The sequence below is a fragment of the Nocardioides sp. NBC_00368 genome (assembly GCF_036090055.1).
Classification (GTDB): domain Bacteria; phylum Actinomycetota; class Actinomycetes; order Propionibacteriales; family Nocardioidaceae; genus Nocardioides.
The window spans coordinates 1,699,518-1,756,485 of record NZ_CP107970.1 but is presented as its reverse complement, the minus strand read 5'-3'; the positions used below and the strand labels follow the sequence as shown (position 1 = coordinate 1,756,485).

General features: G+C 71.4%; 51 protein-coding genes (2 of these 51 only partly in view). 37 read left to right on the top strand and 14 right to left on the bottom strand.

The window, feature by feature from the left end:
• The 12 genes from OG984_RS08395 to OG984_RS08340 all read left to right on the top strand — a co-directional run.
• On the top strand, positions 1-655 hold the 3' end of the coding sequence (locus tag OG984_RS08395) for an MFS transporter (RefSeq protein ID WP_328531132.1). 722 nt of this gene lie to the left of the window's left edge; the window shows 655 of its 1,377 coding nt (coding positions 723-1,377); its start codon lies off the left edge, out of view; it ends in the stop codon at positions 653-655.
• Positions 652-2,142: an aldehyde dehydrogenase gene (locus tag OG984_RS08390; protein ID WP_328531131.1), complete on the top strand. Its 1,491-nt coding sequence runs from the start codon at positions 652-654 to the stop codon at positions 2,140-2,142. Before OG984_RS08395 ends, OG984_RS08390 begins: the two co-directional genes overlap by 4 nt.
• 107 nt (positions 2,143-2,249) lie before the next feature.
• Positions 2,250-3,215, top strand: coding sequence for a VOC family protein (locus OG984_RS08385; protein ID WP_328531130.1), 966 nt, complete (start codon positions 2,250-2,252; stop codon positions 3,213-3,215).
• Positions 3,212-4,006, top strand: coding sequence for an aspartate dehydrogenase domain-containing protein (locus OG984_RS08380; RefSeq protein WP_328531129.1), 795 nt, complete (start codon positions 3,212-3,214; stop codon positions 4,004-4,006). Before OG984_RS08385 ends, OG984_RS08380 begins: the two co-directional genes overlap by 4 nt.
• A 7-nt stretch (positions 4,007-4,013) precedes the next feature.
• Positions 4,014-4,817, top strand: coding sequence for an alpha/beta fold hydrolase (locus tag OG984_RS08375; protein WP_328531128.1), 804 nt, complete (start codon positions 4,014-4,016; stop codon positions 4,815-4,817).
• 57 nt (positions 4,818-4,874) lie between these two features.
• Positions 4,875-5,399, top strand: a complete 525-nt coding sequence (locus tag OG984_RS08370) for a cupin domain-containing protein (protein WP_328531127.1) — start codon at positions 4,875-4,877, stop codon at positions 5,397-5,399.
• A gap of 3 nt (positions 5,400-5,402) precedes the next feature.
• The gene (locus tag OG984_RS08365; protein WP_328531126.1) at positions 5,403-6,143 is read left to right on the top strand and encodes a 3-oxoacyl-ACP reductase family protein; all 741 of its coding nucleotides are present in this window, start codon (positions 5,403-5,405) and stop codon (positions 6,141-6,143) included.
• Between the two features lie 15 nt (positions 6,144-6,158).
• Positions 6,159-6,944 (top strand): SDR family oxidoreductase, encoded by a 786-nt coding sequence (locus tag OG984_RS08360; protein WP_328531125.1) that lies wholly within the window; start codon positions 6,159-6,161, stop codon positions 6,942-6,944.
• Between the two features lie 11 nt (positions 6,945-6,955).
• Positions 6,956-8,668, top strand: a complete 1,713-nt coding sequence (locus tag OG984_RS08355) for a thiamine pyrophosphate-binding protein (protein ID WP_328531124.1) — start codon at positions 6,956-6,958, stop codon at positions 8,666-8,668.
• Positions 8,665-9,627 carry a PDR/VanB family oxidoreductase gene (locus tag OG984_RS08350; protein WP_328531123.1) on the top strand — a complete coding sequence of 321 codons (963 nt, stop codon included), beginning with the start codon at positions 8,665-8,667 and terminating at the stop codon, positions 9,625-9,627. Before OG984_RS08355 ends, OG984_RS08350 begins: the two co-directional genes overlap by 4 nt.
• 37 nt (positions 9,628-9,664) lie before the next feature.
• A complete protein-coding gene (locus tag OG984_RS08345) occupies positions 9,665-9,895 on the top strand; it encodes a recombinase-like helix-turn-helix domain-containing protein (RefSeq protein ID WP_328531122.1) in 231 nt (76 codons plus the stop codon).
• A gap of 3 nt (positions 9,896-9,898) precedes the next feature.
• Positions 9,899-10,960 carry an aromatic ring-hydroxylating dioxygenase subunit alpha gene (locus OG984_RS08340; protein ID WP_328531121.1) on the top strand — a complete coding sequence of 354 codons (1,062 nt, stop codon included), beginning with the start codon at positions 9,899-9,901 and terminating at the stop codon, positions 10,958-10,960.
• A 27-nt stretch (positions 10,961-10,987) separates the two neighbouring features.
• Here OG984_RS08340 and OG984_RS08335 read toward each other — a convergent pair whose 3' ends face one another.
• From OG984_RS08335 to OG984_RS08320, 4 genes are all read right to left on the bottom strand, one after another.
• Positions 10,988-12,529, bottom strand: coding sequence for an AbgT family transporter (locus OG984_RS08335; protein ID WP_328531120.1), 1,542 nt, complete (start codon positions 12,527-12,529; stop codon positions 10,988-10,990).
• Positions 12,530-12,534: 5 nt separating this feature from the next.
• Entirely contained in the window at positions 12,535-13,509 is a 975-nt protein-coding gene (locus tag OG984_RS08330; protein WP_328531119.1) for an alpha/beta hydrolase family esterase, read from the bottom strand.
• 121 nt (positions 13,510-13,630) lie between these two features.
• The gene (locus OG984_RS08325) at positions 13,631-14,392 is read right to left on the bottom strand and encodes a creatininase family protein (protein ID WP_328531118.1); all 762 of its coding nucleotides are present in this window, start codon (positions 14,390-14,392) and stop codon (positions 13,631-13,633) included.
• A complete protein-coding gene (locus tag OG984_RS08320; RefSeq protein WP_328531117.1) occupies positions 14,389-15,078 on the bottom strand; it encodes a FadR/GntR family transcriptional regulator in 690 nt (229 codons plus the stop codon). Before OG984_RS08320 ends, OG984_RS08325 begins: the two co-directional genes overlap by 4 nt.
• Positions 15,079-15,178: 100 nt before the next feature.
• Between OG984_RS08320 and OG984_RS08315 the strand changes: the two genes are divergently transcribed.
• The 5 genes from OG984_RS08315 (at position 15,179) to OG984_RS08295 (ending at position 21,230) form a co-directional block, all read left to right on the top strand.
• A complete protein-coding gene (locus tag OG984_RS08315; RefSeq protein ID WP_328531116.1) occupies positions 15,179-16,198 on the top strand; it encodes a LacI family DNA-binding transcriptional regulator in 1,020 nt (339 codons plus the stop codon).
• A gap of 116 nt (positions 16,199-16,314) precedes the next feature.
• The gene (locus tag OG984_RS08310) at positions 16,315-17,994 is read left to right on the top strand and encodes a glycoside hydrolase family 13 protein (RefSeq protein ID WP_328531115.1); all 1,680 of its coding nucleotides are present in this window, start codon (positions 16,315-16,317) and stop codon (positions 17,992-17,994) included.
• 31 nt (positions 17,995-18,025) lie between these two features.
• Complete coding sequence (locus OG984_RS08305) at positions 18,026-19,393, top strand: ABC transporter substrate-binding protein (protein ID WP_328531114.1); 1,368 nt, start codon at positions 18,026-18,028, stop codon at positions 19,391-19,393.
• Positions 19,394-19,395: 2 nt separating this feature from the next.
• Positions 19,396-20,361: a carbohydrate ABC transporter permease gene (locus tag OG984_RS08300; RefSeq protein ID WP_328531113.1), complete on the top strand. Its 966-nt coding sequence runs from the start codon at positions 19,396-19,398 to the stop codon at positions 20,359-20,361.
• On the top strand, positions 20,361-21,230 hold the full coding sequence (locus tag OG984_RS08295; RefSeq protein ID WP_328531112.1) for a carbohydrate ABC transporter permease: 870 nt from the start codon (positions 20,361-20,363) through the stop codon (positions 21,228-21,230). The genes OG984_RS08300 and OG984_RS08295 overlap by 1 nt, the downstream gene beginning before the upstream one ends.
• A gap of 18 nt (positions 21,231-21,248) precedes the next feature.
• On the opposite strand, the gene OG984_RS08290 is transcribed toward OG984_RS08295, so the two are convergent.
• Genes OG984_RS08290 through OG984_RS08280 form a run of 3 tightly spaced genes read right to left on the bottom strand, consistent with a single transcriptional unit; the run spans position 21,249 to position 22,974 of the window.
• On the bottom strand, positions 21,249-22,166 hold the full coding sequence (locus OG984_RS08290; protein WP_328531111.1) for a universal stress protein: 918 nt from the start codon (positions 22,164-22,166) through the stop codon (positions 21,249-21,251).
• Positions 22,163-22,366 (bottom strand): hypothetical protein, encoded by a 204-nt coding sequence (locus tag OG984_RS08285; protein WP_328531110.1) that lies wholly within the window; start codon positions 22,364-22,366, stop codon positions 22,163-22,165. Before OG984_RS08285 ends, OG984_RS08290 begins: the two co-directional genes overlap by 4 nt.
• Positions 22,367-22,395: 29 nt before the next feature.
• On the bottom strand, positions 22,396-22,974 hold the full coding sequence (locus OG984_RS08280; RefSeq protein ID WP_328531109.1) for a CBS domain-containing protein: 579 nt from the start codon (positions 22,972-22,974) through the stop codon (positions 22,396-22,398).
• A gap of 250 nt (positions 22,975-23,224) precedes the next feature.
• Between OG984_RS08280 and OG984_RS08275 the strand changes: the two genes are divergently transcribed.
• Genes OG984_RS08275 through OG984_RS08255 form a run of 5 tightly spaced genes read left to right on the top strand, consistent with a single transcriptional unit; the run spans position 23,225 to position 30,361 of the window.
• Positions 23,225-24,715: an amino acid permease gene (locus tag OG984_RS08275; protein WP_328531108.1), complete on the top strand. Its 1,491-nt coding sequence runs from the start codon at positions 23,225-23,227 to the stop codon at positions 24,713-24,715.
• Positions 24,712-25,935, top strand: coding sequence for an arginine deiminase (locus OG984_RS08270; protein WP_328531107.1), 1,224 nt, complete (start codon positions 24,712-24,714; stop codon positions 25,933-25,935). The genes OG984_RS08275 and OG984_RS08270 overlap by 4 nt, the downstream gene beginning before the upstream one ends.
• Positions 25,932-26,957, top strand: coding sequence for an ornithine carbamoyltransferase (argF, locus tag OG984_RS08265; protein ID WP_328531106.1), 1,026 nt, complete (start codon positions 25,932-25,934; stop codon positions 26,955-26,957). The genes OG984_RS08270 and argF overlap by 4 nt, the downstream gene beginning before the upstream one ends.
• A gap of 24 nt (positions 26,958-26,981) precedes the next feature.
• On the top strand, positions 26,982-27,881 hold the full coding sequence (locus OG984_RS08260) for a carbamate kinase (RefSeq protein ID WP_328531105.1): 900 nt from the start codon (positions 26,982-26,984) through the stop codon (positions 27,879-27,881).
• A gap of 5 nt (positions 27,882-27,886) precedes the next feature.
• Positions 27,887-30,361, top strand: a complete 2,475-nt coding sequence (locus OG984_RS08255; RefSeq protein ID WP_328531104.1) for a cation-translocating P-type ATPase — start codon at positions 27,887-27,889, stop codon at positions 30,359-30,361.
• Between the two features lie 22 nt (positions 30,362-30,383).
• Here the strand turns inward: OG984_RS08255 and OG984_RS08250 are convergent, their stop codons facing one another.
• Positions 30,384-32,981, bottom strand: coding sequence for a cation-translocating P-type ATPase (locus OG984_RS08250; RefSeq protein WP_328531103.1), 2,598 nt, complete (start codon positions 32,979-32,981; stop codon positions 30,384-30,386).
• 247 nt (positions 32,982-33,228) lie between these two features.
• On the opposite strand from OG984_RS08250, the gene OG984_RS08245 reads away from it, so the two are divergent.
• From OG984_RS08245 to OG984_RS08210, 8 genes are all read left to right on the top strand, one after another.
• Positions 33,229-34,122 carry a universal stress protein gene (locus tag OG984_RS08245; protein ID WP_328531102.1) on the top strand — a complete coding sequence of 298 codons (894 nt, stop codon included), beginning with the start codon at positions 33,229-33,231 and terminating at the stop codon, positions 34,120-34,122.
• Positions 34,119-35,105 (top strand): ABC transporter ATP-binding protein, encoded by a 987-nt coding sequence (locus tag OG984_RS08240; protein WP_328531101.1) that lies wholly within the window; start codon positions 34,119-34,121, stop codon positions 35,103-35,105. The genes OG984_RS08245 and OG984_RS08240 overlap by 4 nt, the downstream gene beginning before the upstream one ends.
• 2 nt (positions 35,106-35,107) lie before the next feature.
• Positions 35,108-36,283, top strand: a complete 1,176-nt coding sequence (locus OG984_RS08235) for an ABC transporter permease (RefSeq protein ID WP_328531100.1) — start codon at positions 35,108-35,110, stop codon at positions 36,281-36,283.
• Positions 36,280-37,443, top strand: coding sequence for an ABC transporter permease (locus OG984_RS08230; protein ID WP_328531099.1), 1,164 nt, complete (start codon positions 36,280-36,282; stop codon positions 37,441-37,443). The genes OG984_RS08235 and OG984_RS08230 overlap by 4 nt, the downstream gene beginning before the upstream one ends.
• A 126-nt stretch (positions 37,444-37,569) precedes the next feature.
• Positions 37,570-40,323 carry a bifunctional acetate--CoA ligase family protein/GNAT family N-acetyltransferase gene (locus tag OG984_RS08225; protein ID WP_328531098.1) on the top strand — a complete coding sequence of 918 codons (2,754 nt, stop codon included), beginning with the start codon at positions 37,570-37,572 and terminating at the stop codon, positions 40,321-40,323.
• Positions 40,323-41,345, top strand: a complete 1,023-nt coding sequence (locus OG984_RS08220; protein WP_328531097.1) for a zinc-dependent alcohol dehydrogenase family protein — start codon at positions 40,323-40,325, stop codon at positions 41,343-41,345. The genes OG984_RS08225 and OG984_RS08220 overlap by 1 nt, the downstream gene beginning before the upstream one ends.
• On the top strand, positions 41,342-42,859 hold the full coding sequence (locus OG984_RS08215) for a bifunctional aminoglycoside phosphotransferase/ATP-binding protein (protein ID WP_328531096.1): 1,518 nt from the start codon (positions 41,342-41,344) through the stop codon (positions 42,857-42,859). The genes OG984_RS08220 and OG984_RS08215 overlap by 4 nt, the downstream gene beginning before the upstream one ends.
• Positions 42,856-43,530, top strand: a complete 675-nt coding sequence (locus tag OG984_RS08210; RefSeq protein ID WP_328531095.1) for a molybdopterin dinucleotide binding domain-containing protein — start codon at positions 42,856-42,858, stop codon at positions 43,528-43,530. Before OG984_RS08215 ends, OG984_RS08210 begins: the two co-directional genes overlap by 4 nt.
• Here OG984_RS08210 and OG984_RS08205 read toward each other — a convergent pair.
• The 3 genes from OG984_RS08205 to OG984_RS08195 form a co-directional block, all read right to left on the bottom strand.
• Positions 43,516-44,271, bottom strand: a complete 756-nt coding sequence (locus OG984_RS08205) for an ATP-binding cassette domain-containing protein (protein WP_328531094.1) — start codon at positions 44,269-44,271, stop codon at positions 43,516-43,518. The genes OG984_RS08210 and OG984_RS08205 overlap by 15 nt on opposite strands.
• The gene (locus tag OG984_RS08200) at positions 44,271-45,389 is read right to left on the bottom strand and encodes a DUF2157 domain-containing protein (RefSeq protein ID WP_328531093.1); all 1,119 of its coding nucleotides are present in this window, start codon (positions 45,387-45,389) and stop codon (positions 44,271-44,273) included. The genes OG984_RS08205 and OG984_RS08200 overlap by 1 nt, the downstream gene beginning before the upstream one ends.
• Positions 45,390-45,507: 118 nt before the next feature.
• Entirely contained in the window at positions 45,508-46,482 is a 975-nt protein-coding gene (locus tag OG984_RS08195) for a 1-phosphofructokinase family hexose kinase (RefSeq protein ID WP_328531092.1), read from the bottom strand.
• A 178-nt stretch (positions 46,483-46,660) separates the two neighbouring features.
• Between OG984_RS08195 and OG984_RS08190 the strand changes: the two genes are divergently transcribed.
• Both OG984_RS08190 and OG984_RS08185 read left to right on the top strand, forming a co-directional pair.
• A complete protein-coding gene (locus OG984_RS08190; protein WP_196874427.1) occupies positions 46,661-47,083 on the top strand; it encodes an Hsp20/alpha crystallin family protein in 423 nt (140 codons plus the stop codon).
• 31 nt (positions 47,084-47,114) lie between these two features.
• Positions 47,115-48,299, top strand: coding sequence for a universal stress protein (locus tag OG984_RS08185; RefSeq protein ID WP_328531091.1), 1,185 nt, complete (start codon positions 47,115-47,117; stop codon positions 48,297-48,299).
• 49 nt (positions 48,300-48,348) lie between these two features.
• Here the strand turns inward: OG984_RS08185 and OG984_RS08180 are convergent, their stop codons facing one another.
• Positions 48,349-49,332 (bottom strand): Acg family FMN-binding oxidoreductase, encoded by a 984-nt coding sequence (locus OG984_RS08180; protein ID WP_328531090.1) that lies wholly within the window; start codon positions 49,330-49,332, stop codon positions 48,349-48,351.
• A 1-nt stretch (position 49,333) separates the two neighbouring features.
• On the bottom strand, positions 49,334-49,867 hold the full coding sequence (locus tag OG984_RS08175) for a flavodoxin family protein (RefSeq protein ID WP_328531089.1): 534 nt from the start codon (positions 49,865-49,867) through the stop codon (positions 49,334-49,336).
• 144 nt (positions 49,868-50,011) lie between these two features.
• Between OG984_RS08175 and OG984_RS08170 the strand changes: the two genes are divergently transcribed.
• The 3 genes from OG984_RS08170 (at position 50,012) to OG984_RS08160 (ending at position 53,323) form a co-directional block, all read left to right on the top strand.
• A complete protein-coding gene (locus OG984_RS08170; protein WP_328531088.1) occupies positions 50,012-50,764 on the top strand; it encodes a DUF4389 domain-containing protein in 753 nt (250 codons plus the stop codon).
• A gap of 94 nt (positions 50,765-50,858) precedes the next feature.
• Positions 50,859-51,527: a response regulator transcription factor gene (locus tag OG984_RS08165; RefSeq protein ID WP_328531087.1), complete on the top strand. Its 669-nt coding sequence runs from the start codon at positions 50,859-50,861 to the stop codon at positions 51,525-51,527.
• A gap of 26 nt (positions 51,528-51,553) precedes the next feature.
• Positions 51,554-53,323: a sensor histidine kinase gene (locus OG984_RS08160; RefSeq protein ID WP_328531086.1), complete on the top strand. Its 1,770-nt coding sequence runs from the start codon at positions 51,554-51,556 to the stop codon at positions 53,321-53,323.
• Between the two features lie 4 nt (positions 53,324-53,327).
• On the opposite strand, the gene OG984_RS08155 is transcribed toward OG984_RS08160, so the two are convergent.
• Positions 53,328-54,386 carry an alcohol dehydrogenase catalytic domain-containing protein gene (locus tag OG984_RS08155; RefSeq protein WP_328531085.1) on the bottom strand — a complete coding sequence of 353 codons (1,059 nt, stop codon included), beginning with the start codon at positions 54,384-54,386 and terminating at the stop codon, positions 53,328-53,330.
• Between the two features lie 133 nt (positions 54,387-54,519).
• Between OG984_RS08155 and OG984_RS08150 the strand changes: the two genes are divergently transcribed.
• Both OG984_RS08150 and OG984_RS08145 read left to right on the top strand, forming a co-directional pair.
• Positions 54,520-56,181, top strand: coding sequence for a SulP family inorganic anion transporter (locus OG984_RS08150; protein ID WP_328531084.1), 1,662 nt, complete (start codon positions 54,520-54,522; stop codon positions 56,179-56,181).
• 115 nt (positions 56,182-56,296) lie between these two features.
• On the top strand, positions 56,297-56,968 hold the 5' portion of the coding sequence (locus OG984_RS08145; RefSeq protein WP_328531083.1) for a universal stress protein. The gene runs 279 nt beyond the window's last position; 672 of the gene's 951 nt are visible here — the first part of the coding sequence; the start codon lies at positions 56,297-56,299; its stop codon lies beyond the right edge, outside the window.

Here is a 56,968-nt window from a genome sequence, read left to right as displayed (position 1 = left end):
CGCGATCGGCGCGGCGCCGGCGGTCCGGCAGGGCCGGGCCCGTCTCTCGGAGCTGTTCCAGGGCGTCTACCTGCGGCGCACGCTGATGCTGGCGACGGCCTGGCTCACGGCGTACTTCGTCAACTATGGCATCGCTGCCTGGCTGCCCACCATCTACGGCCGGGTCTTCCATCTCGACGTCGACACCGCACTGCGCTACAGCGTCGCCACCAGCGTCGCCGGCATCCTCGGCTGCGTCGTCATCGCGTTGACCATCGACATCGTCGGGCGCCGAGTGGCGATCACGGTCGCGATGCTGGGTAGCGCGGCCACCCTGTTCGTGCTCGCCTCGACCGGAGCGACCAGTGCAGGCACCGTGCTGGTCTGGTCGGCGGCCTCGGCGATGTGCATCTTCGCGGTCAACCTCGCGCTCTACGTCTACACCGCAGAGCTCTACCCGACCCGGATGCGGGCGCTGGGCGTCAGTGTCGGCGGAGCATTCGGCCGGCTCGGCATCATCGTCGGCCCGCTGGTCGTCGGCGGCCTGATCGGCCGCGGGTTCTCGATCGCCGACGTGTTCGTCGTGATGGGTGCGGTCGCTGTCGTCGGCGCGCTCACCACGGTCGTGTTCGCGGTCGAGACGCGGGAGCGTACGTTGGAGGAGATCTCCCAGTGAGTGCTGTGGACCTGGCGGACGTGGTCGTCCCGGCCGACGAGATCCTGATCGCGGGGGAGTGGCGTCGCGGCGGCGGACCGGGGTCGAAGAGCATCGACCCCGCCGACGGCAGCGTGATCACGACGGTGCACCACGCCGCCGAGGCCGACGTCGACGAGGCGGTCACCCGCGGGGCCGAGGCTGCCGCGGTGTGGGCCAGGCGGCTCCCGCACGAGCGGGCGCGTCACCTGCACCGGATCGCCGACGGGATCGAGGACTCGGCCGAGCGTCTCGCCCGGCTGCAGACCCGGGATACCGGCAAGACGCTGACCGAGACCTCGGCGCTGGTCGCCAGTGCCGCCGGCACCTTCCGCTATGTGGCTGCCGCGCTGGAGACCTTCGACGAGGAGCTGACCGCACCACGGGGGAGCTCGCTCACGATGAGCGTCCACGAGCCGATCGGGGTCGTCGGAGCGATCACGCCCTGGAACTCGCCGATCGCCAGCGACGCCCAGAAGATCGCGCCCGCCCTCGCCGCCGGCAACGCCGTGCTGCTCAAGCCGGCCGAGTGGACGCCGTTGGTCTCGCTCGCCCTGGGTCACATCATCACCGAGTCCGGGCTGCCCTCCGGCCTCGTCTCCGTGCTGCCCGGTCGGGGTTCGGTCGTCGGTGACGCGATCGTGCGCCATCCCGGCGTCGGCAAGGTCTCCTTCACCGGAGGGACGACGACCGGCCGCCTCATCGCCCACGCCGCCGCCGACAAGCTGATGCCCGTCACGCTCGAACTCGGCGGCAAGTCGCCGACCATCGTCTTCGAGGACGCCGACATCGAGGCCGCGATCGCGGGGATCCTGTTCGGTATCTACTCCAGCTCCGGGCAGAGCTGCATCGCCGGCTCCCGGCTCTTCCTGCCCTCTGCTCGGGCCGAGGAGTTCCTCGAGCGCCTGGTCAAGGCGGTCGCGCGGCTGCGCGTCGGCCACGGGCTCGACCCCGCCACCCGGGTCGCACCACTGGTCCATCACCGGCACCGCGACAGCGTCGCCGGCCATGTCGAGCGCGCCCGCGCGCTCGGCGGGGAGGTGCTGGTCGGCGGTGCGGTGCCCGAGGGCGACGCGTACGCCGCCGGTGCCTACTACCTGCCGACGGTCATCGCCGGCCTGGACAACTCCTCTCCGACCTGCCAGGAGGAGATCTTCGGCCCGGTCCTCTCGGTGCTCACCTATGACGACGAGGACGACCTCGTCGCACGCGCCAACGATTCCGTGTACGGGCTGGCGTGCGGCCTGTGGACCCGTGACTACCGCACCGCGTGGCGGGTGGCCCGCCGGATCGACGCGGGCACGGTGTGGATCAACACCTACAAGCAGTTCAGCATCTCCACCCCGTTCAGCGGGATGAAGGAGAGCGGCCTCGGCACCGAGAAGGGCCGTCGCGGCATCGCGGAGTACACGCGCCAGAAGAGCCTCTACTGGGGGCTCGACGAGGCCCCGCACCCCTGGGTCGGCTGACCCAGCGCGTCACGACGAGGGCCTCGAGGTGATCTGGGCCACGGTTTCCTCTTGACACGAAAAAGCCTAAGCACTTAAATATTAATCACTAAGAGAAAGGAGTCGGGATGTCGATCGCAACACTGCACTCGCTGCGCAGCGTCCAGCTGCAGGTGCCGACCCTCACCGAGTCGACGGACTTCTACTCCGAGGTCTGGGGCCTCTCGGTCGTCGAGCAGGACCACGACGACACCTGGCTGCGCGGTACGGGGGAGAACCACCACGTCCTGCAGCTGACCCGCGCCGAGCGCAACGGTCTCGGTGCCATCTCGTTCGCGGTGCGTACGCCGGCCGAGGTCGACGAGGCCGCCCGCCGGCTCGCTCTGCGCGGCATCCCGATGCTCACCGAGCCGGGTGCCCTGGACCAGGCGGGCGGCGGCTACGGCATCCGCTTCGCCGACCCGGAGGGTCGGGTGATCGAGCTTGTCGCCGACGTCCACGCCGTGAAGCCGCTCGACCGGGACCGGCCGGTCCCGATCGGGGTGACGCACGTCGTGCTCAACACGGTCGACATCGACCGTGCGGTGGCGTTCTACACCGACGTCCTCGGGATGCGGGTCTCGGACTGGTCCGAGCACCAGATGGCGTTCCTGCGCTGCAACACCGACCACCACAGCATCGCCTTCAACCAGGCCGCCTGGACCTCCGTCAACCACGTCGCCTACGAGATGCCGAGCATGGACCACTTCATGCGGGGCATCGGCTCGCTCAAGCAGCAGGGCGTCACCCCGCTGTGGGGCCCCGGCCGCCACGGCCCGGGCAACAACACCTTCTCCTACTTCGCCGACCCGGCCGGGCTGGTGTGCGAGTACACCTCGGACGTCGCCCAGGTCGTCGAGGACCAGTGGCTGTGCAAGGTGTGGCGCCGGGTCCCCGAGCTCTCCGACCTGTGGGGAACGGCGGGCCCGCCGTCCAAGGACGTACGCCGCCACATGGCCGGCATCGAGGACACGGGCGTGTTCGCCGACCGTCCGGAGCTGGCCGCGTCCTACGCGCCGGCGAACGCCCGCGACCTGGTGGAGGTGGCCCGATGACGAAGATCAGCATCATCGGCGCCGGAGCCATCGGCCGGCCCGTGATCGAGGCGCTGGTGGGCGGAGCGGTCGAGGACGTCGAGGTCGTGGGAGTCGTCAACGACACCCCGGTCGGCGAGTGCCCGGTGCCGCAGATCAGGCTCGCCAAGGCGATCGAGAGCAGCGACGTGATCGTGGAGTGCGCCGGTCAGGTTGTGGTCTCCCGGCACGGCGCCGAAATCCTCGAGGCGGGCCGCGACCTGCTGATCACCTCGGCCGGAGCGCTGGCCGATCAGGAGCTGGTTGCTCGGCTCAGGGCCTCCGGTCCGGGGCGGATGTTCATCACCTCCGGTGCCATCGGGGGCATCGACCTGCTGGTCAGCGCCGCCAGCCACGGCGCCGTGCACAGCGCGTCGGTGACCACGACCAAGCTGCCTGCGACCCTGCTGCAGCCGTGGATGGACGACGAGACCCAGGAGCGGGTCCGTGCCACCACGGAGCCGACCACGATCTTCGAGGGATCGGCCGCCGAGGCGGCGCGCTACTTTCCGCGCTCGCTCAACGTCGCGGCCACCGTCGGGCTCGCCGTGGGCGACCTGGCGCTGGTCGAGGTGCGTCTCGTCGCCGACCCGGCCGCCGAGCTGACCAGCCATGTCATCGAGGCCGACGCGGACGCCGGCAGCTACCGCTTCGAGATCCGCAACCACCCCTCGGCCGCCAACCCGCGTACGAGTGGTGTCGTCTCGCGGGCCGTGGTCCGGTCCCTGTCCATGCTCGTCGGCCGCCCGGTCGGCGCGGTCAGCATCATCTGAGGCCGCGATGACGACCACCACGCTCCGTGCCACCGGGGTCCACGTCGAGGATGTCGGCACCGGCCCGACCATCCTGTGCCTGCACGGGATCGGGTCCAGCTCGGCCTCGTTCGCGCCCCAGGTCGCGGCGCTCGCCGGCGAGTTCCGGCTGCTGGCCTGGGACGCCCCGGGCTACGCCCGCTCCGCTGACCCCGAGAGCTCTCTCGACCTCGACGGGTTCGCCGACGCGGCGGCCGCCGTGATCGAGGAGCACGCAGCAGCCGGCCCGGTCCACGTCCTGGGTGTCTCCTGGGGCGGGGTCATCGCGGTCCGGCTCGCGTCCCGCCGGCCCGAGCTGGTCCGGAGCCTCGTGCTCGCCGACGCGAGCCGGGGCTCCGGCACCTCGGCGGAGAAGGCTGCGGCGATGCGTACGCGCGCCGCCGAGCTGGGCTCGGCGGGCAGCGCTGCCTTCGCCGGCGGCCGCGGGCCACGGCTCGTCAGCTCCGATGCTCCGGGCGAGCTGGTCGACCGGGTCGTCGCCACGATGCGCGACTCGATCAGGCTGCCCGGCTACGGCCTCGCCGCCGAGTCGATGGCCGCCACCGACCTGACGCCGGAGCTCGCCGCCATCGACACCCCGACGCTGGTGCTCTGCGGCGACCAGGACCAGGTCACCGGGATCACCGAGTCGCAGGCCCTCGCCGGCGGCATCCCCGACGCCGTCCTGGTGACGCTGCGCGGCGCCGGCCACCTGGCCAACCAGGAGTCGCCCGAGGCGTTCAACGCCTGGCTCTCCTCCTTCGTCGGGATCGTCGAACGCCTCTACGGCTGACCGTCCCGATCCCCGAGCCCAACCCGAGAACGAAACACAGCAAGAGAGGAACGACCCATGTCGATCACCCAGCAGCCGCTCACGTACGAGACGGCCGAGAGCCTGGAGGAGTTCACCGACTCCATCATCCTGACCCGCGCCTCGCGCCACGAGGACTGGGACACCCTGGGTTTCCAGGCGAAGGCGGGCGACCAGTTCAAGCGTGCCCAGATCCGCTACGTCGGCTCCGGTGCGACCGGCAACCACGAGAACGACAACCGCACGATCAAGTCCCAGGGCTTCACCTTCTCCAACATGCTGCTGCCCCCGGGTGGCGAGGGCCCCGAGCACACCCACCACGACGCCGAAGAGGCCTTCTTCGTCCTGGAGGGCGAGGTCGAGGTCGGCGTGCACCGCGACGGCCAGGTCGTCAAGCGCACCCTCGGCTACCGCGACATGATCGTGGTGCCGGCCGGCGTGCCGCGGAGCCTGAAGAACAACGGCGACACCGACGCGCTCTTCTGCGTGATCATCGGCGCCCAGAAGCCACAGGTCCCGACGTACCCGGAGACCTCCGCGATGCACGGCGTCACCCGGGACTGACCCATGAGTCTCGACGGTGCACCGGTTCTGGTCACGGGCGCGGGTCGCGGCCTCGGGCTGGCGATCTCCCGGCGCCTGGCCCGGGCCGGTGCCCGGGTCTGGCTCGCGGACATCCGCGAGGACTGGCTGGAGACGGCCGGAGCCACCCTCCGCGCGGAGGGCCACGACGTCTCGACCGTGCCGGTCGACGTCACCGACCACGCCTCGGTGCGGGCCATGGTGAAGGAGACCGGGCCTGTCTACGGTCTGGTCAACAACGCCGCCCGCGCCGACGGGGTCGGGGGCAAGCCGGTCCACGAGATCGACCCCGCCGAGTGGGACTCGTTGATGGCCGTCAACCTCCGCGGGCCGTGGCTGGTCAGCCGGGAGGTCGTCCCGGGGATGATCGAGGCCGGCCGCGGCCGGGTCCTCAACATCGGCTCGGACTCGGCGCTCTACGGCTCTGCCAACCTCGCCCACTACATCGCCTCCAAGGGTGGCCTCGCGGCGCTGACCCGGGCTATGGCGCGTGACCTCGGCCCGCACGGGATCACCGTCAACACCCTGGCCGCCGGCCTCACCACCACCGAGGCCGCACAGCAGATCCCCGAGCACCGCCACCAGCTCTACCGCGACAACCGGGCACTGACCCGGGACCAGGAGCCCGCCGACGTCGTCGGGGCCGCGGCCTTCCTGCTCGGCCCCGAGGCCGCCTACATCACCGGCCAGCAGCTCGTCGTCGACGGCGGCTTCGTCTTCCACTGACAGGACCAACAGATCATGGATCTCCATCTCGCCGATCGCACCGTGCTCGTCACGGGCGGCAGCTCCGGCGTCGGTCTCGCGACCGTCGCCACCCTCCTCGAGGAGGGTGCGAACGTCATCACCTGCGCACGCCGTCTCGACGTGCTCGAGAAGGCGCTCGCCGATCTCGGCGCGCCCGCCGACCGGGTGCTCGCGATGAGCTGTGACGTACGCGACGCCGACCAGGTCGCCGCGCTGGTCGAGGCCGGGGCCGCTCGGTTCGGCGGGATCGACGGGCTGGTCAACAACGCCGGCCAGTCCCGGATGCTCGGGCTCGACCGCGCGACCGTGGAGGACTTCCGCGACGAGCTCGACCTGAAGTTCGGCGGCGTCCTCAGCGTCACCGGCGCGGCGCTGCCGCACCTGCGGGCCTCCGACGCCGCCGCGATCGTCACGATCAACGCCGTGCTCGCCCGTCAGCCCGAACCGCGGCTGGTCACCACCTCTGCCGCCCGTGCCGGGCTGCTCAACCTGACCAAGTCGATGGCCACCGAGTACGCCCCGGACATCCGCGTCAACAGCGTCTGCCTCGGGCTGGTCGACACCGGCCAATGGCGCCGGCGATTCGAGGCGGACGAGCACGCGACCTCGTACGAGGGGTTCGAGCGTGACCTCGCCGCGGACCGCGGCATCCCGCTCGGTCGGTTCGGCCGGGCCGAGGAGGTCGCCGCGATGGTCGTGACCCTGCTGTCCCCGCGCGCCTCGTACGTCACCGGCGCGGCGCTCGACGTGTGTGGCGGCGTTGCCCGCTACGTGGCCTGAGGAGAACCGAGATGACTGATCTGACCACCGCCCCCACAATTCAAGCTCCGGATGTGGTGACGTACGCCGACGGCGGCGACCTGCTCGTCGCGGTGCTCCGAGAGGTGGACGTCGACACCGTCTTCGGCGTCATTTCGGTGCACAACCTGCCGCTCGTCGAAGCGGTCTCGCGCGAGCTGCGGTTCGTGCCGGTCCGCCACGAGGCGAGCGCGGTCAACGCCGCCGACGGCTACGCCCGGGCGACCGGCGGTCTAGGCTGCGCGCTGACCAGCACCGGAACCGGGGCGGGCAACGCGGCCGGCTCGCTGATCGAGTCGCTGAGCTCGGCCACCTCGGTGCTGCACGTGACCGGGCAGGTCGAGTCGGCCTACCTCGGCTCGGGGCGCGGCTTCATCCACGAGACCAAGGACCAGCTGGGGATGCTGCAGGCGGTCTCGCTGGACGCGGTGTCCGTGCCCTCGCTCGAGGAGTCGGCCGGCATCCTGAGAGCCGCCGTCGACCGGGCGCTCGGTGGGCGAGGCCGGGCCGGCGGCCCGGTGAGTGTCGAGTGGCCCATCGACCTGCAGTACCTGCCGCAGCGCGAGGTCGTCGAGATCGTCGAGGTGAGCGAGGAGACTGCCGTCTTTCCGAAGCCGGCCGGCCTGGACGCGTTGACCGAGCTGATCGTCGCTGCCGAGCGGCCGCTGATCTGGGCCGGCGGCGGGGTCGCCGACGCCGGCGCCGAGCTGACCGAGCTGGTCGAGACCTGGGGCGCCGGTCTGCTGACCTCCAACTCCGGGCGCGGCGCGGTCCCCGAGGACTACCCGCTCGTGGTCGGCAACTACGGCGCCACCCCAGGCGGCGGCAAGCTGTTGGCCGAGGCTGACCTGCTGCTCAGCATCGGCACCCACTTCCGGTCCAACGAGACCCGCGACTACGACCTCGTGCTTCCGCCGGTGCACGTCCAGGTCGATCTCGACCCGGCCGCGCTGGGACGGGTCTTCCCGATCGCGGCCGGTGTCGCTGGGGACGCCCGCGACGTGCTGCCCGCGATCACCGACGTCGTACGCGAGCGTGCCCGGGTCGCGGGGGAGTGGCGGGCTCGGGTGACCCGGGCACGGCAGGACGTACGTGCGACCCAGCGGGAGGGGCTCGGTGACCACGCCGTGCTCGCCGACGCGCTGCGTACCGCGCTGCCGCGGCGGTCCGTGCTCGCCCGCGACGTGACCATCGCGTCCTCGTCGTGGGGCAACCGGCTCTTCGAGATCTACGATCCTCGGGACAACGTCTTCCCACGCGGTGGTGGGATCGGCCAGGGACTCGGCATGGGACTCGGCGCCGCGATGGGCCGCCACGACGAACCGACCGTCGTCATCGCCGGCGACGGCGGCCTGGCCGTACATCTCGGTGAGCTGCTCACGCTCGCCCAGGAGCGCCCTTGGCTGGTGCTGCTGGTCTTCAACGACGGCGGCTACGGCGTGCTCCGCAACATGCAGGAGGCGCGCGGCGTCGACCGCGCCGGCGTCGACCTGACCACTCCCGACTTCGCCGGGCTCGCGAGCTCGCTCGGGCTGCCCTACCAGCGCATCGGGACGGCCGCCGAGGCCACGACCGAGCTCGAGCAGGCGGTGGCCCGGCGTGGCCCCGTGCTCGTCGAGGTCGACCTGGAGTCCTTCGGCCCGATGCCGCGGCCGTTCACACCGCCGGTCAAGGTTCCCGACCGGACCAAGAGGAGGTCGTCATGAGTGTCACCACCGACGAGCAGGAGCTGGAGCTCCTGGTCAAGCAGATGACCCTGGAGGCCGACGGCGTGCTGTCGCTGCGGCTCGTCCATCCCGGCGGCGACCCGCTGCCGGAGTGGAGCCCGGGCGCCCACGTCGACCTGACCCTGAAGGGGTCACTGGTGCGGCAGTACTCGCTGTGCGGTGACCCCGCAGACCGCGGCAGCTACCGGGTCGCGGTGCTGCGCGAGCACGCCGCCCTCGGCGGCTCGGAGTACGTCCATGAGGGGCTGCGCCCCGGGCATCGGCTGCGCGTGGTCGGTCCCCGCAACAACTTCGACTTCCTCCCCGCCAAGCGCTACGTGTTCGTCGCCGGCGGCATCGGGATCACCCCGCTGCTCGCGATGCTCACCGAGGCCGAGCGGCAGGGCACCGACTGGGAGCTCTGGTACGGCGGCCGTCGCGAGGACTCGATGGCGTTCCTCGACGAGCTGGCCACGTACGGCGACCGGGTGAAGGTCATCCCGGAGGAGACCCACGGACGGCTCGACCTCGCCACCGCGCTGCCGACCCCCGACCCCGGGACGCTGGTCTACTGCTGCGGACCCGAAGGGCTGCTGGCCGCCGTCGAGAAGCACGCCGCCGGCTGGCCCGAGGGGACCCTCCAGGTGGAGCGGTTCAAGGCCAAGCAGATCGATGTCGACCCCGACGGCGAGCAGCCGATCGCCGTCGACTGCCGGCGCTCCGGCCGGGTCGTGCAGGTGCCCGCCGACGTACCGGTCATCGACGCCCTCGAGGCTGCCGGGATCGCGGTCTCGAGCTCCTGCCGCGACGGGATCTGCGGCACCTGCGAGACCAAGGTGCTCGCCGGCACCCCCGACCACCGTGACTCCCTGCTCAGCGACACCGAGCAGGCGTCCGGCACCACCATGATGATCTGCGTCTCCCGGGCGCGGACCCCCGAGCTGGCGCTCGACATCTGACGCGCCGTACCGACTGCACACGAGGGAGAACACAGCAATGGGCTATCTAGCGCCGATCCAGGCGGCGGTCGCGGAGACGACCCCCTGGGAGACCAAGCTCGCCGGTGCCATCGAAGAGGTCTTCGGTGGCGGCCGGCACGACCTGCCGGGTCTCGTCGAGGGGCTCAACGAGCTCGGCATCCCGGCCCCCGGCGGTGGTCCGTGGACCCCCGAGGGATTCACCACAGCGATCGCCGAGCTCGCCGCGGCGGGGAAGCAGGAGGACTGAGCCATGGGACCGATGGTCAAACGACAGCTGAGCGCGGACCAGATTCTCGCAACCGGACTGCGCAACCAGTGGTACGCGATCTGCCCCTCCGACATGGTGCCGCAGGGCGGCGTCCATCGAGTGCGCCGGCTCGGGATCGACTGGGTGCTGTTCCGGGAGTCCGACGGCACCCTGCGGATGCTCGAGGACCGCTGCCCGCACCGGGGCGCGCCGCTCTCGCAGGGACAGCACCTCGGCAGCAAGATCGCCTGCGCCTACCACGGCGTCCAGGTCGACGGCACCGGCAAGGTCGTCTCCGTGCCCGGCCTGCCCGGCTGCAACCTGGAGGGCAAGACGCTCGTCCCTAGCCCGCCGCTGCAGGAGCTGGGCGGCGCGATCCTCGCCTATATCGGCGACGAGCAGCACCCCGACCCGGCCCCGGTCGCACTGCCGGACCCGCTGGTCGACGAGGAGATCTCCTCGTTCCTCTGCTACGCCGAGTGGGACACCCCGTGGCGCTACGCCATGGAGAACCTGCTCGACCCGATGCACGGCGCGTTCCTGCACCGCGAGTCGCACTCGATGTTCGGCGGTGACACCGAGGCGAGGTTCCGGATCCGCGAGACCGACCGTGGCTTCTTCTTCGAGAAGACCGACCAGCGTGGCGTGAACTTCGACTGGGTCGAGTTCTGCCGCACCGGCATCGACTGGGTCGACCTCTCCATCCCGTACCCGCCGACCGCAGGCCCCGGCGGCTCCTTCGGCATCGTCGGCATGGGCACCCCGATCGACGCGGGCACCACCGCGGTCTTCTTCTGGCGCTACCGGAAGGTCAGCGGCTGGGAGCGCGACGTGTGGCGCTTCCTCTACCGGACCAGGCTCGAGGCCCGGCACTGGCATGTGCTCGAGCAGGACCGGGTCATGCTCGAGGCGATGGCGGAGGACGCCGACCAGGCCGAGAATCTCTACCAGCACGACCTCGGTGTCGTCCGGCTGCGCCGGCTCTACAGGAAGCTCGCCGAGGAGCAGGCGGCCGCACTCGGGCCGTCGCCTTCACCGGAGCCGGTTCCGGCCGGGCGCGCCTGAGGCGAGCCCGGCCGGAAGGCCAGTGCGTCAGCGGACCGGAGCACCCGGGCCGAGCGGGATCCCCAGCGCCCACCACAGGAAGAACAGCGCGGTCCAGGCGAGGCTCATCGCGATGGCCAGCGGCAGCGTGTAGGAGGCGAGGGTGCCGATGCCGGCGTCCTTGCGGTAGCGCTGCAGGAAGCCGAGGGCCATCACGAAGTAGGGGCTCATCGGGGTGATGGCGGTGGAGCCGGAGTCGGCGATCCGGAACAGCGCCTGGGTGGTCTCCGGCGGCACCGAGAGCAGCATCAGCATGGGCACCAGGACCGGCGCGGCGATCGACCACATCGCCGAACCGCTGGTGACCATGATGTTGACGACGCTGAGCAGCGCCAGGACGAGCAGGAACACCACCCAGACCGGGATGTTGCTGGTCTCCAGCGCCTCGGCGGAGTTGACCGCGAGGACGTCGCCGAGGTGGGACCACTCGAAGTACGCCAGGAACTGGGCGATCGCGAAGAACAGCACCAGCACCGGCGCCATCTGCTTGATCCCCTGGCCCATCAGCGCCGGTACGTCGCCGGCCTTGGTGATCGAGCCCGACAGCGTGCCGTACACGATGCCGGCGATCCCGAAGAGCACCGCGACGATCGCAGCGATGCCGGTGAGGAACGGCGACTCGGTCAGGGAGCCGTCCTCGCCGCGCAGCGGGGACGCGGGCGGGATCACGACGGCGGCGATCACCACGATCGCGGCCAGCAGCGCCAGGAGCGACCAGCGCAGCGCCCGGCGCTCACGGCCGTCGAGCTCGAGGGACCCGAAGTCGCCGTCGTCGGCATCCTCGTCCGCGTCCAGGTCGGGCCGCTTGGAGAGCACGAACTTGGTCATCAGGGTGATCACCGCGGCCAGCAGCACCGAGGAGGCGATGTTGAAGAACCAGTTGCTGACGGGGGAGACGTACGCGCTCTCGTCGACGATCTGGGCCGCGGCGGTGGTGATGCCGGCGAAGATCGCGTCGTTCGGCGTCGGGATCGGGCTGGCGTCGTACCCGCTGGCGATCGCGGTGTAGGCGACCACGATCCCGAGGATCGGGGACCGGCCGACGGCGCGGAAGGCGAGACCGCCGAGCGGCACCAGGATGATGTACGCAGCCGCCGAGGCCACGTGGGCGACGGTGCCGGTGAACGCCACGGCGAAGACGACCCAGCCGACCGGTACGCGCGAGATGCCCGTCTTCATCGCGGCGGTGAGGAAGCCGGTGCGCTCGGCGACGGCGACGCCCATGATGACCACGACGATGGTCGCCATCGGTGGGAACTCGGCGAAGTTGGAGACCATCGTGGAGGTGGCCATCGCCAGGCCCTCGCCGCTGAGCAGGCTCTGGACGACGACCCTCTCGCCGTCACCGGGCGAGATGACCGAGACGCCCGCGGCGGCGCAGATCGCGCTGATCACGGCGAGGATCCCGGCGAGGATCCAGAAGAGCCAGAACGGGTGCGGCAGGGCGTTGCCGACGCGCTCGACCACGCCCATGGCGCGGATGATCCACGGCAGTCGCTCGCTGCCGGTCGGGGTTGCGGTGCTGGTCATGTCAGTCACCCTTCGCTGGTGAGGCGGTGGCGGCAGAAGAAGTCCCAGATCACCGTCGCGGACTCGATGGTGTGGGTGACGTGGCCGCCACCGGAGTAGATGTCGCCGCCCGGCCAGACGTGGCCACCGCCGTCGACGGCGACGTGCGCGACCTCGGCGTCCTGGTCGCACCCGGTCCAGCGGGTGGTCTCGATGTCGCGGTTGGTGCGCGTGGTGGAGGCGGTGCAGCCGTTGTGGTCGGCCCAGCCCTGCACCCATTCGGGGATGGCGGGCAGGTCGCGGTCGGCGTCGCCCGCGTAGGGGATGGTCGCGTCGGCGACGCCGTGGATCTCCAGGATCGGTGTCGGCGGAGCCTCCTCGCAGCCGACCCGGGCGCCCGGGTAGAGCGCCGGGGCGACCGGGGCGATGGCCGCGAACGTGTTCGGCAGCTGACAGGCGAGGAGGGCCGTGAGGCCGGCGCCGTTGGACTTGCCGGTCGCATAGACCCGGGAGGTGTCGATGCAGTGGTCGGCCTCGATCGCGGCGAGCAGGTCGCGGGTGAAGGCGACGTCATCGACGCCCGGCGCCTCGTAGGGAGCGCCCTGCCAGGCCTTGCGGTAGCCCGAGCCGGTGCCGATGGCACCGTCGGGATAGGCGACCACCGCCGGGAGGTCGGAGAGCTCGGAGTAGCCCTCGACCTCGACGCCGGTGCTGCCGCGGCCGTGGTAGGCGACGATGAGCGGCCAGTCGGCGCGGCGGTCGTAGTTCTCCGGGAGGCGGAGAACATAGCTGCGCTCGAGATCGCCGCTGGTCAGCTCGTACTTCTGGCTGCTGTCGGACTCCTGTTCGGTGGGCTTGGCGCAGGGCGCGGTCCCTCCGGCGGCCTGGTCCTGGACGGAGGTGCGGGTCAGGGCGGTGGTGGCGGTCGGTACCAAGGACAGCGCCGCCACCGCCGTGACCGCGACGGCCGGAGCCAGGAAGCGGGATTGTCGTGGGGACATGGGGGTGCTCCTTCGGGGCAGATCGGTGCGTTTTCGGGTGTGCTGGATCGCCCGGCGACGCGGTGCGCGTCCCGGTGGTGAAAGGTGGTCGAGCTTGTCGAGACCACCCGTCGTGACTGATCTAGGTGTCGAGCCACTCCTTGATGAAGGCGACGATGCGGTCGGTGGCCTCGTTGAGGATGGCGCGGCCGTCCTCGGCGGTGGCGCGGCGCGGGTCGCCGAGCACGCCGGTGGGGGAGAGGCGGTCGTAGGGAAGGGCCACCGTGGGCTGGCTCACCGAGCGGGCCAGCCGGGCGAGCGGATCGAGCTCGTCCGGCGTGGTCGTGCCCGGGGCGAGCAGGTCGTGGCGTACGAGGTGGGGGGCGACGTGCAGCATCTGGGCCGTCTCTGCCTCGCCGCTGTGACCGGAGATCTCACTCAGCTCCATGCGGCCGACGCTGTCCTTGGCCAGCGTCGTCACCGGGGTCCAGGCCAGCTCCAGGTCGGGGCGGTCGCGCAGCAGCTCCTGAGCCAGGGTGCCGAGCGTGGCGTTGTTTCCGCCGTGGCCGGTGATCACCAGGAAGCGCCGCCAGCCGTGGGCGGCCAGCGACTCGACGTACTCCCGCACGACGGCCGCGAACAGCGCCGGCCGCAGGCTCACCGTGCCGGCGAAGGCCTGGTGGTGGGGCGAGACGCCGACGGGTACGCCGGGACCGATGACCACCTTGCCCGGGAGCGCCTCGGCGACGGCGTCGGCGAGCGCCTCGGCGCGGATCTGGTCGGTGGCCAGCGGGAGCCCGGCGCCGTGCTGCTCGAACGCGCCGACGGGCATCACCACGACGGTCCCGCCCTCGGCCGACCGCGCGGCCTCGAGGGTGGTCATCTCCGCGAGCCTCGCGGTCATCGGGGCTGCTCCGTGCCGAGGGTGGCGGCGATCGCCTCGCGGATCGCGAGCAGATGCTCACGGGTCAGGGCGGCGGCGGCGTCGGCGTCGCCGTCGCGTACGGCCTCGACGATCCGGAGGTGGTCGGCGTGGTCCCGGTCGCGGTCGGTGTAGCGGTGGCGGATCTCGATCTGGTCGCGGGCTCGCACCTGCAGCAGCGCCTCGATCGTCTCGCGCAGCAGCAGGTTGCCGGAGGCGCCGGCGAGCGCGACGTGGAAGTGCAGCTCGGGGCGCTCGTCGGCGTACTGCGGCTTGAGCGAGTTGTCGGCCGAGAGCGTCAGCGCGGCGAGGTCGTCGTCGGTACGCGCCGCGGCGGCTGCCGCCGCGACCGGCGGCTCCAGCACGATCCTGGCGTCGAGGAGCTCGAGCACCGACTCGCTGCGGGACTCGGAGACATGGGGGTTGACCAGCAGCCGCCGGTTCACCCCGCCGCTGACGTAGGTGCCCGAGCCGTGCCGGAAGCGGATGACGTCGGTGGCCTCGAGACGGCGCAGTGCCTCCCGGATCGTCGGTGTGGTCACCTCGAACCGTTTGGCGAGCTCGCGCGAGGAGGCCAGGGCGTCGCCCGGCTCCAGGCCCGCGGCCTCGATCATGGCGACGATCCCGTCGGCGATGCGTTCAGAGAGCGATGATGTGTTGCTGGTCACAGTAAGTGACTAAATCACTTATTGAATCCGTCGTCAAGGAAGGTCGGTGGATCCCGCTGCTTGCAGACGGCTTGCGTAAAGCAGTTATATTCTTGCGTTCATGAGTAGACGTCTTGCCGATGCGGCCGCCCGCGCCAAGGTCTCCGAGGCGACCGTGAGCCGGGTGCTCAACGGCAAGCCGGGAGTCTCCGAGGCGACGCGCGAGCGGGTGCTGACCGCTCTCGACGTCCTCGGCTACGAGCGACCGGTGAAGCTGCGCGGCGAGCGGGCGAGGCTCGTCGGCCTCGTGCTCCCGGAGCTGCAGAACCCGATCTTCCCGGCGCTCGCCGAGGTCCTCGGCGCCAACCTGGCGCAACAGGGGCTGACCCCGGTGCTGTGCACGCAGACCGCCGGCGGCGTGACCGAGTCGGAGTACGTCGACCTGCTCCTCGAGCAGCAGGTGGCCGGCGTGGTCTTCGCCGGCGGCACCTATGCCCAACGCGACGCCGACCACGCCCACTACGACCGGCTGGCCGGGCGCAACCTTCCGGTCGTGCTGATCAACGCGGCCATCGACGATCTGCCGTTCCCGCGGGTTGTCTGCGACGACGCCGACGCCATGGAGCAGGCTGCCGAGCACCTGCTGGCGCTGGGACACGAACGGATCGGGCTGGTGCTGGGCCCGCGCGACCACGTGCCCTCCGAGCGCAAGCTGGCCGCTTTCCGGGCAGTCTGCGACCGGGCCGGGGTGCCGTTCGACGAGGACCTGGTCGTACGCAGCCTCTACTCGCTCCAGAGCGGGCAGGCTTCCGCGGCGCGGCTGATCGAGGCGGGCGTGACCGGGATCGTGTGCGCCAGCGACCCGCTCGCGCTGGGAGCTGTCAGGGCGGTCCGCCGGGCCCGGCTGTCGACCCCGGCGGACGTCTCCGTGATCGGCTACGACGACTCCGCCTTCATGGCCTGCGCCGACCCGCCCCTCACCACGATCCGGCAGCCGATCGAGGCGATGGGCCGCGCGGCGGTCGACTTCCTGGTGAGCCAGATCGACGGCACGCTCGGACCGGTCGACGAGCTCCTCTTCGAGGGCGAGCTGGTGGTCCGGCGGTCGACCGGACCTGCAAGTCAGCGCGCAAAGTCCTGAAATTAATTACGTTCTGTCAAGTTCTTGCGTCGCTTCTGATGCTGGCTCTACGGTCTCAGCACGCCGTCACGGTGACGGCCGTCACATGAATGTGAGCTGCTGAGAAGGGAGGGCCCGTGACCGCCACGGAACCTCGACAGAGCGAGCCGGCACCGGCCGCGCTTCCGGCCTTCACGGAGCGCCCCGCCGACTGGTGGCGCTCCGCGGCGATCTACCAGATCTATCCCCGCAGCTTCGCGGACGCCAACGGCGACGGCACCGGCGACCTGGCCGGCGTGCGGGCGCACCTGACCTACCTGCGGGACCTCGGGGTGGACGCGATCTGGTTCACGCCATGGTTCCCCTCGCCAATGGCCGACGGCGGCTACGACGTGACCGACTATCGCGCGATCGACCCCGTCTTCGGCGACCTCGCCGAGGCCGAGGCGCTCATCCAGGACGCCCTCGAGCTCGGCATCCGCACGATCATCGACGTCGTCCCGAACCACGTCTCCGACCAGCACCGATGGTTCCGTGCCGCGGTCGAGGCCGGGCCCGGTGCGCCCGAGCGGGACCGGTTCTGGTTCCGGGACGGCCGCGGCCCCGGGGGCAACCTGCCGCCCAACGACTGGACCTCCGAGTTCGGCGGCCCCGCCTGGTCCCGACTGACCGGACCCGACGGCGTCCCCGAGCAGTGGTACCTGCACCTCTTCTCCGCCGAGCAGCCCGACCTCAACTGGCAGCACGAGGACGTACGCCGCGAGCACGAGGAGATCCTCCGGTTCTGGTTCGACCGCGCGGTGGCCGGGATCCGGATCGATTCAGCTGCCCTGCTCGCCAAGGACCCGGCCCTCCCCGACGTCCCGGTCGACCCGCGGCCGGGCGAGCATCCCTATGTCGACCGGGAGGAGCTCCAGGAGATCTACCGCGGCTGGCGGCGGATCGCGCAGGAGTACGGCGCCGACCGGGCTCTGATCGGCGAGGTCTGGCTCCCGGACACCTCCCGGTTCATCCGCTACCTGGGGCCGGGTGTCCTGCACGCGGCGTTCAACTTCGACTTCATGACCGCGCCGTGGGACGCCGCGGCGCTGCGTACCTCCATCGAGACGACGCTGCGCGTGCACGGCGAGGCCGGAGCTCCGGCGACCTGGGTGCTCTCCAACCACGACGTCACCCGGCTGGTGACGCGCTACGGCCGCGCCGACACCGCGTTCGCGTTCGAGACCAAGCGCTTCGGCACACCGACCGATCGCGCTCTCGGTGAGCGGCGGGCCCGGGCGGCCGCGATGCTCGCGATGGCGCTGCCCGGGGCCTACTACCTCTACCAGGGCGAGGAGCTCGGCCTCGACGAGGCCGACATCCCGCCGGAGCGGGTGCAGGACCCGATGCACTTCCGCAGCGGTGGCGTCGATCCCGGCCGGGATGGTTGCCGGGTGCCGCTGCCGTGGAGCGGGGACCGGCCTCCGTACGGCTTCAGTGCCCCCGGCACCATCACCTGGCTGCCGCAGCCCGAGGGCTGGGCACGGATGACGGCGCAGGCGCAGTCCGCGGACCCGCGCTCGATGCTGTCCCTGCACCGGATGGCGCTGCTGATCCGGCGTACGCATCCCGACCTCGCCACCGGCGACTTCGGCTGGATCGAGACCGCTCCCGGGATCCTCGCCTTCCGTCGCGGTGCGCACTTCGCCTGCGTGGTCAACCTGACCGACGTGCCGGTGGAGCTGCCGCACAGCGATCACGTCTGGCTGGCCAGCTCGCCTCTCGAGGCCGGCCGGCTCGCCCCCGATGCCGCGGTATGGCTGCGGCCCACGACCTGAGACCCCACCACAACATCCAGGAGACAGACCCATGAGATCCACTCGGTTGCGCACCGTCGCGCTCACCGCGGTCGCGGCTCTCGCGTTCGGCTCGCTCGCCGCCTGCGGCGAGACGTCGGACGACGGCGACGGCGTCACCATCACCGTCGAGGGCTGGCGGCCCGGCGACAAGCAGGCCACGATCGACGCCGTCAAGGCGCAGGCCGCGGCCTTCAACAAGGAGCATCCCGACATCACCGTGAAGCCGGTGGAGTGGCAGTGGAACGCGCAGACGTTCCCCGCGCAGCTCGCCGGCGGCACGCTGCCGATCTCCTTCCGGGTGCCGTTCACCGACACCAAGGGCCTGGTCGAGCGTGGCCAGGTCGCCGACGTGGACGCCGAGATCCGCGAGCTGCCCTACTTCGACGAGCTCAACCCGAACGTGCTCGCCGCCGCGCAGGGCACCGACGGCAAGGTCTACGGCCTGCCCTCGGACGTCTACGCCAATGCGCTCCACTACAACCGTGACCTGTTCACGAAGGCGGGGCTCGACCCGGACAAGCCGCCGACGACGTGGGAGGAGCTGCGCGCCGCCGCCAAGCAGATCCACGACCGGACCGGTGCCACCGGCTATGCCGAGATGACCACCGCCAACACCGGCGGCTGGATCCTCACCACCCTGACCTACGCGCTCGGCGGCCGGATGGAGACGCAGGACGGCGACACGTTCACCGCCACCGTCGACAACCCGCAGACCGAGCAGGCGCTGCAGCTGCTGCACGACATGCGCTGGACCGACGAGTCGTTCTCCGGCAACACCGCCTACGACTGGAACAGCATCAACCAGGCGTTCGCGGCGGGGAAGGTCGCGATGTTCATCAGCGGCTCGGACGTCTACAACTCCCTCGTCACCACCTCGGCGATCGACCCGGAGACGTACGGACTGACCGCGGTCCCGCTGGGGGACTCGGCCGACGCCGGCGTGCTCGGCGGCGGGTCGGTCAACGTGGTCAGTGCGAAGGCGACCGACGCGGAGGCCGAGGCTGCGGTGGCCTGGGCCGACTTCTTCCGGGTCCGCCGGTACACCGACGAGTCGGCGGCCGTCGCCGACGCCAAGACCCAGACCGCGGCCGACCAGCCCGTCGGGACGCCGACCTTCCCGATCTTCGACGAGGCCTCGTACACCACCTACCAGGGCTGGGTGAAGGACTACGTCAACGTGCCGCTGGAGCAGATGACCGGCTACACCTCGAGGATGTTCGACCTCTCGCTGATCCCCGAGCCACCCGCGCAGACCCAGGCCGTGTACGGCGCGCTGGACCCGGTCGTGCAGAAGGTGCTCAGCGACGAGGAAGCCGACATCGCCGCGCTGCTGAAGGATGCCGACGCCTCGGTCCAGCAGATCCTGGACAAGGGCTGAGCGTGACCGCCGACATGTCCCGGGTGGGCGGGCCGACCCTCGTGCGAGGGCCGGCCCGCCGGCGCACATCGTCCGTCAGTGTGCTCGCGAGGTGGTGGCGCGGCGGCGCGGCGACCCTGGTCTTCCTGCTGCCGATGCTCCTCGTCTTCGGGCTGTTCTCGTGGTGGCCGATCGTGCGGACCGTGGTGATGAGCGTGCAGGACACCAACCTCGTCGGGCCCGCGGAGTGGGTGGGCCTGGACAACTTCCGCACGGTGCTCGCCGACCCGCTGCTGCCGGTGGCGGTGCGCAACACGGCCGTCTTCGCGGGCATCGCGTTCGTCGTCGGATATCCGATCCCGCTGGTCATGGCGGTGGTCTTCAGCTCGCTGCGCAGGCTGCGCGGACTCTATGCGGGCCTGGCCTATCTGCCCGTCGTGGTGCCGCCCGCGGTGGCGGTGCTGCTGTGGAAGACCTTCTACGACGCCTCGGAGGGTGGTGTCTTCAACACCGTGCTGGGATGGGTCGGGCTCGGGCCGGTGCCATGGCTGGAGTCGGCCTCCTGGGTGCTGCCCTCGCTGGTGATGGAAGCGACCTGGGCCGCCGCGGGCGGCACGGTGATCATCTATCTCGCCGCGCTGACCACGGTGCCGCAGGAGCTCTACGACGCCGCCTCGGCCGACGGCGCGGGCGTGCTCGGCAAGATCTGGCACGTCACCCTGCCGCACCTGCGCCCGGTGCTGCTGATCACCCTGATCCTGCAGATCATCGGCACCGCCCAGGTCTTCCTCGAGCCCTACCTGTTCACCGGCGGCGGCCCCTCGCACGCCTCGCTGACGCTGCTTCTGCTGATCTACGAGTACGCCTTCGGCAGCACCACCGGCGGTGGCACCTACGGCCCGGCGACGGCGCTGAGCCTGATGATGGCGGTCGGCCTGGCACTGCTGTCGTGGGCCTACTTCCGGCTGACGCGCGGATGGAGCGACTGATGAGCTTCGTGTCCTCCCTCGACCGGCGGCGTACGTCGGTGCGCTGGGGCGTCCGCGCCGTCCAGGTCGTGACGCTCGTCGTTCTGATCGTCGTCTGCCTCGGCCCGCTGCTGTGGCTGGCGAAGTCGGCCGTCACGCCCACCCAGGACACCCTGCGCTCGCCGATCGCGCTGTGGCCGAACGGCCCCGACCTCTCGATCCTGTCGCAGGCGTGGACGGAGCTGGGTCTGTCGTCCTACCTGGTCAACACGGTGGTCATCGCGGCCGGCTCGTGGGCCGTCCAGGTGCTGGTCGCCACGACCGCGGGCTACGCGCTCTCGGTGCTGCGCCCGCGGCTGGGCCGGGTTCTCTACGGTGCGGTGCTCGCCACCATGTTCGTGCCGATCGTGCTGCTCCTCGTCCCGCTCTACCTCACCGTGCTGAGCCTGCCGGTCGTGCACTGGTCGCTGGTCGGGACGTACGCCGGTGCCTTCCTGCCCGCGGGCGCTTCGGCGTTCAACGTGGTGATCATGAAGCGCTTCTTCGACAGCCTTTCCCGCGAGATCCTGGACGCCGCCCGGATCGACGGTGCCGGGCCGTACCGCCTCTTCTGGTCCGTCGTCCTGCCGATGTCACGGCCGGTGCTCGGGGTGGTCTCGGTGTTCGCGGTGCTGGCCGCGTGGAAGGACTTCATCTGGCCGCTGATCGTCCTGCCGGACCCGGCCAAACAGCCGATCGCCGTACGGCTGCCGTCGATCGCGCCGGCCACCGACCTCTCCGTGCTGCTCGCCGCGATGGCGATCTCGGCCGCGCTGCCGATCCTCTTCTTCCTCATCTTCCAGCGGCTGTTCCTGCGCAGCGAGGGTCTGGAGGGTGCGGTGAAGGGATGAAGACGTCGGCGGCCGAGCTCAGGCGGGCAGCGGCAGGACCTCGACCGGGCAGGCCGCCTCGCGCAGCAGCGCCCGGGTGACGCCGCCCAGGTGTGGGAAGGCGTTCAGATGCGATGCCCGTCCCACCACGACGAGGGCGGCGGCCTCGGAGGCCGCGACCAGCGCATCCGCGGGGGCCTCCGCGAGGACACGGCCCGCGAGCGGCGTCCGAGCCGCCTCGGGGGCGTGTGCTCTGGCCCGCTGGATGAGGTCCTCCACATAGGCCTCGGCGCGCATCGTCCAGTCACGCGTGGTGGCATGGTCGGCGAGTTCGGCGTGCATGGCCATCAGCTCGAGGGCGTGGAGGACGGTGACCGGCTGGTTCAGCCGGTCAGCCTCCTCCAGGGCGTAGGCCAGCACCTGGTCGTCGCTCTTGTCACCGCTGATGCCGACGACGATGCCGGTGCGTCCCTCGGCCGACCAGTCCTCGGGGACCACGGTGACGGGGCAGTTGGCATGCGCCGCGACGCGAGCCGAGACGGAGCCGGTGAACACCCGGCGCACGCGGGAGAGCTGCCGACGCTGGATCACCACGCGGTGCGCCTCGTGGGACTCCTTGATCAGGACGTGGGCGGCATGGCCGCGCAGCAGCTCACCGGTGACCTCGACCGCGCCGTCGAGGGCGTCCCGGACACGTGCCTTGGCCTCGGCGAGGCGCTGCTCGGCGAGTCGGCCGACCGCGGAGTCGTCGATGATCATCGACTGTGGCTGCATCGCTCCCGGCAGGCCGAGGATCGGGTCGCCGAAGAGGACGTTGGCCTGGAAGACATGGACCAGCCGCAGCGGGTGGCCGCTGCTCACGGCCAGGCGCCCCGCGTAGTCGAGCAGAGCACCCTCCGTCTCCGGGTCTTGGACCCCGGCGAGGACGGGCGCGGTGGAGGCCGACGGCGTACTCATGCCATCACGCACATGTGATCGGTGGCGAAGCCGTTGAGACCCTGGTGCATGCCCGGGTTGTGGGTTCCGTCGAAGCCGACGCTCTGGGTGCAGTGGACGACGTGCTGTCCGAAGTCTCGTCCGGTGCCGGCCGAGGCGGACGACGGGGCGAGAACGACGGCGGCCACGGCCGCCACGGTGGGAATCAGGATGCGCTTCATGATGATGTCACTCCTCGATGGGTAGAAGGTTATGGCTGGGTGACCCGCACTCGGTTGACGCCGGCGACCGTCGCCGCGGCGCTCTCGGCCAGGGCGCAGTCCTTCAGCGTCGCCGGACCGGTGATCGTCACGCTCCCGTCGGCGACCACGACGCGCCAGTCGGGATGACCGAGGTTGGCCAGGAGCGTGCTGAGCTCCTTGTCCAAGGTGTCGTCGTCTCGGGCGAGGGCGCCGGCCACGTCGCTCCTGCTGATGACGCCGACCAGAAGATCGTCGGCATCGAGGACGGGAAGGCTCTTCAGCCCTCGTTCGGCCATGATGTCGACCGCGACCGACACCTCCGCGGTGTCGCGCACGGCGACCGCCACCGGGCTCATCACGTCCTCGACGTACGCCGGTGGCCGGTCGGTCAGGGGAGGCGCCGGGCGCAGATGGGCGCGCGGGTCCGGCAGGACACGGTTGCGGATCAGGTCGATCTCGGCGACGACGCCGCAGAGCCGGCCGGCCGAGCTCACCACCGGCAACGCGGTGATGTGGTGGTCGCGCAGCAGTCCGAGCGCCTCCCTGACGGGAGTCTCTCTCCGTGCGGTGACGGGTGAAGAGGTCATGATCTCTCGGACAAGCATGGTCGATCCCACCTAGGGCGCTCGGTACTGATGGAACGAGCCTCCTCCGGCTCCCGGAGCCGGTCATGAGTGGAAGGTCCTGCTCCGGTGAGACCTTCGGCCTGCCGCGGGACCTTCGTCATCCTGCCCACGGACGAACGTCGTCACGGTCCGGACCGGGCGGCTCTGCTGCCTGGATCGTGGTTGGCGGTGTGCTGGAGCGGTCCGTGATCCCATGACGAAGGAGAGGGCCATGTCCCTTCTCGACAGAACCCCGTTCCACCGCGATTCACGTGGTGACATCGCCGGGAAGGCAGCGCCTCCACCCCGGCAGGCGAACCGACCTGTCCCCGGAAGGGAGACCCCCGAAGGCCAGCTCCGGCTCCCGCATGCGACCGCTCTGGTGATGGGCTCGATCATCGGGGTCGGCGTCTTCAGCCTCCCGTACGCCGTGGCGTCCTACGGCCCGATCAGCCTCGTCGCGATGGCCGTCGCGACGGTCGGCGCCGTCGCCCTCGCGCTGGTGTTCTCCTCCCTCTCCCGCAGGATGCCTGCCGGGGGCGGGCCCTACGCCTATGCGCGCGCCGCCTTCGGCAACGGCTGGGGATTCAGCCAGGCCTGGCTCTACTGGATCACCGCGTGGGCGGGCAACGCCGCCATCGCCGTCGGCTGGGTCTTCTACGTCGAGACGTTCCTCAACAAGGGTGGCGCCACCGGGTGGTCGATCGTGATCGCCCTGGCAGGCCTGTGGATCCCCGCGGCGATCAACCTCACCGGCGTACGGTCCATGGGCGTCTTCCAGCTGTGGACGACGGTGCTGAAGTTCGTCCCGCTGGCGCTGATGGCGACCGCCGGGCTCTTCTTCATCGAGGGCGGCAACTTCTCCCCGTGGAACACGAGCGGCGAGACGAGCATCTCGGCGATCGGTGGGGCGATGGCGATCTGCCTGTTCAGCTACCTCGGACTCGAGACCGCGTCCGTCGCCGCCGCCCAGGTCCGTGATCCCGGCCGCAACGTCCCGCGTGCGACGGTTCTGGGGACCGTCGGCAGTGCGGTGGTCTACCTGCTCTCCCTGGTCGCCGTCTTCGGCATCCTGCCGGCCTCCCAGCTCGCCCAGGACGCGAACCAGGCCTCCTACTCCGCGGCCGCGAACGAGGTCTTCGGTGGCACCGTGGCAGGCAACATCGTCGCGGCCGCCGTGATCATCTCCGGGATCGGAGCCCTCAACGGATGGACCATGATCTGCGCCGAGATGCCGCTGGCCGCCGCGAAGGAGGGCCTGTTCCCGAAGATCTTCGGCCGGGTCTCGCGTCGCGGTGTGCCCGCCCTCGGCATCATCGCGTCCGCCGCCCTGGCCTCGGTCGCGGTCGTCGTGAGCTATCTCGGTGCCGACGGGGCGACGGTGTTCACCACGCTGGTGCTGATGACCGGCATCACCGCCGCCATCCCGTACGCCTTCTCCGCGCTGGCCCAGCTCAAGTGGCGTTGGCAGGACCACCGCCGCGGCCCGACCCCGCGTCTCGCCCTCGATCTCGCGGTCGCCGTCGTCGCCCTGGCCATGTCGATCGCGTTCGTCTACTACTCCCGCAACACCGACAACAGCTGGTACGTCGTCTGGGGCCCGTTCCTCATGACCGGTGCCGCCGCGATCCTGGGAGTCCCGGTCTACCTCAGCCAGCGCCGCCGGCTCCAGGCGGCCTCCTCGGACAGCGGCGCGGCGCCGGCGGACGGGAGCGAGTCGTGACCCTCCACGTCGACTCCGAGGTCGGACGCCTGCGTCAGGCGGTCGTGCACCGGCCCGGCCTCGAGCTCAGCCGGCTGACTCCGAGCAACATCGAGCGGCTGCTCTTCGACGACGTCCTGTGGGCCGAGCGTGCCCGGGCCGAGCACGACGGGTTCGTGGCCGCGCTCGAGGCTCACGGGGTCGTGGTCCACCACTTCGCCGACCTGCTGACCGAGGCGCTGGACCAGCCGGGTGCGCGTGAGCTCCTCCAGGAGGAGCTCTCCACCGCGCACCGGTTCGGTCCCGCGCTCGACCAGCCTCTCGACGACCTGGTGGCCACCACCCCGGCGGAGGAGCTGGCGACGTACCTGATCGGTGGGGTGCTCAAGTCCGACGTCGCCGACCGGGTGCACGCCAGCAGCCTGCTGCTGGAGTACCTCCGAGACGACGACTTCCTGCTGGCCCCGCTGCCGAACCACCTCTTCCAGCGCGACAACGTGGCATGGGCGTACGACGCCGTCTCGCTCAACCCGATGGCGAAGCCGGCGAGGCGCCGCGAGACGATCAACTCGAAGGTCGTCTACGACTTCCATCCGATGTTCCGCGGCGTCGAATACCTCTACGGCCACGACGCCCTCGACCACGGCGGCGCGACGCTGGAGGGCGGCGACGTCACCGTGATCGGCAACCGGGCCGTGATGGTCGGCATGGGGGAGCGGTCGACGCCGCAGGGGGTGGAGAATCTCGCCCGCGCGCTGTTCCGGCGCGGCACGGTGGACACCGTGATCGTGGTGGAGCTGCCCCGCGAGCGGGCGTTCATGCACCTGGACACCGCGATGACGATGGTCGACGCCGACGCGTTCTCGGTCTATCCCTACCTTCCCGACCAGCTGCGCTCCTACTCGCTCTACCGCGTCGGGACGGGCGGGGAGTTCAAGCTCGAGGAGAACGACGCGCTGTTCCCGACCGTCGCCGACGTCCTCGGCCTCGACCGGGTGCGCGTGCTGCGGGCGCCGATCGACCGGCTGGGCGCCGAGCGCGAGCAGTGGGACGACGGCAACAACTTCCTCGCCGTCGCACCCGGCGTGGTCGTCGGCTACGAGCGGAACACCACGACCAACGCCTATCTGGCCGACCAGGGCATCGAGGTGGTGCCCATCGTCGGGGAGGAGCTCGGCCGCGGCCGCGGTGGACCCCGCTGCATGACCTGCCCGATCGAGCGAGAGGCGGTGTCGTCATGACGCTGCTCGTCCCCGACACGACGGCCAGGTCGCTGGCCGGCCGCGACTTCCTCAAGGAGGTCGACCTGACCGTCGAGGAATGGCGCTCGCTGGTCGCACTGGCCGCGGAGCTCAAGATGGCGCGCCGGCTGCCCGGCAGGGCTCCGCGTCTCGCTGGCCGCTCGATCGCCCTGCTCTTCGAGAAGTCCTCGACCCGCACCCGGTGCGCGTTCGAGGTCGCGGCCCACGACGAGGGCGCGCACGTGACCTACCTCGACCCGGCGAGCTCGCACCTCGGCCACAAGGAGTCGGTCGCGGACACCGCCCGAGTGCTCAGCCGGCTCTACGACGGCATCGAGTACCGCGGCTCCGACCATGCCCTGGTGGAGACGCTCGCGGCGTACGCCGACGTGCCGGTGTGGAACGGCCTGACCGACGACTGGCATCCGACCCAGGCGCTCTGCGACGTGCTCACCATGCTCGAGCACTCGGCCAAGCCCGCGGAGCAGATCACGGTCGCGTACGTCGGCGACGCCCGCAACAACGTCGCCCGCTCGCTCCTCGTGGCCGGCGCCATGATGGGCATGGACGTCCGGATGGTCTCGCCGGCGGAGCTGGCGCCGGGCGCCGACGCGGTGCAGCACGCGGAGCGGATCGCGGCGGTCACCGGGGCGCGGCTGGACATCACCAGCGACCGCCACCGTGGCCTCGCCGGCGCCGACTTCGTCCACACCGACGTGTGGGTCTCCATGGGCGAGCCGCCCGAGCTCTGGGACCGGCGGATCGCACTGCTGGCGCCGTACGCCGTCGACGACGCGCTGCTCGAGATCACCGGCAACCCGCAGGTGCGGTTCATGCACTGCCTGCCGGCGCTGCACGGGACCGACACCGAGCTCGGCCGTCAGCTGGCGAGCCGGACCGGGCGTACATCGTTCGAGGTCACCCCGGAGGTGTTCGAGTCGGAGCGCTCGATCGTCTTCGACCAGGCAGAGAACCGTCTGCACACCATCAAGGCCGTGCTCGTCGCGACACTGGCCGGCTGAGCCCGGCCGAGAAGGAGAGAACAGATGAGGATCGTCGTCGCCATCGGCGGCAACGCCCTGCTACGGCGCGGGGAGCGGCCGGACGCCGCTCCCCAGCGCCGGCACGTGGCCGCGGCCGCGGCCGGACTCGCGGGTCTGGCCCGGGAGCACGAGGTCGTGGTGGTCCACGGCAACGGCCCCCAGGTCGGCCTGCTCGCTCTGGAGAGCGGCGCCGACCCCACCCTGTCCGAGCCCTATCCGCTCGCCGACCTCGTCGCCGAGTCCCAGGGTCTCATCGGGCTCTGGCTGCAGCAGGCGCTCCTGGACGAGGGGATCGGGACCGTGGTGACCTTGGTCAGCCAGACCGTGGTCGATCCCGAGGACCCGGCGTTCCAGGAGCCGACCAAGTTCATCGGCCAGGTCTACGACGAGCCGACGGCCCGTCGCCTCGCGGACCGGTACGGCTGGACCGTGCGGCCCGACGGTGCCGGCTGGCGACGGGTCGTGGCCTCCCCGGCACCTCGGGACATCGTCGAGCTGCCCGTCGCCGAGCGCCTCCTCGGCGCCGGCGTCACGGTCGTGCTCGCCGGCGGCGGTGGGGTCCCGGTCGTGGACCGCGACCGCCGCTACCGGAGCATCGACGCAGTCGTCGACAAGGACCACGCGGCCGGCCTGGCCGCGGAGGCGCTCGGTGCCGACCTGCTGCTCGTCCTGACCGACGTCGAGGGCGTGATCCGGGACTTCGGCGGTCCCGCCGAGAAGGTGCTGCGCGAGGTGAGCGTCGCCGAGCTGTCCGCGATGCGGTTCCCGGCAGGGTCGATGGGGCCGAAGGTGGCCGCCGTCTGCGCCTTCACCCGGGCGACGGGCCGGCGTTCGGCGATCGGTTCCCTGGACGAGATCAACGGCGTGCTCGCCGGCACGTCGGGCACCCAGGTGCGGAGCTGAGGCCGGTGTCGTCGCGTACAGGTCTGGAGTCCGGCGGGCTCACCACTGCGGAGGCGGCGCTCCGGCTGGAGCAGGACGGTCCCAACGCGGTCCCGGCGCCGCCGCCGACCACGCTGGCCGCCCGGGTGCTGACGCAGCTGCGGGATCCGATGATCCTGCTGCTCGGCGTCGCGTTCGTGGTGGTCCTCGGCCTCGGAGACGTGCCGGACGCGAGCATCATCGCGGTCGTGGTGCTGGTCAACACCGCCATCGGGGTCGTGCAGGAACGGCGGGCCGAGCAGGCCATGGCGGCCCTGGGCCGGATGGCCGCCCCGCGCGCCCGCGTGCTCCGGGACGGCCGGGTGAGCGACATCGAGGCGGCCGGGCTGGTGAAGGGCGATGTCGTACGTCTCGAGGCGGGTGACGTCGTGCCCGCCGACCTGGTGGCCGACGAGGCGGTGGGACTCGAGGTCGACGAGTCGTCGATGACGGGTGAGTCCGTGCCGGTCGGACGCGCAAGCGGCGAGGAGCTCCTCTCCGGAACCGTCGTCACCAAGGGACGCGGCTGGGGCGTGGTCGAGAGGATCGGCGCCGAGAGCGGCCTGGGCCGGATCGCGGCGCTGATCGCGACGACGAGAACCGAGCCGACACCCCTCCAGGCCCGGCTCCGGCGGCTCTCCCGCCAGCTGGTCGTGGCCACCGCCGCCATCGCCCTCCTGGTCCTGGTGCTCTCCGTGCTCCGGGGTGTCTCGTTCGGTGAGGCGCTGATCCTCGCGGTCAGCCTGGCGGTCGCCGCCATCCCCGAGTCGCTGCCTGCGGTCGTCTCCGTAGCGCTGGCACTGGGCGCCCACCGGATGGCGAAGCAGTCCGCGATCGTGCGCTGGCTGCCGGCGGTCGAGACGCTCGGCTCGGTGACGGTGCTCGCCTCGGACAAGACCGGCACCCTGACCGAGGGCCGGATGAGCGTGCAGCGGATCTGGACGCCGGAGGCCGTCGACGAGGCGGCGCTGCTCAGGGACGTGGTGCTGTGCAACGACGCCCGGCTGACCGGGCCGGAGACGGACCGGACCCTGATCGGCGAGCCGATGGAGGCAGCCCTGCTGCTGGCCGCCGCCGACCGGCAGGTCGAGGCTGCGGACCTGCGCCGCACATGGACCCGCGTCGACGAGGTGCCGTTCGAGAGCGAGACCCGCCACATGGTCACCGTGGACCGGGCCGAGGACGGCACGGTGCTGGAGGTCGTCAAGGGCGCTCCGGAGGTGGTGCTGAGCATGCTTCCGGAGGGGTTGGAGCGGAGCCGCGGAGCAGCGGTCGCCGAGGACCTGGCCGGTGCGGGATTCCGGGTGCTGGCGGTGGCACACCGGTCGTGGCGACCGCCGGGCGAGCGGCCGGAGTCCCTCCTGCTCGTCGGGCTCGTCGGCATCGCCGACCCGCCCCGTACGGATGCCGCTGCCGTGGTGGCCGACTGTCGTGACGCCGGGATCCGCACCGTCCTCATCACCGGCGACCACCCCGCGACCGCCGGTGCCGTCGCCCGCGACGTCGGCATCCTCGCCGTGGGCGAGGTGATGGACGGCGACGTGATGGACGGCGCGGCCGTGGACCGTGGCGAACACCGCGAGGCGGTGGACCGGGTCCACGTCTACGCCCGGACCCGACCGGAGCAGAAGGTCGACATCCTCGACGCGCTGAAGGCCCGCGGCCATGTGGTCGCGATGACCGGCGACGGCGTCAACGACGGCCCCGCCCTCCGTCGCGCCGACATCGGGGTGGCGATGGGCAAGCGTGGCACCGAGGTGGCTCGGCAGGCCGCGGACGTGGTGCTGGCCGACGACAACCTCCGCACCCTGGTCGTCGCGGTGGGTGAGGGCAGGCGCGTGTACGCCAACATCCGTACGTTCCTGCGCTACGGCCTCGCCGGCGGGCTGGCCGAGGTGCTGGTGATCCTGCTCGGCCCGTTTCTCGGCCTGGCGTTCCCGTTGGGCGCCGGACAGATCCTGTGGATCAACATGCTCACCCACGGCGTACCCGGTGTCGCGTTCGGCGGCGAACCGCTCGACCGGCAGGACATGAGGCGTCCCTCTCCGTCGCCGGAACGCTCGGTGCTCGGCGGCGGGCTGGCCCGTCAGATCGTCACGTCCGGGCTGCTCATCGCGGTGGTCAGCATCGTCGCGGGCCTGCTGGCCCAGCGCCTGGAATGGCATGTTCAGTCGGCCGTGTTCCTCACGCTCGGCGCGGCTCAGCTCGGTCTGGCCCTCGCGCTGCGGGCGCCTCGGAAGGGCTGGACCCTGGCGGGACGCGGCATCGAGGTCGCGGTGCTGATCGCGCTGCTGCTGCAGCTGTCCGCGGTGTGGTTCGGCCCGCTCCGGGCTCTGCTGGGGACAGAGGTCCTCGAGCCGCGTGCCCAGCTGATGCTTCTGGCGCTGGCATGTCTACCGGGCCTCGTGGTCGCGGCCGGCCGAGTGGCCGGGCGGCTGGCCCGCCGTCGCCACGAGGGCTGACCGGAGCTGCCGGAGCGGTTCCTCACCTCGTGGTCGAACGGCGGCGGGCGCCGCGCCAGACCTTGTGGAGCCAGTCGCCGAGCAGCAGGACGAGCCCGGCGCCGAGCGCCCACAACCACCCCTCGCCCGAGGGCCAGCTGCCGCCGAGCATCTCGGCGAGCCACGGCAGGCCGAGGAAGGCGGCGAGCAGCACCAGCTCGACCGCGACGGCGGCCGACACCAGCGGGTTGCGGCGGGGATCGATGCGCCACGCCGGCCGGGCCTCGCTCCGGCAGGCGAACGCGTTGGCGACCTGGGCGACCGCGATCACCGCGAACGCCGTCCCCGAGGCGCGCGCGAGCAAGGCGGCGTCGGGAGTCTCGCCGAGCGACCAGCCCCCACCGGTCAGGACCCAGAGGAACGCTGCGACGGCGGCAACGGCCTCGATGGGCCCGAGCACCAGGAACGCCCGGCGCAGCACCGAGCCGCTGGCCACCCGCTCCCGTCGTCGAGGCCCTTCCATCGTGCGCCTGCTCGGCGGCTCGGCACCGAGCGCGAGAGCGGGAAGCATGTCGGTGCCGATGTCCAGGGCGAGGATCTGGAGAACCCCGAGCGCGGCCGGGATCGAGCCGCCCGAGAGCGCCCAGACGGCGAACGGCGCCAGCTCGGCCACGTTGTCGGTCAGGTGGAAGGTCAGGAAGCGGCGGATGTTGGCGTAGGTCGCCCGGCCCAGCTCGATCGCCTTGACGATGGTCGCGAAGTGGTCGTCGAGCAGCACCAGGTCGGCGGCGTCGCGAGCCACGTCGCTGCCGCCCAGCCCCATGGCCACACCGACGTCCGCGCCACGCAGCGCGGCGGCGTCGTTGACCCCGTCGCCGGTCATCGCGACCACATGGCCGTGCAGCCGTAGCGCGTTCGCGATCCGGAGCTTGTCGGCCGGGGTGACACGGGCGACCACCGCGCCGCGGGGGTCGTCGAGCAGGTCCGCCAGCGCCTTGTCGTCGGACGGCAGCCGGTCGCCCTCGACGACGACGCCGCCGGGTCGCAGGAGGTCGACCTCGGTGGCGATCGCGGCCGCGGTCCGGGCGTTGTCGCCGGTCATCATGGCCACCCGGATGCCCGCGGTGCGGCACGACTCCAGGGCCTCGCGTACGCCGTCACGCGGTGGGTCCTCGATGGCCAGCAGCGCCAGCAGCTCGAGGGGCTCGTCGAGGAGACCGGCGAGCTCGGCGGCCGTGGCCGGCGGCCGGTCGGTGCGGGAGCGGGCCACGGCGACGACGCGCCGGCCCTCGTCGGCGTACGCGTCGAGGACCGCCGTGGCGGCCGCGTCGGCCTCCCCGCATCCGGGCAGGATCCGCTCCGGAGCCCCGAGGAAGTAGCTCCGATCCTCGATCACGGCGGCGCTGAAGCGGCGCTCGGTGACGAACGGGACCCGGATCGCGGGATCCCCGGCATCGCTCCCCAGCCGGGCGGCCACGACGTCGATGGCGACCTCCATCGGGTCGCCCGAGGGCCGCCACACCTCGTCCGTGAGGACGGCTCGCCCGGTGACGCAGGCGCGGGCCGCGCCGGCGGCCTCGGCGGCCACGCGTACGGCCGCCGGCTCGCCGGAGACGGTGCCCTCGGGGTCGTAGCCCTCCCCACCGGGGACGGCACGCCCTTCCGGGGTCCAGACCTCGACCACAGTCATCTCGTTGCGGGTGAGCGTGCCGGTCTTGTCGGTGCAGATGAACGTGGTGGACCCGAGCGTCTCGACCGCCTCCAGATGCCGGACCAGGGCCTTGCTCTCCGCCATCCGCTGCGCGCCGCGGGCCAGCGACAGGGTCACCGTGGGCAGCAGCCCCTCGGGAACGAGGGCGACGCTGACGCCGACGGCGAACAGCAGGGCACCGGTGACGGTCCCGCCGAGCAGCAGCGAGGTCACGCCGAGGACGACTCCCACCGTCAGCGCGACGGCGGCGATGATCCTGACCAGCCGGTCGAGCTCTCGGTTCAGCGGGCTCGGCGGCCGATGGGCGCCGGCGATGAGGCCGGCGACGGAGGCGACCTCCGTCCGCGCTCCCGTGGCCGTGACCAGGACCCGCCCGCTGCCCTGGACCAGGAACGTGGCGGCTCGGACGACGGTGCCGGCCGGCTTGTGCACCGGCACGCTCTCGCCGGTGAGCATCGACTCGTCGACCGTGATCTCCTCGCTGCGCAGGAGCGTCCCGTCGGCGGGCACCCGGTCGCCGGCCTCGAGCAGGACGACGTCGCCCGGCACCACCTGGGTCGCCGGGACCTCCTCCGTGCGGCCGTCGCGGACGACCCGGGTGTTGGCCGGCATCAGGGTGCCGAGCTTCTGCGCGGCTTGGTCGGCGCGGTGCTCCTGGGCGTACGCGAAGACGCCGTTGAGCAGGACGATGATCGCGATGGCCAGCGCCAGGGTCGGCATGCCCGCGAGCAGGGCGAGCCCGGCGGCGCCCCACAGCAGCACGGCGAAGAAGTGCGTGAGCTGAGCGACCAGGAGCCGCCACCATGGGCGACGCGGCGGACGCGGCAGCTCGTTCGGCCCGAACCGGGCCAGCAGGGTGGCGGCATCCGCGGAGGTGAGACCGTTCCGCTCGTCGTCGAGGACGTGGCCCTCTGCCTGTCCAGCGGTCAAGGTCCCCTCCTTCGTGGGGTCTCGTTCGAGCCCCTCCGCCCGACTTTTCCCGACACCGGCGCCGTGGCGCAGGACCATAGGTCCTCCGGTGGGTGGACGTCCGTCCTGCCATCCCACCTGCCCGGCGACCTGGCCGGCCGCCGTGGACCTAGGTCCTCGGCTCGGAGCACCGATGGCCCTGCTGCGCCTCGTCGGACCCGGCGAGATTGGAGGCACGGACGCGCACCGAGTCCCCGGAGGAGAGAACATGTCCATGCAAGAGCGGATCCTGGTCGGTATCGACGGGGGAGAGGGTGGTCGAGCCGCGATCGGCTACGCCGCGGACGAGGCCCGACGCAGCGGCGCCGACCTGTGGCTCGTCCACGTGGTCGACCTGGCCGTCGCGACGGGCGTCTTCTACCCGTACGGCTACTCGGGCCTGGCGAACCAGATACGTGAGGCCGGCCTGACCGCTCTGGCCCGCGCGGAGAAGGAGGCCGCCGAGCTCGTCGGCGCCGACCGCGTCTCGACGACGCTCCGCGACGGTGCGGTGGTGACCGAGCTCGTCCACGCCGCCGGCGACTCCACGCTGGTGGTCCTGGGAGACGAACGCCACCACAGCCTGGCCCGGGTCGTGACCGGTTCGGTGACCGGCCGGGTCGCTTCGCGGGCACCGGTTCCGGTCGTGGTCGTCCCGACCGTCCCACAGGCCGCCCCGAGCACGGGCACGGTGTTCGTCGCCGTGGCCGACTGCGATGCCTCCACCGAGCTCGTCGCCCGCGGGCTGGAGGAGGCCCGGGACCGCGCCAGCGACCTGGTGCTCGTCCACGCGTGGGAGGTGCCGGCCGTCTACTACGAGACGACGCTGGGGCAGCTCGACGCGGCGGGCTGGGAGGCCGATGCCCGGCACCGGCTGATGCGGACCCTGGAACGGGCCCGTGGGACGGTTCCCGGCTCCGCCGGAATCGACGTGTGGATCGAGATCCGCCGGGGTCAGCCCGCCCGGATGATCAAGGAGGCGGCCAAGGAGGCGGCCCTGCTGATCATCGGCCGACGCGGACACGCGTTCCCGCTGCGCCGCCTGGGCGGCACCGGACATGCGCTGCTGCGCGAGTCCGGGTGCCCGGTCGAGGTGGTTCCGCCGGTCGCCGAGCCGTCATGAACGTCGAGACCACCTCGTTACGTACCGCCGACACCGCGACGCCGGCGGCGGGCGACGTGCTGAGGTGCACCGACCTGCGCCGGTCCTTCGGATCGGTGAAGGCGGTGGACGGCATCTCGTTCCGGATCGGCAGCGGCGAGACGTACGGGCTCCTCGGTCCCAACGGTGCCGGGAAGACGACGATCATCTCGATGATCTCCGGGGTGCTGGAGGCGGACTCCGGCTCGATGCAGGTCGACGGTGTGGAGATGCATCCCGGTGCGCTCAGAGCCAAGGCCGCCATCGGGTATGTCCCCCAGGACGTCGCGCTCTACCCCGATCTGACCGGTCGGGAGAACCTGCTCTTCTTCGCCTCCCTGTACCGGATCGGCCGACGCCAGGCCCGCGACCGGGTCGCGGAGGTCCTCGACATCGTCGGCCTGACCGACCGTGCGGGCGAACGCGTCGAGAAGTACTCCGGCGGCATGAAGCGCCGGCTCAACATCGCGGTCGGCCTGATCCACCGGCCCCGCCTGCTGGTGCTCGACGAACCCACGGTGGGTGTCGACCCGCAGAGCCGGAACGCGATCCTCGGCAGCGTCGAGCGGCTCAGCGCCGAAGGCATGGGCGTGCTCTACACGACCCACTACATGGAAGAGGCGGAGCGACTCTGCGACAGGGTCGCGATCATGGATCTCGGGCGAATGATCGCCGAAGGTACGCCGAGGCAGCTGACCGCACAGCTCGGCGACGCCGAGCACATCCGTCTCACCCTCGACGGCGACCCGGCCCGCACGGTCGCGGCGCTGCGTGAGCTGCCGGACGTCACCGGCGTGACCGGAACGGGCGACGTGGTCGACGTGCTCGTGCCGGACGCCGAGTCGTCGCTGCCGCGGGTGATCCAGGTCGCCGCCGGGCACGGCACGGTGCGCTCGGTGACCGTGGAGGAACCCGACCTCGAGACGGTCTTCCTCCGTCTCACCGGCAAGCGGCTGCGAGACTGACCATGCACCCCAGCCTGCAGATCGCCGCCAAGGATCTGAGACAGCGCGCCCGCGACCGCTCCGCCTTCCTGCTCGCCATCGTGGTGCCGTTCACGCTCGCCGCCATCTTCAGCCTGCTGTTCGGGCCCGCGGCGACACCGCGAGCCTTCGAGTACGCCGTCGTCGACCAGGACCGCACCGGCGTCTCGCAGGCCTTCACCGAGGAGGTCCTCGGCGCCTTGCACGAGCAGGGTGTCGCCGAGGTGAGCGAGCTCGACGAGGAGCAGGCCAGGACCGGTGTCCGTGACGGCGACCTGGATGCGGCGTTCGTGCTGCCGCGGGGTTTCGCCGCGGACGTCGCGAGCCCCCGTCCCGCCGAGCTGCGCGTGGTGGGCAGTGCCGACGCGCCGACCGCGACCGTGGTGGCGCGCTCGGTCGCCCGGTCCTACGTCGGAGGCCTCGATGCGGCCCGCGTGGCGGTAGCCGCGGTCGGAGCGTCCCGGCCGGGACTGACCGCCGCCGAGATCGAGCGGGTCGCGCAGGAGACGGTGCACGGTGTCCCGCCCGTGGCGCTCGAGGATGCCTCGGCGACTGCACGGGTGCTCGACGTCAAGACGTACTTCGCGGCAGCGATGGCGGTCTTCTTCCTGCTGTTCACGGTGCAGTTCGGCGTCTCGTCGCTGATCGACGAACGTGGCGAGGGCACCCTGGCTCGCCTGCTGGCGGCACCGGTGCCGCGGTGGGCGATCCTCGTCGGCAAGCTGCTCACCAGCGTCGTCCTCGGCATCGTCAGCCTCACCGTCCTGATGGTGGCCAGCGCACTGATGCTGGGGGCCGACTGGGGCGATCCGGTCGGCGTGGGGCTCCTGGTCGTCGCCGGTGTGCTGGCCGGCACCGGCATCACCTCCGTCATCGCGTCACTGGCGAGAACCTCCGAGCAGGCCGGTACCTGGCAGGCCGTCGTCGCCGTCACGCTGGGGCTTCTCGGCGGTTCGTTCTTCCCGGTGCAGCAAGGAGGCGAGATGATCGCGAACCTCAGCCTGGTGACGCCGCACGCCTGGTTCCTCGGCGGTCTGGGCGACCTCGCCGGCGGTGGCGGAGCGGAGCAGGCACTCCCGTCGGCCGCGGCACTGCTGGGCATGGCCGCGGTCACCATGGGGATCGCGCTGCTGCGGATCAGGAAGGTCGTGGCGCCATGACCGCGCTCACGATCGCCTGGACGAACCTGCGCCGGTCCCTGAAGGACCGCACCAACGCCTTCTTCTTCGTGCTCTTCCCTCTGCTCATGATCACGGTGCTGGGCATCGCGTTCGGCGGCTCCTACGAGCCCCGGGTCGGGGTCGTGCAGCCCGTCGCGGGCGCGCTCTCCGGCGACCTGGTGGCCGCCCTCGAGGACACCGAGGGCATCGACGTACGTCGCTTCGAGAGCCGCGCCGAGGCGGTCGAAGCGGTCGAGGAGGGCGGCCTCGAAGCAGCGGTCGTCGTCCCGGCGACGTACGACGACCGGCTCGAGGGCGGGCGGGACACCACGGTCGAGTACCTCTCGCGGTCCGACCGGAGCGCCCAGCAGATCGGCATGATCGTCCGTGCCGTCGTCGACGACCAGGCAGGGCGGTACCGGGTGGCCAGGACCCTGCAGCGTGAGCTGGGCGGCGAGTTCCGGCCGAATCTCGTCCGCGGGGACGCCTTCGCCGGCCGGGTCGCCGACGTCGCGGTGTCGACCACCACGGTCGGGTCCGCGCCGCTTCCCGAGGATCTCGGCCGCTTCGATCTCGGCGCGAGCAGCCAGCTGCTGCTGTTCATCTTCATCACCTCGATGACGACGGCGGCCTCACTGATCGAGACCAGGCGGCTCGGCGTGGCCCGCCGGATGTTCGCCACCCCCACCAGGGTCGCCACCATCGTGGCGGGGGAGGCTCTCGGACGGGTGGCGATCGCGGTCGTCCAGGGTCTCATCATCATGCTCGGTGCCGCCCTGCTGTTCGGTGTCTCATGGGGCAACCCGATCGCCGCGGCGCTGATGATGCTGTTGTTCGCGACCGTCGCAGGGGGAGCGGGCATGGTGCTCGGAGCCGCCGCCACGAACGCCCAGCAGTCCATAGCGGTCGGCCTGCTGGCCGGGCTCGGCATCTCTGCCCTGGGCGGCTCGATGATGCCGCTGGAGTTCTATTCGCCCACGATGCTCACGATCGCCCATCTGACGCCGCACGCGTGGGCCGCCGACGGCTTCGCGACGCTGGTACGCCACGACGGCACCGTCCTCGACATCCTGCCGCAGCTGGGCGTGCTCGCGGTGTTCGCCGCGGTCCTCTTCGGCATCGGCTCGTGGGCGCTGCGCCGCCGGATCCTCACCGGGTGAGTGTCCGGGACGAAGGACCCCGCGCCTCCGGACTCACTTCTCTCACGGTCGAGGAGCGGCGGCGGTTGGCTGGTGGTCATGACGCAGAGATCGGCAGCAGCGAGATCGACAGCAGGAGGTAGCAGGATGATCGGACGGTCGGGGGTGGGCACCGGGCCGGCGGGCGAGGACGTGCTCCTGCGCGACGGCACGATCGCCCGCGTACGCGACGCGGTGCCCGGGGACCGGGACCGGCTGGTCCAGCTCCACGAGGAGCTCTCCGACCGGCATCGCTACGAGCGGTTCTTCCACGTCGGCGACCTCGACGCAGCCCGGTTCGTCGAGGGCCTGCTGCCCCGGCTGGCCGGTGGCGAGGCGGTCGCGAAGGTCGCGGTCGTCGACGGTCACATCGCCGGGCTGGCGAGCTGCACGAGGGCGGCAGGAGACGGGGAGGCCGAGCTGGCGCTGGTCGTCGCCGACCGGCATGTCCACCGCGGCGTCGCCACCCTGCTCCTGGAGCATCTGGCCGTCGCGGCGGCCGAGGTGGGCGTGACCGATCTCGTGACGTACGTGATGGCTGACAACGCCGCCGCGTTCGACGTGCTTCAGAATGCCGGGTTCGAGCTCACCTCGTCCCCGCACCGGGAGACCGTCGAGGTGCGCTTCCCGGTGCGGCTCACCGAGCACGTGCTGGCGGCGATGGCCGCTCGTGAGCAACGGGCGGACGCCGACTCGATGGGCACACTGCTGCGGCCGCGCTCGGTCGCCGTGATCGGTGCGAGCCGGCGCGAGTCCCATCCCGGCCACCAGGTCGTACGCAACCTGCTGCGGGCGCGGTTCACCGGCACCGTACATCCCGTCAACCCCCACTGCGACTACCTGCTGGGGATGCGCTGCCACTCGTCGATACTCGACGTGGCACCCGTGGATCTGGCTGTCGTCGCGGTGCCCGCCGCCGAGGTGCCGAAGGCCGTACGGGAGTGCGCTCAGGGTGGCGTACGCGACGTGGTGATCCTCTCCAGCGGCTTCGCCGAAGCGGGCCCGGAGGGGCGGCGTCTGCAGGACGAGGTCCTGGCGATCGCCCGCGGATCGGGGATGCGCGTGGTCGGGCCCAACTGCCTCGGTGTCGCCAACACCGATCCCGACGTCCGGCTGGACGCCACCTTCTCGCCCATGAGCGCAGGACGCGGGCGGGTGGCGATGATGACCCAGTCCGGCGCGGTGGGGATCGCGGCGCTGCAGCGGGCCGAAGAGCTCGGCGTGGGCCTGTCGGCGTTCATCTCCTCCGGCAACAAGGCCGACGTCAGCTGCAACGACCTCCTCATGTACGCAGCCGAGGACCACGCCACCGACGTGGTCGCGCTCTACCTGGAGTCGTTCGGCAACCCGCGCAAGTTCTCCCGTCTGGCCAGGCAGTTGAGCGCGCGCAAGCCGATCGTCGCCCTGGTGGGCGGCAGCAGCCGTGGGGGCCGGCAGGGGGCGCTCGGGCACACCGCCTCGGCGGTCACGTCCGCGGACGCGGTGGACGCGCTCTTCCGGCAGTGCGGGGTGATCGGCGTGCACGGTCTCGAGGAGCTGCTGCAGACCACCAGCGTGCTCGCGAACCAGCCTCTGCCCGCCGGCCGCCGGGTCGGGATCATCAGCAATGCCGGCGGCCCGGCGATCCTGGCCGCCGACGCCTGCGAGAGCGAGGGGCTGCAACTCACGACGCTGAGCGCCGAGACCATGGCCGCGATCCGGGAGATCGTCCCGGACGCCTCCTCCGTGCAGATGCCCGTCGATCTCGGCTCCGGCGTCGGCTGGGAGGCATACGCCGACGTGGTCTCGACCATCGCCCGCAGCGGTGAGATCGACATGCTGATCGCGCTGCGCACCCCGCTGCCCGGCCTCTCCTACGCATCCTTCACCCGCGCGCTGCGCACCGCGTTGCGAGCCGGTCCGGACGAGGACGCGCCCCCGGTCGCGACCGTCGCCGTGATACTCGACCCGCATGGCCCGAGCCGGCCGATCAGCGCCGGTGACCATCGTGTGCCCGTGTTCTCGTTCCCCGAGGACGCCGCCCGCGCCCTCGGCCCGATCGCCCGCTACGCCGAGTGGCGTGCCGAGCCCCACGCCCCGGTCGCCGAAGCCCCTGCCGGGAGCCGGGTGACCGCTCGAGAGGTGGTCGCGCGCACGCTGCGGGCGGCTCCGGAGGGGTGCCGGCTCCCCGAGCCGGACGCGCGGCAGCTGCTCGCTGCGTACGGGATCGGGGTGTTGCCGAGCGTCCTGGCCGATGGTGCGGAGGAGGCTGTCGACGCCGCGGAGTGGGTGGGGTACCCGGTCGTGGTCAAGGTCGCCGACCCGGTCGCGCATCGCACCGACGTCGGGGGCGTACGCGTCGGTCTGCGAAGTCCCGACGAGGTGCGTCTCGCGGCGCACGAGCTTCTCGGCATCGCGGTCGAGCGTCCGGGCCTGATCGTCCAGCGTCAGGTCCCTGCCGGCGTCGAGCTGATCGCCGGCGTCACCCAGGACGAGGTCTTCGGGCCCCTGGTGATGGTGGGGTACGGCGGGGTGTACACCGAGCTGATCGAGGACCGGAGCTTCCGGCTGACGCCGCTCAACCGCGCCGACGCCGCCGCTGCGATCGCGGAGCTGCGCACCGCGCCGCTGCTGGCCGGCTACCGCGGCGCGCCGGCGGCCGACGCCGCCGCCGTCGAGCACCTCCTCGTCTGTCTCGGTCGCCTTGCCGACGATCTTCCGGAGGTCGCCGAGATCGACCTCAATCCCGTGATCGTGCACGAGCGCGGTGTCTCGGTCGTCGACGCGAAGATCCGGCTGCACCCGGCAGCGCAGGCCCCTGACCCGAACGTGAGGCGACTGCGCCCTCCGATCGGGTCGATCGGGTCTGACTGGGACACCTGATGGCGAAGATGCTCGGGTGGAGGACGGTCGGCGGGGGAAGTCTGTCGGCAGGTCAGATCCAGGTCCCCGAGCCCGCTCCCGGGGAGGTCCTGATCGCGGTGGAGGCGTGCGGCGTGTGCCGGACGGACCTGCACGTCGTCGACGGCGATCTTCCCCGCCACCGCAGTCCGGTGGTGCCGGGACACGAGATCGTGGGGCGGGTGCTGGCTCGCGGCGATCACGAGGTGGGTGCGCCGGAGGTCGGCGCCCGGATCGGGGTGCCGTGGTTGCGCTCCACCTGCGGTCGGTGTCGATGGTGCCGGCGCGGCGCCGAGAACCTCTGCGAGCAGTCCCGCTACACCGGGTGGGACGCCGACGGTGGCTATGCCGAGTACGCCGTCGCACCGATCGACTACACCTACCTGATCCCGGAGTCGCTGACCCCGGTCCAGGCAGCGCCGCTGCTGTGCGCAGGGATCATCGGCTATCGGGCGCTGCGCCGTTCGGCGCTCCCACAGGGAGGCCGGCTGGGCCTCTACGGGTTCGGGGCAAGCGCTCATCTGACCGCGCAGATCGCGATCCATCAAGGCGCCGAGGTGCATGTCGTCACCCGCGGTGAGCAGGCGCGCCGGCTGGCGCTCGAGCTCGGCGCGGTCACCGCGGTCGAGCCCGGAGATGTCCTCCCGCCGCTCGACTCGGCGATCGTGTTCGCGCCCGCCGGGGAGGTCGTACGCGAGGCGCTCGCCGGGCTCGAAGCCGGTGGCACCTGTGCGGTCGCCGGTATCCATCTCTCCGACATCCCGCAGCTCGACTACCAGCACGATCTGTTTCGCGAACGCACGCTCACCAGCGTCACCTCGAACACCCGGGCCGACGGCGCAGAGCTCTTCATGCTGGCCAGCCGGCTGGGCCTCCACGCCGAGGTCACTCGCTATCCCATCGGCTACGCCGACCGGGCGATCGCAGACCTCGCCGAGGACCGGGTACGAGGCGTCGCGGTCCTCGAGATGAACGGCCTGACCAGAACCTCGGTGCCGTCATGACCGAGACCGGACCGATGCCGGTGGGGATCGACGGCGAGGCGTACGGAGGGCTGCGGGAGACCCACTCGGGACTCGTCGTGTTCGTCGGGCAGACCGCGTACAAGCTGAAGAAGCCCGTCGACCTGGCGTTCCTGGACTTTCGTGAGCCGGAGGCCAGGCGCCAGGTCTGTCGTCGGGAGCTGGAGCTCAACCGCCGGCTCGCAGCCGACGTGTACGTGGGTCTGACCGAGCTGCCGCTGGCCGACGGTTCCTCCGAGCCCGCGATCGTGATGCGGCGCATGCCCGACGAGCGGCGTCTCGCCACGCTGGTTCGCCGGGGGGAGCCAGTCGTGGGGGAGGTGCGCAGGATCGCGCGGACCGTCGCCGCCTTCCACGCCCGCGCCGAGCGAGGGCCCGAGATCGCTGCCGAGGGTGGCGCGCCGGCGCTCCGGTCGCGCTGGCGGCACAATCTGGACGAGGTCGCCCGGTTCCGAGGCGGGCTTCTCGACGAGGCTCTCGTCGACGAGGTCGACCTGCTCAGCAGCCGCTACATCGACGGCCGCGAGCCGCTGCTCGCCGAGCGGGTCGGCACCGGGCGAGTCGTCGACGGCCACGGCGATCTCCTCGCCGACGACATCTTCTGTCTGCCCGACGGTCCGCGGATCCTCGACTGCCTCGAGTTCGACGACCGCCTGCGCCGTCTCGACGGCCTCGATGACGTCGCCTGCCTGGCGATGGATCTCGAGCGGCTCGGCGGCGCCGGTCTCGCGGCGGAGCTGATGACCGCCTACCGCGAGTTCGGGGCGGACACCTACCCCGAGTCCCTCGCGGACCACTACATCGCCTACCGCGCGTTCATGCGAGCCAAGGTGACCGCCCTGCGTGCCGGGCAGGCGCACACCCGCCACGAGGCGGGCGAGGCGACCGCGGAGGCCGTACGCCTCACGGAGCTCGCCCACGACCACCTGCGCCGCGGAGAGATCAGGCTCATCGCCGTCGGTGGCTCCCCGGGAACCGGGAAGTCGACGCTGGCACGAGGTGTCGCCGATCGGCTCGGCATGGTCGTGCTGAGCAGCGACCGGCTGCGCAAGGAGCTGGCCGGCATCGATCCCGAGCACCACGCGGCGGCCGAGTGGCAGCAGGGCATCTACAGCCCGGCATGGACCGCACGGACCTACACCGAGCTGCTCGAGCGCGCGGCCACGCTGCTCGCCCACGGAGAGTCGGTGGTGCTCGACGCCTCCTGGACGGACCCGGAGCATCGGACCCTCGTCGAGAACGTCGCGCGTGCGACGTACAGCACGTTCACGGTCCTGCGCTGTGATGTCGCTCCCGAGGTCGCGGCCGCCCGGATCGCTGGTCGCACCGACATCTCGGATGCCGACGAGATGGTCGCGGCCAACCTGAGACGAGCCGAACGGCCCTGGCCGGGAGCCGTCACGATCGACACCGGTGGCGCCGTCACCGAGTCGGTGGAGATCGCGATCGCCGCCGTGCTCGGTCAGCGAAGCGATGTGAGGAAGGTGCTGCGATGAGGAACGGACGGGGGCCCGTGGGTCCGGAGAGATCGCCCAGGCCGGTCGAGGAGCTGCTGCTGCGCGGCGGTCCGCTTCCCGAGGCCGCTGCCTACGGTGCGGCGACGTACTTCGCCGACAGCCGGGCGCCTCGGGGCGACCGTCATGTGCGGCTGTGCACCGGCACCGGCTGCTTCGTCGCTTCCGCCGGACGGCACGTCGACGAGGTCGAGGCACCCCCGTCGGGACGAGCCGAGCTCTACGCACGCGAGTGGCTGCCTCCCGGCGAGGAGCCGGACAGCGGCTACCCCTACACCCTCATCACCGGACGCCGGCTCGCCCACTACAACGCCGGCACGATGACCCGGCGCACCCCGAACGTCGAGATCGCTCCGGCCGAGCACCTCGACATCCATCCCGATGACGCCGCACGTCTCGGTCTGGACGAGGGCTCCGGTGTCCGGGTGACCAGCCGGCGCGGATCGGTGCTCGCCCGGGTCCGGCGCACGGAGGACGTCTCGCCCGGTGAGGTCTTCATGAGCTTCCACTTTCCCGACGTGCCCGCAAACGTGCTGACCTCCGAGAACACCGACGAGGTCACCGACTGCCCCGAGTACAAGGTGACGGCGGTTCGACTGGAGCAGGCCGACCGGCCGAGGTCACCGCTGCCGAACGGGTCAGGCGACCGGTGAGGAGTCGACGACCTTGCCGGTGGTCATGAGCTGGACCACGCTGCGGATGTCGAGCTCGGCGGCCGGGCGCACGGCGACGAGGCGACCGAGGTAGAACACCGCGATCCGGTCGGCGACGCGGAAGACATCGTTCATGTTGTGGGAGATCACGATCACCCCGATCCCTCGGACGGCGAGCTGCTGGATCAGGTCGAGCACGACCTCGGTCTGAGCGGTGCCCAGGGCCGCGGTCGGCTCGTCCATGATCACGAGCTTGGCGTGCCAGAGCACTGACTTGGCGATGGCCACCGACTGGCGCTGACCGCCGGAGAGCGAGCCGACGGGTTGCCGCACCGAGCGGATCGTGGTCACGCCGAGTCCACGCAGGGTCTCCCTGGCCGCGCCTTCCATGTCGTCGTCGTCGAGCAGCCCGTGGTGGAGCCGCTCACGCCCGAGGAACATGTTCTGCACGACGTCGAGGTTGTCGCAGAGAGCGAGGTCCTGGTAGACGGTGGCGATGCCGAGATCGGCAGCCTCACGTGGGGTTCGCAGCTCGACCTGCCTGCCTTCCCACAGGATGCGCCCGCTGCTGGGACGGTGGATTCCGGCGACGCACTTGATCAGCACGGACTTGCCGGCGCCGTTGTCACCGGCGAGCGCGGTCACCTGACCGGCGGGGATGTCGAGGGTCACGTCGGTGAGCGCGTGGACGGCCCCGAAGTTCTTGGACAGGTGCTCCAGGCGGAGCAGCGGCTCGGCCATCAGATCACCGCCAGTGTCACGATCACGATCGCCACGATCGTTCCGGCGACTCCCGATGCCGTGATCGCGGCCGCGGGGCTGCCGGCGGAGAAGTCGTGGCCGGGCGTTGCCGCCTCGGGGGCCGTGTGGCGTCGTCGCGCGATGAACAGGCCGGCGCCGACGAGAAGCGCGCCCACCACGAGCATGACGATCGGCGCCGCCAGATCACCGGGGAACAGCTCGATGACGGACGACGGAAGCACGAGCAGGGTGCCGAGCGCGCCGACGGCGAGGAGCAGGAGGTCACGGAAGAGAACCGAGGTCGCGACGACGGCGACCGACGTCGCGAGAGCCAGGACGATGCCGCCGGTGGTGGGGATCGTGGTGAGGGCTCCGGCGAACATCCCGGCGGCCCCGAACACCATGACGAAGCGCCTCGGCTCGAGGACCCCGCCCCAGCCGAGCAGCGACCAGATCAGGGCGGTGCCCCAGGCGGCGAACCCGGGCAGCGCGTCGCCGACGTCGAGCTCGTTGGTGAGAGCCGCGGCGGTCAGGACGAAGCCGACCATGGTGACGAGCTGCTGGAGGAGCGTACGGCCGAGGAACCACAGGCCGGCGGCGTACGCGGCGATGCCGGCGCTGACCAGCAGGAAGACGTGCTTGCCCGCGAGGTCCAGCGCGTCCCCGCCGAGCAGGCCCAGGAACCCGGCGAGCGCGCCGGTCGATACCAGCCACAGGATCGAGCGCAGCCGTTCACCGACCTCGCCGATACGCGCGGGGACGGCGAACCCGGCGGCGAGCAGCACGACGGCGACGCCGCCGACGATGACCAGCCGGGCGGTGGTGCCGATCTGGTCCCAGTACAACGACGCGATCAGGATCGAGGCGACCAGGATGATGACGCCGCCGAGGTAGCCGAGCGCCTCGGTGACGAGCGAGGAACGCTGGTGGGGGCTCTCGTGCGCAGCGGCAGCCCGCTGGACGATCACGTCGCGAGCCATGATCATGGCGGCCTGCTGGCGGGTGATCAGCCGATCAGCCACCCAGCCCTCGACGAGCGACTCGAGCGGAACGGGCTCGTCGGGATTCGGCTTCGCGGGGCGGGAGGCGGGCGTTCGGTGGGCTACGTGAGCAAACATGGTGTGCCCCTTTCTCTTCTTCTTCAGTCTTCGCCGCGTGCGCCGCGCCGCTCAGTGTCGAAGGTCCCAGCGGGCGGGGTAGGAAGCCATCACCAGGCAACGGTTCGGTTCGGCCGGGTCACCCGAGCCCCGCCGCCGAGAGCGGTCCGCCTCCGGAGTGCTCCACGGGAAGGTCCGAGGTGAGCTCGGCGAGACCCTCGCGGGTGAACACCGAGGTGCCCGCGGTCGCGATCATCGCCGCGCTGCAGGCCAGGCCCAGCCGCGCCGCCCGGGGGAGGTCCCAGCCCTGGGTCAGCCCGGCGATGATCCCGGCGACGAGGGCATCACCGGCGCCCACGCCGCTGACCAGGTCGTTGGAGAAGGCGGGGAGCAGCTGCGTACGCGTCGGGGTGATGAGGGCGATGCCCAGGTGGCCGCGGGAGAGTACGACGACGCCTGCGCGCGTGGTCTCCAGGAGCTGCCGAGCCCCCTCCAGCTGTTCCGCGGTCGTCGCGAGCTCCCGCCCCAGGTGCTCCTCCAGCTCGCGCACGCTCGGCTTGATCAGATAGGCGCCGTGCGCCTGCGCGAGGGCGACACCGGAGGCGTCCACGACGAGCCGGGCGCCGACGGCGTCGCTCAGGCACTGCACCCGAGGGACGATGTCGGCGGAGACACCCGGCGGCAGGCTGCCGCTGAGCACGACGTACGCCGCGTGGCGCCCCGCACGCCTCACCGCCTCGAGACACCGGTCCAGGTCGTCGCCGGACAGTGGCGTCCCGGGCAGCACGAAGCGGTACTCCAGTCCGGTGTCCCGCTCGGTCACATGGTGGCTCAGCCGGGTCTCCCCGGGGACGTCGATCGCCTCGAACGGCAGCTGCTCGATCTCGAGCAGTTCGGTGAGGGCCCGCCCGATGTGACCTGCCACGGGGAAGATCGCCAGCGTCGGAACGCCGAGCACGTGCAGCACGCGCGCCACGTTGATCCCACCGCCGCCGGGGTCGATCCGAGGGGCGCTGCACCGCATCTTGCTACCCGGCACGAGCCGAGGTACGGAGAAGGAGTCGTCCAGCGCCGGGTTCAGGGTGATGGTCACGACGTCGGGTGAGGTGAGCATCAGCGGCCCTTCCTGCTGTCGTGCGGGTTCGTCTTCAGGCAACCATCGCCGGCCGGGCACGGCAGGTGGCAGAGGTCCCGGACCGGGTGACCAAGGTCTCGTGAACCCGCCGCCGAGCGACAACAAGACTGTGATCGGAGGGGTGCCGACGGCACCCGACGAAACTCAGGGAGGACAGATGAGCACCATCATCAAGCGCCCGACCAACCCGATCGCGGACCTGCTGGGCTGGTTGGAGACCGAGTCGACGGCGATGCGTTCGTTCGGGACGGCGCCCTACATCAGGGTGGAGGACTTCGTCGAGGACGGCAGCTACGTCGTCCGCGCGGAGATGCCCGGGGTCGACCCGGACAAGGACATCCAGATCGACGTGGCCGGCGACCTCATGACGATCCGGGGTGAGCGCCGCGAGGAGGAGCACGACCGCAACCGGCGCGAGCTGCACTACGGGTCCTTCGAGCGCACGCTTCCGCTGCCCAGCGGTGCCAAGGCCGAGGAGGTCCGTGCCACCTACACCAACGGTGTGCTGGAGGTCCGGGTGCCGTACGCGGTCGAGGAGCCGAAGACCACACGCGTCGCCATCGAGCACAACGGGAGCTGATTCGGTGCGATCCGACGGATCATCACAGGCAGTGTCCGAGCTGGAGCGGCGCGCCGCCACCGTGTGGGCGGTGGACGTGTTCCTCGACCATGACGAGAGCACGGTGCACGCCGTGGCCAAGCTCTACGCCGAAGGCCGGCCGGCACTGGTCGGCACCGGCGCCGCCGGCCTGTGCCCCGGTCAGGATCTCGCGGTCGGTGAGCGACTCGCGGCGAGCCGCGCTCTGGAGCGGCTCGCCGCCGGGCTGCTCATCGACGCACGTCACGAGGTCGACGAGCCGGAGCCGTCGGGTCGCGAGGGATTCGCACATCGCGCACGCCCGCCGCGGTCCGCGCCGAGGATGCTCGTCGGCGCCGACCGGCCGCTGCGGCGCACGCCGGCGATCGACTGGGCGGTGGCGCACACGGAGCCGGGCGGACTCGGGATCGAGCTGTGTCATGTCGTCGACGACGCCGGGCCGTCGTGGGAGCGTACGTTGCGTGGTTCGGTCTCGGAGGCCAAGGACGAGATGACCGAGCTGCTCGACGAGGTGCATCAGGAGCACCCGAGCGCGAACCTGACCTCCTCGGTCCTGGTCGGTTCCGAGAGCGCCCTGCTGGCCCGCTCGCGAGACCGGGAGCTGGTCGTCCTCGGGCGCGCGGACGCGGACGGCACCGACGGCTCCTACGTCGGCGCGACGGCGATGACCATCGCCCAGAACGCTGAGGTGCCGATCGTGGTCGTGCCGTCCGGCTGGTCGCCACACCCCGATTCCGCGGGACCGGTGATGGTGGCGATCGACGCGCTCGAGCCGCACCTGGAGGCGGTCGAGTTCGCACTGGCGTACGCGCACTGGCGCGGTCTCCCGCTCCTCGCCGTCTCGGCGTGGGACACGCCGGCAACGTCCGGTACGCCGATGCTGCTCAACAGCGAGGAGGAGTGGATGGAGCGGATCGCCGACGGCTTGGACGCCGCGGTGAGCCCGCTGCGCGCGCTCTATCCGGACGTCGCGGTCAGCCAGCGCTCGCCTCACGGCCCGCCCGCGGACGTGATCCTCGGTCTTGCCGAGAAGGCGTCCTTGCTCGTGGTCGGCCGGCCGGGTCACGGCCGGCACTGGCGGATGCCGTTGGGCTCGGTGAGCCGGCGCCTGTTGCACCGTGCGGCCGTCCCGGTCGCGGTCGTACCGACCGACTGGCACGCCCTGGCCAGTGCCATGCCCCGTCATCTGCCCGGCTGATCGGCCGGCTGATCGCCCGGCCGGGCGCCCGACGGGGCGCCCGGCCGGGTCAGGACGAGGCCGCGCTCTCGTGGTGGAGGATGTCGTCGACGGCACGTCGTGGGGTCGGCGGCAGCAGAGCCTGGTGGCGCTGCGGCCAGCCGATCCGTACGAGCACCTGCGGGCAGGAGTTGTCACCGAGCAGGTCGTGCTGCAGCGTACGCCGGGTGGACCCGATCTCGATGGGCTGCGTGTAGGGCACCAGGGCCAGGCCCGAGGTGGTGCACGAGAGCCAGATCGCGTCCAGCGCCTCGCCAGCGCGAAGCCAGGAGAGCGGGTCGTCCGAGGCGGTCGCCAGGACGAGCCATTCCTCGGCGGACGCGCCGGTATCGCCGTAGTCGTCGGCGAGCGTCCCGCCCGGGAACCGGGAGTAGGAGGAGGGGTCGCTGCCGGCAGCGAGCAGGCTGGACTCCGGGATGCCGTCCTCGGTGCCCCCGCGGGTCCAGGAGTAGAGCTCGGCGAGGTAGGCCTCGTCGGTCGACTGGTGGGCGCGAGCGGTCTCCAGCGCCGACAGCACCACCGGACGGAGATGGTCGGGGACCGTGGTGGCCACGACGGCGTGGTCACGGACCAGCTCGGCGAGATGGTCGAGGCGTTCGCGCGGGACCGGCCAGGACGAGACCAGGCGCCGGTCGGTGTGGCGCTGCTCGATGGCCGCGAGCCTGCCGAGGTCGGCGGTGTCGGGTTCGCGCGGCGTGAACGTCACGACCGCCAGCAGATCGGTGCGGCCGCCTTCGGGGGTGCGGTGCACCGTGCACGCCCACCCGGTGCCGGCGGCGGCCACGACGAGCTCGTGGAGCGCCGCACCGCAGCTCATCACCAGGTCACGTTCGTTGGGGTCCGCGTGGAGGAGCTTGCGGTGCGGGTCGGCCCGGAGGAGCAGCATCTGGTCTCGTACGGCCCAGGCCCATGGCTGGGTGTTGTGGACCGACGGCGCACGCGATGCCAGCCCCAGGATCGCTCGCAGGGTCGGTTCGTCGGGAAGGGTCGACATCTCAGACCACCACCTGTCGCATCAGCTGGTGGCCGAGGTCGGCGGCCCAGTCGCCGGCGCGGGCCTCTTCGTCGGTGCCCAGGGGTCCTTCCACGCCGCGGACGTAGAAGCTCACCGACGGGGCGACGTCGTAGCCACGGCGCCGCAGCAGGTGGGCCGCGTGCTTGGCGGCAGAGCCGGGGAGATGACGCATCGCCCGCGCCCGGGTGTCGAACACGGCGATGCGCACCGAGTCCGCGTCGCGGTCCTCGAGCTCCTCGAGCCACTCCCGGATCCCGCGGGCCTCGACCTCTGCCGGAGCGCCTTGCAGCACCGCGTCGGCTCGCGTGCTCGGCCTGCTCATGCCGAGTGCGTGCGTCGGAGCTCCGATCACGACCAGGTCATGGGCACGGAGCACGTCGGCGCCGGCCAGTGCCACCGGGATCACCTTGACCTCCATCCCGCCGCGCCGAAGGGCATTGGCGACGGAGGTCGCGAGGGTGGCGGTGTTGCCGAACATCGACTCGTAGACGACGGCTGCTCGCATCTGGTTCACGTCCTTTCCTGTGCGCCACGCCCCCTGCGTGGTGCCGATGACACCAGCCTCGGCCGAACGGACGTGACCGGGCAGTGGCACACGTCCCCGACCCGAGGACCTAGGTCCGATGCAGTCGCCCGGTGGGGCGCAGAGGCTGGTGGCATGAACTCACACGAATCCCCGGTGGTGCTCGAGGGGCAGCTCGACCCCCGCACCAGTCGCGCGCTGTGGCTGGTCAAGTGGCTCCTGCTGATCCCGCACTACATCATCCTGTTGTTCCTCTGGATCGCCTTCACCGTGCTCAGCGTGGTCGCCTGGTTCGCGATCCTGTTCACCGGCCGCTACCCGCGGGCGATCTTCGACTTCAACCTCGGTGTGCTGCGCTGGACCTGGCGGGTGGACTTCTACGGCTACGCCGCGCTCGGCACCGACGCGTACCCGCCGTTCACCCTCGAGGACGTCGCCGACTACCCGGCTCGCCTCCACATCGCCTACCCCGAGCGGCTATCGCGCGGTCTGGTCCTGGTGAAGTCGTGGCTGCTGGCGATCCCGCACCTGCTGGTCCTCGGCTTCTTCGTGGGTGGTGGGCTGTACGTCACGCAGGCCAGCAACGACCCCGACACCTGGACCTGGGGGAGCGGGATCGTCGGGCTCCTGGTCCTCTTCGCCGGCGTCGCGATGCTCTTCGGGCGCGGCTATCCGCGAGGCATCTTCGACCTGGTCCTCGGGATGGACAGATGGGCGGCGCGGGTCGCGGCGTACGTCTTCCTGATGACCGACAGCTATCCGCCTTTCCGGCTCGACCAGGGTGGGAGCGAGCCGGTCGCCCCGGTGTCGCCGGAACCTTCGGCCCCCGCCGGGGCCGAAGCAACGCCGCCGGTCACCGAGTATCCCGTCGGAACCGGACAGCAGTGATCGAGACCTCGCAAGCCCGGCGAGGGACCTTGGTCCTCGTCGCACGGGTCAGACGTGCATTGGCAGGCGTCGTTCTCGGCCGTAGGTTGGTCTGGTGACCGAATCAGCAGCGCCCGAGGGCGCATCAGAGCCCATCCGGGTCTTTCTGCTCGACGACCATGAAGTGATCCGCCGGGGGATCAAGGACCTCCTCGAGGACGAGGACGACATCATCGTCGTCGGGGAGTCCGGACTCGCCGAAGAGGCCCGTCGACGGATTCCGGCCATGCGACCGCACGTCGCGATCCTCGACGGCCGGCTCCCCGACGGGTCCGGCATCGACGTCTGCCGTGACATCCGCTCCGTGGACCCGAGCATCGCCGCACTGATCCTGACCTCCTTCGACGACGACGACGCGCTGTTCTCCGCGATCATGGCGGGGGCTGCGGGCTACCTCCTCAAGCAGATCCGCAGCGGCGACCTCGTCGAGACCGTGCGCCAGGTCGCCGCGGGCAAGTCGATGCTGGACCCGGCGGTCACCGCACAGGTGCTGGAGCGCATCCGCAGCGGGCCCAAGACCAACTCGGTCTTCGAGAACCTCACCAACCACGAGCGCCGGATCCTCGAGCTCATCGGCGAGGGTCTGACGAACCGGCAGATCGGCAAGGAGATGCATCTGGCCGAGAAGACGGTGAAGAACTACGTCTCCTCCCTGCTCGCCAAGCTCGGCCTGGAGAGCAGGACCCAGGCGGCGATTCTGGTCACCAAGACATTGCAGGGTTGATAGGTTGGAGGCGTACCACTCGTTCGATGGGGAGGGTCGATGTGGGACGTACGCCACCACCCCGGCAACGCCACGCACCAGATGACACGGCAGAGACAGCGCTGCGCAGCACACCGCTCGACGAGCTGCTGACCGAAGTCCTCGACAGGGTCACCGACGCTCGAGACGAGCAGGTGCGCTGGCGGCTGCTGCTCGACGCCATCGTGACGATGGGTGCGGGCCTCTCGATCGACGACCTGCTGGACCGGATCGTCGAGGTCGCCCAGGCGCTGGCCGGGGCGAAGTACGCAGCGCTCGGCGTCCTGGCCAGCGGCGGCGAGCGACGGCTGCGCCTGTTCATCACCCGAGGTCTTTCCGCCGAGCAGCAGCTCCGGATCGGAGACCTGCCCACCGGCCACGGCCTGCTCGGGCTGCTGATCGACCACCCCGAGCCGGTCCGCCTGCAGGACATCAACGAGCACCCGGTCTCCTACGGGTTTCCCAAGCATCATCCGCCGATGCGGTCCTTCCTCGGTGTGCCCGTGCGCATCGGCGAGAAGGTGTTCGGCAACCTTTACCTCACCGAGAAGGCCGACGGTGAGGACTTCACCGACCAGGACGAGAACATCGTGGTCGCCCTGGCCGCAGCCGCCGGCGTCGCGATCCAGAACGCCCTGCTGGCCGAGGAGGCCGCCCGTCGCGGACGCTGGCTCGACGCGCGCGCCGAGATCACCAGCGCGCTGATGGGCGACATCGACCGCGCCTCCGCTCTCCAGCTGGTGGTCGACCGGGCCCGCGAGGTCGCCGGCGCCGACGTCGCCTGGATCGTCACCGGTCCGGCCGCTGACCGCCTACGGGTGGAGGTCGTCTCCGGCACCGACGTGGACAACGACGTGCTGAAGCGCGCTCCGCTGCGCGAGTCGGTGGCAGGGCAGGCGATCCGAGAGGGTGTGCCGATGATCGTGGAGGAGATCGCGGGCGCTGCCGAGGGCGGAAGTGCGGCAGCGGTCATCGACCTGAGCGACATCGGCCCGGGCGTGCTCGTGCCGCTGGGCCGCACCGACCCGTCCGAGGAGATGAACGCCGTCGGTGCGCTCGCGCTGGCTTGGAGACGAGAGAACGCCGAGCAGGCGCAAGACGTCGACCTCGCGGTCGCCGACGCCTTCGCCGGACAGGTGGCGGTGGCCATCCGGCTGGCGCAGAGCCGTGAGGAGCGTCAGCGGCTGGCCGTCTACGACGACCGCGACCGGATCGGCCGCGACCTGCACGACATCGTGATCCAGCGGCTCTTCGTCATCGGTCTGCGACTCCAGGGCGGCCTCAACCTGGCCGACCACCCGAAGCTGCGGGCCCGACTGGACCAGGCCGTCGAGGACATCGACGAGACGATCCGCGACCTCCGGCGGGCGGTCTTCGAGCTCGGCACTCCCGATCACAGCGGGGACATCCAGTCGCAGGTCACCGAGCTGGTCAACCGGGCCGCGACCTCGCTCAAGTTCCGTCCGAAGCTCGCCTTCGAAGGCCCGATCCGGCTGAGGACGCCTCCCGAGGTGGCCAAGGACGTGGTCGCGGTGCTCGGCGAGGCGCTGTCGAACACGGCCCGCCACGCGCGCGCCAGCGAGGTCGACGTGTCGCTGACGGTGGGCACCGAGCTCGTGCTCCGGGTCCGCGACGACGGGGTGGGAATCCCCGACGCCGCGGTGGAGAGCGGCCTGGCCAACATGCGCCACCGCGCCGAGGCGCACGGCGGTCGGTGCACCGTCGAGAAGGCGAAGCCGAAAGGGACCGTCGTCGAATGGTCGGTGCCGTTGAGCTGAGGGCTCAGGCGCCGCTGAGGTCGGCCTCGTCGCCGATCATCAGGACCTTCATCGCTCCGGTCTCCTTGGCATCGGCGAAGATGTCGTACGCCTCCTGGATCTCCCCCAGGCCGAACCGGTGGGTCACCAGGTCGGGCAGCGCGAGCCGCCTCGCGGCGAGCATGGACAGGAGCATCGGCGTCGAGCTGGTGTCGACCAGGCCGGTGGTGATGGTGACGTCGCGGTCCCACAGCGACTCGAGGCTCAGGACGGCGCTGCGACCGTGCACACCCACGTTGGCGACCCGGCCGCACGGTCGGACGAGCTCGGCGCACAGCTCGAAGGTCTCGGGCACACCGACCGCCTCGATGGCGACATCGACGCCATCTGAGGTGTTGCTCCGGACCCAGGCGCGTGCCTCCTCGGCACTGGTCACGGTGACATCGGCGCCGTAGACCTCGGCGGTCTTGCGCCGGGCCGGGGCCGGGTCCACCACGACGATCCGCAGCGGGCTGTAGAGCCGAGCGGTCGCGATCGCGGCGAGCCCGATGGGGCCGGCTCCGACGATCAGCACGGTGTCGCCCGGGGCGACCCGGCCCTTGCGCACCCCGACCTCGTACGAGGTCGGCAGGATGTCGGCGAGCAGGACGGCGGTCTCGTCGTCGACCTCACGCGGCAGGTGGTGCATCGAGTGGTCGGCGAACGGCACTCGGACACGTTCGGCCTGGGTGCCGTTGATCAGATGGCCGAGCACCCAGCCGCCGCCCCCGGTGCACCGGCCGTAGCTGCCGGTCCGGCAGTAGCGGCAGCGTCCGCAGCTGCTGATGCAGGAGATCAGCACCCGGTCGCCCGGTTCGAAGTCGCGTACGCCGGGGCCGGTCTGCTCGACCACCCCGACCGCCTCGTGGCCGAGCACGGTCCCGGGCGCCACGCTCGGGACGTCGCCCTTGAGGATGTGCAGGTCGGTGCCGCAGATCGTGACGGCGTCGACGCGGACGATCGCGTCCTCGGAATCGGTGATGACGGGGTCGGGGACCTCGGTCCACTTCCGGGATCCGGGGCCGTCGTAGACGAGTGCTTTCATCGTTTCCTCCTCGGTCTGGTTGCGTCGATCCTCGGCGGCTCCCGGTGCGTGGAGGAGTGCCATCGGCCACCGGGCGAGGGGACTTGGTCCTGGTGCCGGGCGCGGCGGGGGAGTCTCGTGCGAAGGTGCTGCCATGGACGTACGCCAGGTGATGCCGTCGTGGAGCCGCGGCTACCAGCGGCGCTGGCTGTGGCCGGACGTGCTCGCCGGCGTGACGATCACCGCCTACCTGGTCCCTCAGGTGATGGCGTACGCCGAGCTGGCCGGCCTGCCGCCCGAGACCGGCCTGTGGGCCTGCGTCGGGGCGATGCTCGTCTACGGCCTGCTGGGTACGTCCCGGCTGCTCTCGGTGGGCCCGGAGTCGACCACGGCGCTGATGACCGCAGCCGCGATCGGGGCCACCCCCGGTGCGGCGCGCGATCCGGCCGGGTTCGCGGCGACGCTCGCGCTGGTGGTGGCGGCGATCTGCGTCGCGGGCTGGCTCGCCCGGGTCTCGGTGCTCGCCGAGCTCTTCTCCCGGCCGGTGCTGGTCGGCTACATGGCCGGCATCGCCGCGCTGATGGTCGTCTCCCAGCTCGACAACCTCACCGGCGTCCGGATCGAGGGCGACAACGTGCTGACCGAGCTCGCCAGCTTCGTTCGCAACCTCGACCAGGTGCACCTCCCGACCCTGCTGCTCAGTGTCGGCGCGGCCGCTGCGATGATTCTCGGCTCCGTCCTCGCTCCGCGGGCGCCGGTCGCGCTGCTCGGCATGCTCGCCGCCACCGGACTGGCCGCGCTGCTCGGCGACGGGCACGGGCTCCGTCTCGTCGGCGAGATCTCGATCCGGCCACCGGCGCCCGGGTTGCCGGACCTGGAGCTGGGCAGCATCATCGCGATGCTGGCCCCGGCGCTCGGGGTCGCTTTCGTCGGCTACACCGACAACATCCTCACCGGGCGTGCCTTCGCGGGCCGCGACGAGCGCGTGGACGCGCGCCGGGAGCTGCTGGCGCTGGGCGGGGCCAACGTGGGCTCCGCACTCCTGCACGGGTTCCCGGTGAGCAGCAGCGGCAGCCGGACCGCCATCGGTCATGCCGTCGGCGGGCGCACCCAGCTGACCTCGTACGTCACCGCAGCCACGACCGTGGCGGCGGTGCTGTTCCTGGCGCCGGTCCTGGAGGCCTTCCCCGAGGCGGCGCTCGGCGCGGTCGTCGTCTATGCGGCCACCAAGCTGGTCGAGGTGGGCGAGCTGCGCCGGTTCGCCCGGTTCCGACGCAGCGAGCTCGTGCTGGCGCTGGTCGCGACGGTGGCGGTGCTCGCCGCCGGGGTGATGTGGGGCGTGCTGATCGCGGTCGGGCTCTCCGTGCTCGACCTGCTGCGCCGGGTCGCGCACCCGCACGATGCGGTCCTGGGCCTCGTGCCTGGCCTGGCCGGCATGCACGACGTGGACGACTACCCCGACGCCGAGGAGGTGCCGGGACTGCTCGTCTACCGCTACGACTCGCCCCTCTTCTTCGCCAACGCGGAGGACTTCCGCACCCGCGCGCTCGCGGCCGTCGACGCTGCCGAACGGCCGGTGGAGTGGTTCCTGCTGAACGTCGAGGCCAACGTCGAGGTGGACATCACCGCGGTCGACGCGCTCGAGTCGCTGCGCAGGGCGCTGGCCGACCGCGGCGTCGTGCTCGCGATCGCCCGGATCAAGCAGGACCTCCGCGAGTCGCTCGCTCCCTCCGGGATCCTGGACAGGATCGGAGAGGAGCGCCTCTTCCCCACTCTCCCCACGGCCGTGGAGGCGTACCGCCGTCGCGAGCGGTGACCTCACGGACCAAGGTCCTCGGGGTGGGGCCCCGACGTCCCTGCCCTCCCGCGGCCCGGCGGATGAGAGTGGAGCCTGGGAGCGGCCGGACGTGCCGCGCCCAGGAGGAGACGACATGTCCGAGAACAACCGGATCCTGGTCGGGATCGACGGGGGAGAGGGCGGACGGGCGGCGATCGCCTACGCTGCCGCCGAGGCCGGACTCGACGACGCCGACCTCTGGCTCATGCACGTGAGCCTGAGCGAGCCCGCTGACGTGATCCATCCCTACCCGTGGCTCTCGCAGGACAGCCGGAACTCCGGGATGCAGGTGTTGCGGAAGGCCGCGGACGAGGCAGCCACCTACGTGGGCGCCGACCATGTCAGCGGGACCCTTCTGGAGGGCCGGACCGTCCCCGGACTCGTCCACGCCGCCGCGAAGGCACGCCTGGTGGTGCTCGGCGACGACCGCAAGCACGGCCTGGAGCACATCGTGACGGGCTCGATCACGCACCGGGTCGCGGGACACGCGCCGGTCCCGGTCGTCGTGGTCCCGAGCGACTGGTCGGGGGAGCAACCCGCTCGCCGGGTCGTGGTCGCGGTCAAGGACTGCGAGAGCTCGGCAGGACTGATCGCTCAGGGCCTGAGGCACGCGGCGGACCGTGACGCGGAGCTGGTCGTGATCCACGCCTGGCAGCTGGACACCGTCTACGACGACATGACGCTGTCGCACCTGGATGTGACCGAGTGGGAGAAGTCCGCCCGTCGCGCCCTCGACGAGGGACTCGGCCGTGCCCGCCGCCGGGAG

Excerpts from the sequence above, each read along its gene's own strand:
- OG984_RS08385 (WP_328531130.1), top strand. The coding sequence starts at position 2,250 with ATGTCGATCGCAACACTGCACTCGCTGCGCAGCGTCCAGCTGCAGGTG.
- OG984_RS08380 (WP_328531129.1), top strand. The coding sequence starts at position 3,212 with ATGACGAAGATCAGCATCATCGGCGCCGGAGCCATCGGCCGGCCCGTG.
- OG984_RS08375 (WP_328531128.1), top strand. The coding sequence starts at position 4,014 with ATGACGACCACCACGCTCCGTGCCACCGGGGTCCACGTCGAGGATGTC.
- OG984_RS08370 (WP_328531127.1), top strand. The coding sequence starts at position 4,875 with ATGTCGATCACCCAGCAGCCGCTCACGTACGAGACGGCCGAGAGCCTG.
- OG984_RS08365 (WP_328531126.1), top strand. The coding sequence starts at position 5,403 with ATGAGTCTCGACGGTGCACCGGTTCTGGTCACGGGCGCGGGTCGCGGC.
- OG984_RS08360 (WP_328531125.1), top strand. The coding sequence starts at position 6,159 with ATGGATCTCCATCTCGCCGATCGCACCGTGCTCGTCACGGGCGGCAGC.
- OG984_RS08355 (WP_328531124.1), top strand. The coding sequence starts at position 6,956 with ATGACTGATCTGACCACCGCCCCCACAATTCAAGCTCCGGATGTGGTG.
- OG984_RS08350 (WP_328531123.1), top strand. The coding sequence starts at position 8,665 with ATGAGTGTCACCACCGACGAGCAGGAGCTGGAGCTCCTGGTCAAGCAG.
- OG984_RS08345 (WP_328531122.1), top strand. The coding sequence starts at position 9,665 with ATGGGCTATCTAGCGCCGATCCAGGCGGCGGTCGCGGAGACGACCCCC.
- OG984_RS08340 (WP_328531121.1), top strand. The coding sequence starts at position 9,899 with ATGGGACCGATGGTCAAACGACAGCTGAGCGCGGACCAGATTCTCGCA.
- OG984_RS08335 (WP_328531120.1), bottom strand. The coding sequence starts at position 12,529 with ATGACCAGCACCGCAACCCCGACCGGCAGCGAGCGACTGCCGTGGATC.
- OG984_RS08330 (WP_328531119.1), bottom strand. The coding sequence starts at position 13,509 with ATGTCCCCACGACAATCCCGCTTCCTGGCTCCGGCCGTCGCGGTCACG.
- OG984_RS08325 (WP_328531118.1), bottom strand. The coding sequence starts at position 14,392 with ATGACCGCGAGGCTCGCGGAGATGACCACCCTCGAGGCCGCGCGGTCG.
- OG984_RS08315 (WP_328531116.1), top strand. The coding sequence starts at position 15,179 with ATGAGTAGACGTCTTGCCGATGCGGCCGCCCGCGCCAAGGTCTCCGAG.
- OG984_RS08305 (WP_328531114.1), top strand. The coding sequence starts at position 18,026 with ATGAGATCCACTCGGTTGCGCACCGTCGCGCTCACCGCGGTCGCGGCT.
- OG984_RS08295 (WP_328531112.1), top strand. The coding sequence starts at position 20,361 with ATGAGCTTCGTGTCCTCCCTCGACCGGCGGCGTACGTCGGTGCGCTGG.
- OG984_RS08290 (WP_328531111.1), bottom strand. The coding sequence starts at position 22,166 with ATGAGTACGCCGTCGGCCTCCACCGCGCCCGTCCTCGCCGGGGTCCAA.
- OG984_RS08285 (WP_328531110.1), bottom strand. The coding sequence starts at position 22,366 with ATGAAGCGCATCCTGATTCCCACCGTGGCGGCCGTGGCCGCCGTCGTT.
- OG984_RS08280 (WP_328531109.1), bottom strand. The coding sequence starts at position 22,974 with ATGACCTCTTCACCCGTCACCGCACGGAGAGAGACTCCCGTCAGGGAG.
- OG984_RS08275 (WP_328531108.1), top strand. The coding sequence starts at position 23,225 with ATGTCCCTTCTCGACAGAACCCCGTTCCACCGCGATTCACGTGGTGAC.
- argF (WP_328531106.1), top strand. The coding sequence starts at position 25,932 with ATGACGCTGCTCGTCCCCGACACGACGGCCAGGTCGCTGGCCGGCCGC.
- OG984_RS08260 (WP_328531105.1), top strand. The coding sequence starts at position 26,982 with ATGAGGATCGTCGTCGCCATCGGCGGCAACGCCCTGCTACGGCGCGGG.
- OG984_RS08245 (WP_328531102.1), top strand. The coding sequence starts at position 33,229 with ATGTCCATGCAAGAGCGGATCCTGGTCGGTATCGACGGGGGAGAGGGT.
- OG984_RS08240 (WP_328531101.1), top strand. The coding sequence starts at position 34,119 with ATGAACGTCGAGACCACCTCGTTACGTACCGCCGACACCGCGACGCCG.
- OG984_RS08235 (WP_328531100.1), top strand. The coding sequence starts at position 35,108 with ATGCACCCCAGCCTGCAGATCGCCGCCAAGGATCTGAGACAGCGCGCC.
- OG984_RS08230 (WP_328531099.1), top strand. The coding sequence starts at position 36,280 with ATGACCGCGCTCACGATCGCCTGGACGAACCTGCGCCGGTCCCTGAAG.
- OG984_RS08225 (WP_328531098.1), top strand. The coding sequence starts at position 37,570 with ATGATCGGACGGTCGGGGGTGGGCACCGGGCCGGCGGGCGAGGACGTG.
- OG984_RS08220 (WP_328531097.1), top strand. The coding sequence starts at position 40,323 with ATGGCGAAGATGCTCGGGTGGAGGACGGTCGGCGGGGGAAGTCTGTCG.
- OG984_RS08215 (WP_328531096.1), top strand. The coding sequence starts at position 41,342 with ATGACCGAGACCGGACCGATGCCGGTGGGGATCGACGGCGAGGCGTAC.
- OG984_RS08210 (WP_328531095.1), top strand. The coding sequence starts at position 42,856 with ATGAGGAACGGACGGGGGCCCGTGGGTCCGGAGAGATCGCCCAGGCCG.
- OG984_RS08205 (WP_328531094.1), bottom strand. The coding sequence starts at position 44,271 with ATGGCCGAGCCGCTGCTCCGCCTGGAGCACCTGTCCAAGAACTTCGGG.
- OG984_RS08200 (WP_328531093.1), bottom strand. The coding sequence starts at position 45,389 with ATGTTTGCTCACGTAGCCCACCGAACGCCCGCCTCCCGCCCCGCGAAG.
- OG984_RS08195 (WP_328531092.1), bottom strand. The coding sequence starts at position 46,482 with ATGCTCACCTCACCCGACGTCGTGACCATCACCCTGAACCCGGCGCTG.
- OG984_RS08190 (WP_196874427.1), top strand. The coding sequence starts at position 46,661 with ATGAGCACCATCATCAAGCGCCCGACCAACCCGATCGCGGACCTGCTG.
- OG984_RS08180 (WP_328531090.1), bottom strand. The coding sequence starts at position 49,332 with ATGTCGACCCTTCCCGACGAACCGACCCTGCGAGCGATCCTGGGGCTG.
- OG984_RS08170 (WP_328531088.1), top strand. The coding sequence starts at position 50,012 with ATGAACTCACACGAATCCCCGGTGGTGCTCGAGGGGCAGCTCGACCCC.
- OG984_RS08160 (WP_328531086.1), top strand. The coding sequence starts at position 51,554 with ATGGGGAGGGTCGATGTGGGACGTACGCCACCACCCCGGCAACGCCAC.
- OG984_RS08155 (WP_328531085.1), bottom strand. The coding sequence starts at position 54,386 with ATGAAAGCACTCGTCTACGACGGCCCCGGATCCCGGAAGTGGACCGAG.
- OG984_RS08150 (WP_328531084.1), top strand. The coding sequence starts at position 54,520 with ATGGACGTACGCCAGGTGATGCCGTCGTGGAGCCGCGGCTACCAGCGG.